This is a genomic window from Saccharopolyspora halophila (genome assembly GCF_039531955.1).
Lineage (GTDB): Bacteria > Actinomycetota > Actinomycetes > Mycobacteriales > Pseudonocardiaceae > Saccharopolyspora > Saccharopolyspora halophila.
The window spans coordinates 114,456-171,185 of the sequence record NZ_BAAARA010000015.1; the positions used below are offsets into that span (position 1 = coordinate 114,456).

General features: G+C 70.6%; 56 protein-coding genes, 1 pseudogene and 1 riboswitch (1 of these 58 cut by a window edge). Of the genes and pseudogenes, 19 read left to right on the top strand and 38 right to left on the bottom strand.

Annotated features, from left to right (window positions below; all coding sequences use genetic code 11):
• The first annotated feature begins 4 nt into the window (after positions 1-4).
• Genes ABD289_RS18960 through ABD289_RS18975 form a run of 4 tightly spaced genes read left to right on the top strand, consistent with a single transcriptional unit; the run spans position 5 to position 3,073 of the window.
• Positions 5-325 carry a hypothetical protein gene (locus tag ABD289_RS18960; RefSeq protein WP_344134377.1) on the top strand — a complete coding sequence of 107 codons (321 nt, stop codon included), beginning with the start codon at positions 5-7 and terminating at the stop codon, positions 323-325.
• Positions 322-915, top strand: coding sequence for a DUF3558 domain-containing protein (locus ABD289_RS18965; protein ID WP_344134380.1), 594 nt, complete (start codon positions 322-324; stop codon positions 913-915). The genes ABD289_RS18960 and ABD289_RS18965 overlap by 4 nt, the downstream gene beginning before the upstream one ends.
• Positions 916-947: 32 nt before the next feature.
• Positions 948-2,243 (top strand): hypothetical protein, encoded by a 1,296-nt coding sequence (locus tag ABD289_RS18970; RefSeq protein ID WP_344134383.1) that lies wholly within the window; start codon positions 948-950, stop codon positions 2,241-2,243.
• Positions 2,244-2,245: 2 nt separating this feature from the next.
• Positions 2,246-3,073, top strand: coding sequence for an ESX secretion-associated protein EspG (locus ABD289_RS18975; RefSeq protein WP_344134386.1), 828 nt, complete (start codon positions 2,246-2,248; stop codon positions 3,071-3,073).
• 736 nt (positions 3,074-3,809) lie between these two features.
• On the opposite strand, the gene ABD289_RS18980 is transcribed toward ABD289_RS18975, so the two are convergent.
• From ABD289_RS18980 to thyX, 5 genes are all read right to left on the bottom strand, one after another.
• Positions 3,810-4,178 (bottom strand): hypothetical protein, encoded by a 369-nt coding sequence (locus tag ABD289_RS18980; protein WP_344134389.1) that lies wholly within the window; start codon positions 4,176-4,178, stop codon positions 3,810-3,812.
• Between the two features lie 220 nt (positions 4,179-4,398).
• On the bottom strand, positions 4,399-6,123 hold the full coding sequence (locus ABD289_RS18985; protein ID WP_344134392.1) for a ribonuclease J: 1,725 nt from the start codon (positions 6,121-6,123) through the stop codon (positions 4,399-4,401).
• A gap of 7 nt (positions 6,124-6,130) precedes the next feature.
• A complete protein-coding gene (gene dapA / locus ABD289_RS18990) occupies positions 6,131-7,063 on the bottom strand; it encodes a 4-hydroxy-tetrahydrodipicolinate synthase (protein WP_344134395.1) in 933 nt (310 codons plus the stop codon).
• A 150-nt stretch (positions 7,064-7,213) separates the two neighbouring features.
• Positions 7,214-7,840, bottom strand: a complete 627-nt coding sequence (locus ABD289_RS18995; RefSeq protein WP_344134398.1) for a TIGR03085 family metal-binding protein — start codon at positions 7,838-7,840, stop codon at positions 7,214-7,216.
• 74 nt (positions 7,841-7,914) lie between these two features.
• Positions 7,915-8,667 carry an FAD-dependent thymidylate synthase gene (gene thyX / locus ABD289_RS19000; RefSeq protein WP_344134401.1) on the bottom strand — a complete coding sequence of 251 codons (753 nt, stop codon included), beginning with the start codon at positions 8,665-8,667 and terminating at the stop codon, positions 7,915-7,917.
• A gap of 165 nt (positions 8,668-8,832) precedes the next feature.
• Between thyX and ABD289_RS19005 the strand changes: the two genes are divergently transcribed.
• Together ABD289_RS19005 and ABD289_RS19010 are read left to right on the top strand one after the other, a co-directional pair.
• Positions 8,833-9,399, top strand: coding sequence for a toxin-antitoxin system HicB family antitoxin (locus tag ABD289_RS19005; RefSeq protein ID WP_344134404.1), 567 nt, complete (start codon positions 8,833-8,835; stop codon positions 9,397-9,399).
• 142 nt (positions 9,400-9,541) lie between these two features.
• Positions 9,542-10,534 (top strand): DUF4097 family beta strand repeat-containing protein, encoded by a 993-nt coding sequence (locus ABD289_RS19010; RefSeq protein WP_344134408.1) that lies wholly within the window; start codon positions 9,542-9,544, stop codon positions 10,532-10,534.
• Positions 10,535-10,587: 53 nt separating this feature from the next.
• Here the strand turns inward: ABD289_RS19010 and ABD289_RS19015 are convergent, their stop codons facing one another.
• Positions 10,588-11,811 (bottom strand): winged helix-turn-helix domain-containing protein, encoded by a 1,224-nt coding sequence (locus ABD289_RS19015; RefSeq protein ID WP_344134411.1) that lies wholly within the window; start codon positions 11,809-11,811, stop codon positions 10,588-10,590.
• 298 nt (positions 11,812-12,109) lie between these two features.
• Here ABD289_RS19015 and ABD289_RS19020 point away from each other — a divergent pair, with 298 nt between their 5' ends.
• Positions 12,110-12,673 (top strand): GNAT family N-acetyltransferase, encoded by a 564-nt coding sequence (locus ABD289_RS19020; protein WP_344134414.1) that lies wholly within the window; start codon positions 12,110-12,112, stop codon positions 12,671-12,673.
• Positions 12,674-12,705: 32 nt separating this feature from the next.
• Positions 12,706-13,194: a VTT domain-containing protein gene (locus ABD289_RS19025; RefSeq protein ID WP_344134417.1), complete on the top strand. Its 489-nt coding sequence runs from the start codon at positions 12,706-12,708 to the stop codon at positions 13,192-13,194.
• A 101-nt stretch (positions 13,195-13,295) separates the two neighbouring features.
• Here ABD289_RS19025 and ABD289_RS19030 read toward each other — a convergent pair whose 3' ends face one another.
• Entirely contained in the window at positions 13,296-14,534 is a 1,239-nt protein-coding gene (locus ABD289_RS19030) for a YeeE/YedE family protein (RefSeq protein WP_344134420.1), read from the bottom strand.
• A gap of 360 nt (positions 14,535-14,894) precedes the next feature.
• Between ABD289_RS19030 and ABD289_RS19035 the strand changes: the two are divergent.
• Positions 14,895-14,972 (top strand): annotated as a pseudogene (locus ABD289_RS19035) (hypothetical protein); the annotation flags it as partial.
• Positions 14,973-15,180: 208 nt separating this feature from the next.
• Here the strand turns inward: ABD289_RS19035 and ABD289_RS19040 are convergent.
• The 17 genes from ABD289_RS19040 to rimP all read right to left on the bottom strand — a co-directional run bounded on the left by ABD289_RS19040 (position 15,181) and on the right by rimP (position 32,818).
• Positions 15,181-15,651 (bottom strand): hypothetical protein, encoded by a 471-nt coding sequence (locus tag ABD289_RS19040; RefSeq protein ID WP_344134423.1) that lies wholly within the window; start codon positions 15,649-15,651, stop codon positions 15,181-15,183.
• Between the two features lies 1 nt (position 15,652).
• Complete coding sequence (dapB, locus tag ABD289_RS19045) at positions 15,653-16,405, bottom strand: 4-hydroxy-tetrahydrodipicolinate reductase (RefSeq protein WP_344135049.1); 753 nt, start codon at positions 16,403-16,405, stop codon at positions 15,653-15,655.
• Positions 16,406-16,522: 117 nt separating this feature from the next.
• Positions 16,523-17,875, bottom strand: coding sequence for a M16 family metallopeptidase (locus tag ABD289_RS19050; protein WP_344134427.1), 1,353 nt, complete (start codon positions 17,873-17,875; stop codon positions 16,523-16,525).
• Positions 17,876-17,963: 88 nt separating this feature from the next.
• A complete protein-coding gene (locus ABD289_RS19055; RefSeq protein WP_344134430.1) occupies positions 17,964-20,225 on the bottom strand; it encodes a polyribonucleotide nucleotidyltransferase in 2,262 nt (753 codons plus the stop codon).
• A gap of 258 nt (positions 20,226-20,483) precedes the next feature.
• The gene (rpsO, locus tag ABD289_RS19060) at positions 20,484-20,753 is read right to left on the bottom strand and encodes a 30S ribosomal protein S15 (protein ID WP_344134433.1); all 270 of its coding nucleotides are present in this window, start codon (positions 20,751-20,753) and stop codon (positions 20,484-20,486) included.
• Positions 20,754-20,908: 155 nt separating this feature from the next.
• Positions 20,909-21,481: an RNA 2',3'-cyclic phosphodiesterase gene (thpR, locus tag ABD289_RS19065; RefSeq protein WP_344134437.1), complete on the bottom strand. Its 573-nt coding sequence runs from the start codon at positions 21,479-21,481 to the stop codon at positions 20,909-20,911.
• 15 nt (positions 21,482-21,496) lie between these two features.
• Positions 21,497-21,976 (bottom strand): helix-turn-helix domain-containing protein, encoded by a 480-nt coding sequence (locus tag ABD289_RS19070; protein WP_344134440.1) that lies wholly within the window; start codon positions 21,974-21,976, stop codon positions 21,497-21,499.
• Positions 21,977-22,143: 167 nt separating this feature from the next.
• Positions 22,144-23,133 (bottom strand): bifunctional riboflavin kinase/FAD synthetase, encoded by a 990-nt coding sequence (locus ABD289_RS19075; RefSeq protein WP_344134443.1) that lies wholly within the window; start codon positions 23,131-23,133, stop codon positions 22,144-22,146.
• A gap of 115 nt (positions 23,134-23,248) precedes the next feature.
• The gene (truB, locus tag ABD289_RS19080; RefSeq protein WP_425564747.1) at positions 23,249-24,085 is read right to left on the bottom strand and encodes a tRNA pseudouridine(55) synthase TruB; all 837 of its coding nucleotides are present in this window, start codon (positions 24,083-24,085) and stop codon (positions 23,249-23,251) included.
• Between the two features lie 149 nt (positions 24,086-24,234).
• Positions 24,235-25,563: an MATE family efflux transporter gene (locus ABD289_RS19085; RefSeq protein WP_344134449.1), complete on the bottom strand. Its 1,329-nt coding sequence runs from the start codon at positions 25,561-25,563 to the stop codon at positions 24,235-24,237.
• 104 nt (positions 25,564-25,667) lie between these two features.
• A complete protein-coding gene (locus ABD289_RS19090; protein ID WP_344134452.1) occupies positions 25,668-26,690 on the bottom strand; it encodes a DHH family phosphoesterase in 1,023 nt (340 codons plus the stop codon).
• Positions 26,691-26,756: 66 nt separating this feature from the next.
• Complete coding sequence (gene rbfA, locus ABD289_RS19095) at positions 26,757-27,254, bottom strand: 30S ribosome-binding factor RbfA (RefSeq protein WP_344134455.1); 498 nt, start codon at positions 27,252-27,254, stop codon at positions 26,757-26,759.
• Between the two features lie 49 nt (positions 27,255-27,303).
• Positions 27,304-27,597 (bottom strand): DUF503 domain-containing protein, encoded by a 294-nt coding sequence (locus ABD289_RS19100; RefSeq protein WP_344134458.1) that lies wholly within the window; start codon positions 27,595-27,597, stop codon positions 27,304-27,306.
• A 58-nt stretch (positions 27,598-27,655) separates the two neighbouring features.
• Positions 27,656-30,673, bottom strand: a complete 3,018-nt coding sequence (gene infB, locus ABD289_RS19105) for a translation initiation factor IF-2 (protein WP_344134463.1) — start codon at positions 30,671-30,673, stop codon at positions 27,656-27,658.
• Positions 30,674-30,765: 92 nt separating this feature from the next.
• Positions 30,766-31,089, bottom strand: a complete 324-nt coding sequence (locus ABD289_RS19110) for a YlxR family protein (protein WP_344134466.1) — start codon at positions 31,087-31,089, stop codon at positions 30,766-30,768.
• A gap of 104 nt (positions 31,090-31,193) precedes the next feature.
• The gene (gene nusA / locus ABD289_RS19115; RefSeq protein ID WP_344134469.1) at positions 31,194-32,264 is read right to left on the bottom strand and encodes a transcription termination factor NusA; all 1,071 of its coding nucleotides are present in this window, start codon (positions 32,262-32,264) and stop codon (positions 31,194-31,196) included.
• The gene (rimP, locus tag ABD289_RS19120) at positions 32,261-32,818 is read right to left on the bottom strand and encodes a ribosome maturation factor RimP (RefSeq protein ID WP_344134472.1); all 558 of its coding nucleotides are present in this window, start codon (positions 32,816-32,818) and stop codon (positions 32,261-32,263) included. The genes nusA and rimP overlap by 4 nt, the downstream gene beginning before the upstream one ends.
• A 381-nt stretch (positions 32,819-33,199) precedes the next feature.
• On the opposite strand from rimP, the gene ABD289_RS19125 reads away from it, so the two are divergent.
• Positions 33,200-33,673 (top strand): hypothetical protein, encoded by a 474-nt coding sequence (locus ABD289_RS19125; protein ID WP_344134475.1) that lies wholly within the window; start codon positions 33,200-33,202, stop codon positions 33,671-33,673.
• Complete coding sequence (locus ABD289_RS19130; protein WP_344134478.1) at positions 33,670-34,116, top strand: ferritin-like domain-containing protein; 447 nt, start codon at positions 33,670-33,672, stop codon at positions 34,114-34,116. Before ABD289_RS19125 ends, ABD289_RS19130 begins: the two co-directional genes overlap by 4 nt.
• A gap of 30 nt (positions 34,117-34,146) precedes the next feature.
• Here the strand turns inward: ABD289_RS19130 and ABD289_RS19135 are convergent, their stop codons facing one another.
• Together ABD289_RS19135 and ABD289_RS19140 are read right to left on the bottom strand one after the other, a co-directional pair.
• On the bottom strand, positions 34,147-34,917 hold the full coding sequence (locus tag ABD289_RS19135; protein WP_344134481.1) for a hypothetical protein: 771 nt from the start codon (positions 34,915-34,917) through the stop codon (positions 34,147-34,149).
• A 91-nt stretch (positions 34,918-35,008) separates the two neighbouring features.
• Entirely contained in the window at positions 35,009-36,028 is a 1,020-nt protein-coding gene (locus tag ABD289_RS19140; protein ID WP_344134484.1) for an aminotransferase class V-fold PLP-dependent enzyme, read from the bottom strand.
• Between the two features lie 56 nt (positions 36,029-36,084).
• On the opposite strand from ABD289_RS19140, the gene ABD289_RS19145 reads away from it, so the two are divergent.
• Positions 36,085-36,495, top strand: a complete 411-nt coding sequence (locus ABD289_RS19145; protein ID WP_344134487.1) for a YjbQ family protein — start codon at positions 36,085-36,087, stop codon at positions 36,493-36,495.
• 170 nt (positions 36,496-36,665) lie between these two features.
• Here the strand turns inward: ABD289_RS19145 and ABD289_RS19150 are convergent, their stop codons facing one another.
• Both ABD289_RS19150 and ABD289_RS19155 read right to left on the bottom strand, forming a co-directional pair.
• Positions 36,666-37,472 (bottom strand): phosphatidylinositol-specific phospholipase C/glycerophosphodiester phosphodiesterase family protein, encoded by an 807-nt coding sequence (locus ABD289_RS19150; RefSeq protein WP_344134490.1) that lies wholly within the window; start codon positions 37,470-37,472, stop codon positions 36,666-36,668.
• A gap of 91 nt (positions 37,473-37,563) precedes the next feature.
• Entirely contained in the window at positions 37,564-39,309 is a 1,746-nt protein-coding gene (locus tag ABD289_RS19155; RefSeq protein ID WP_344134493.1) for a proline--tRNA ligase, read from the bottom strand.
• A gap of 164 nt (positions 39,310-39,473) precedes the next feature.
• Here ABD289_RS19155 and ABD289_RS19160 point away from each other — a divergent pair, with 164 nt between their 5' ends.
• From ABD289_RS19160 to ABD289_RS19175, 4 genes are all read left to right on the top strand, one after another.
• Complete coding sequence (locus tag ABD289_RS19160; RefSeq protein WP_344134496.1) at positions 39,474-40,757, top strand: cytochrome P450; 1,284 nt, start codon at positions 39,474-39,476, stop codon at positions 40,755-40,757.
• 155 nt (positions 40,758-40,912) lie between these two features.
• Positions 40,913-41,809, top strand: coding sequence for an endonuclease domain-containing protein (locus ABD289_RS19165; protein ID WP_344134499.1), 897 nt, complete (start codon positions 40,913-40,915; stop codon positions 41,807-41,809).
• 14 nt (positions 41,810-41,823) lie between these two features.
• Positions 41,824-42,567, top strand: coding sequence for a peroxide stress protein YaaA (gene yaaA, locus ABD289_RS19170; RefSeq protein WP_344134502.1), 744 nt, complete (start codon positions 41,824-41,826; stop codon positions 42,565-42,567).
• Positions 42,568-42,758: 191 nt separating this feature from the next.
• Positions 42,759-44,219, top strand: coding sequence for a DEAD/DEAH box helicase (locus ABD289_RS19175; RefSeq protein WP_425564736.1), 1,461 nt, complete (start codon positions 42,759-42,761; stop codon positions 44,217-44,219).
• A 222-nt stretch (positions 44,220-44,441) separates the two neighbouring features.
• Here ABD289_RS19175 and cobA read toward each other — a convergent pair whose 3' ends face one another.
• From cobA to ABD289_RS19195, 4 genes are all read right to left on the bottom strand, one after another.
• A complete protein-coding gene (gene cobA / locus ABD289_RS19180; RefSeq protein WP_344134505.1) occupies positions 44,442-45,653 on the bottom strand; it encodes a uroporphyrinogen-III C-methyltransferase in 1,212 nt (403 codons plus the stop codon).
• A complete protein-coding gene (locus ABD289_RS19185) occupies positions 45,634-46,539 on the bottom strand; it encodes a sirohydrochlorin chelatase (RefSeq protein WP_344134508.1) in 906 nt (301 codons plus the stop codon). Before ABD289_RS19185 ends, cobA begins: the two co-directional genes overlap by 20 nt.
• On the bottom strand, positions 46,536-47,138 hold the full coding sequence (locus ABD289_RS19190; protein WP_344134511.1) for a precorrin-8X methylmutase: 603 nt from the start codon (positions 47,136-47,138) through the stop codon (positions 46,536-46,538). Before ABD289_RS19190 ends, ABD289_RS19185 begins: the two co-directional genes overlap by 4 nt.
• A gap of 249 nt (positions 47,139-47,387) precedes the next feature.
• Positions 47,388-48,443, bottom strand: a complete 1,056-nt coding sequence (locus ABD289_RS19195; RefSeq protein ID WP_344134514.1) for a HoxN/HupN/NixA family nickel/cobalt transporter — start codon at positions 48,441-48,443, stop codon at positions 47,388-47,390.
• An 81-nt stretch (positions 48,444-48,524) separates the two neighbouring features.
• Positions 48,525-48,650, bottom strand: a riboswitch (cobalamin riboswitch).
• Positions 48,651-48,829: 179 nt separating this feature from the next.
• On the opposite strand from ABD289_RS19195, the gene ABD289_RS19200 reads away from it, so the two are divergent.
• A complete protein-coding gene (locus ABD289_RS19200; protein ID WP_344134517.1) occupies positions 48,830-49,099 on the top strand; it encodes a DUF1876 domain-containing protein in 270 nt (89 codons plus the stop codon).
• 490 nt (positions 49,100-49,589) lie between these two features.
• Here the strand turns inward: ABD289_RS19200 and ABD289_RS19205 are convergent, their stop codons facing one another.
• Both ABD289_RS19205 and ABD289_RS19210 read right to left on the bottom strand, forming a co-directional pair.
• Entirely contained in the window at positions 49,590-49,832 is a 243-nt protein-coding gene (locus ABD289_RS19205; RefSeq protein ID WP_344134520.1) for a hypothetical protein, read from the bottom strand.
• Positions 49,829-50,791 (bottom strand): TrbL/VirB6 family protein, encoded by a 963-nt coding sequence (locus ABD289_RS19210; protein ID WP_344134523.1) that lies wholly within the window; start codon positions 50,789-50,791, stop codon positions 49,829-49,831. The genes ABD289_RS19205 and ABD289_RS19210 overlap by 4 nt, the downstream gene beginning before the upstream one ends.
• A 338-nt stretch (positions 50,792-51,129) precedes the next feature.
• Between ABD289_RS19210 and ABD289_RS19215 the strand changes: the two genes are divergently transcribed.
• Entirely contained in the window at positions 51,130-51,708 is a 579-nt protein-coding gene (locus ABD289_RS19215; protein ID WP_344134526.1) for a hypothetical protein, read from the top strand.
• Complete coding sequence (locus tag ABD289_RS19220; protein WP_344134529.1) at positions 51,701-52,696, top strand: SRPBCC family protein; 996 nt, start codon at positions 51,701-51,703, stop codon at positions 52,694-52,696. The genes ABD289_RS19215 and ABD289_RS19220 overlap by 8 nt, the downstream gene beginning before the upstream one ends.
• A 133-nt stretch (positions 52,697-52,829) precedes the next feature.
• On the opposite strand, the gene ABD289_RS19225 is transcribed toward ABD289_RS19220, so the two are convergent.
• The 4 genes from ABD289_RS19225 to cbiE all read right to left on the bottom strand — a co-directional run.
• A complete protein-coding gene (locus ABD289_RS19225; RefSeq protein WP_344135055.1) occupies positions 52,830-54,254 on the bottom strand; it encodes an aminotransferase class I/II-fold pyridoxal phosphate-dependent enzyme in 1,425 nt (474 codons plus the stop codon).
• Between the two features lie 62 nt (positions 54,255-54,316).
• A complete protein-coding gene (locus tag ABD289_RS19230) occupies positions 54,317-54,499 on the bottom strand; it encodes a DUF362 domain-containing protein (protein WP_344134532.1) in 183 nt (60 codons plus the stop codon).
• Positions 54,489-56,246: a precorrin-3B C(17)-methyltransferase gene (cobJ, locus tag ABD289_RS19235; RefSeq protein ID WP_344134535.1), complete on the bottom strand. Its 1,758-nt coding sequence runs from the start codon at positions 56,244-56,246 to the stop codon at positions 54,489-54,491. Before cobJ ends, ABD289_RS19230 begins: the two co-directional genes overlap by 11 nt.
• Positions 56,247-56,391: 145 nt before the next feature.
• On the bottom strand, positions 56,392-56,730 hold the end of the coding sequence (gene cbiE, locus ABD289_RS19240) for a precorrin-6y C5,15-methyltransferase (decarboxylating) subunit CbiE (RefSeq protein ID WP_344134538.1). 861 nt of this gene lie beyond the right edge of the window; 339 of the gene's 1,200 nt are visible here — the last part of the coding sequence; its start codon lies beyond the right edge, outside the window; it ends in the stop codon at positions 56,392-56,394.

Here is a 56,730-nt window from a genome sequence, read left to right on the forward strand (position 1 = left end):
CGACGTGGCCGGGTACGTAGTCGATCCAGCGGGCCTCGAGAACGCGATCAAGAAGCTCGAGGGCATCCGGGACGATGCAGACACCCTTCACCAGCAGGCTGCTGAGGTGAAGCCAGGTGAACTCACCGCGCAGGACACGTATACCGCCAAGGCGCGTCAGGCGATCCAGGACCGCGCAACGGCGGACAGCGGCTCGTTGAGCATGACCGTCGGTGAGCTCCGTACAAAGCTCACCGAGAAGATCGATGCATACAAGTCGGCCCTCGAGGAGTACCGGCGCAACGACGAGGCTGCGGCAGCCGAGGCCCGTAGGACGCAGGCATGATCGAAAACGGGAACCCAACAATGAGCCTGCTTAAGCGTGTCAGCACGTTCACCATTGCCGCTTTGATGGTCGTCTTCATGGCGGCCTGCTCGGGCGGCGACAAGCCTCCCGAGCCAACGCCGCAGCCCCAGGGATCCGGCTCCAAGATCAGCAATCCGAAAGATGCGCTGAGCGTTGAGCTGTGCAGTTTGCTGCCTCCCGAAGGCGCCTCAGCCGTCGGTCTCGATCCGGCTGGCGAGATCGACGATGGCCCAAAGCTTTCCGACGATGCCGCGGAGACCTGCCTTTGGAAGTCCCCGGATGGCCATGACTCGCTCAGGTTCAGTGTCCTTACAGACCGATCGATCAAGGACTACCACGACAACAAGTCGCAGTACTCCGACTATCAAGAACTGACGATCGGGGGATACCCGGCGGTGCGCGCCAACAAGGCCGACCCAGCGCAGTCCGGATCCTGCTCAATTTTCCTCGCTGTAGCAGACCGCCAAGTAGTGCACGCATACGCTGCTCAAGCGAGCATCACGGACCCCTGCGCTATCTCGCAGAAAGCGCTTGAGTCCAGCGTTCCGACCTTGCCGGCCGCGAAGTAAGAGCCTCCGGGGGATCACGAATCATGCTTGAAATGTGCTACGCCAGTAGCGCCAAGGAATACCGCAAGCAGATGGGCGGCGCGCCCGACGCAACCAGCATTCCTACGCCTACGGACGAAGGCGTGCAGAAGTGGGACAAGGTCGCGCAGGCGTTCGACCAGATGAACGACGACATCGCCAGCGCCCTGCGTGCTGCTGAGGCTGCGCACACCGGCGCGGCCGCCGACGCCGCCAATGCCTCGATCGGCGAGATCAAGCCGATCGTCGACGCGGCTGCGCAGACTTCGCGGCAGGTCAAGGACGCGCTGGTTGAGCAGGACACCAACCAGCACAGCACGTTCCAGTCCCTGCCCAACCAGGGCGACACGTTGCCGAGCGGGCAGCAGGCGATTCTGGATCCGCCGCAGAAGGGTTGGGTCGAGGACTGGGGTCTCGACTCGAACCCGGTGACCGGCTGGATGTCCGACTACGAGGACCGCCAGCAGGCCTACATGGACACGAACACGCAGGCCAACCAGGCCATGGAGCGCTACAGCACGCAGACCGAGGCGAACATCGGCCGGCTGCCCGAGTTCCAGCCGGTCGACCAGGCGCCGCCTCCGGGTGCTCAGCAGCCGGTCGGTGTCACGCCGACCTCCGGCTCGTACACCTCCGGCGGCAGCGGCTCGGACTACGGCGGGGCCGCCTACAGCGGCGCTGCCCCGGCTGGGACCTCCTCGGCCTCGGCCGCGCCCGCGGGGGCTCCCACCGCGGGTGCGGGTGCGCTCGGGTCCTCCTCCCCCGCCCCGGCGGGTACCTCCTCGGCCTGGGCGCAGACGCCCGGTGGCACCGGCGTGCTGCCGCCCGGTGTGGTGCGCGGCCCGGACGGAGCGCTGTACCGGAAGAACCCGCAGACCGGAACCTGGGAACGCCAGGTCAACGGGCGCTGGATCTCCGCGGGCAGCAACCCCGGTGGGCGCAAGAACTCCGGCGGCAACGGCGGTGCCGCCGCGCCGCTCGCCGGTCGTGGCGGTGGCTTCGCCGGGCGCGGGATTGGCGAGCCCGGCATGGGTGGTGCGCGCGGCTTCGGTGAGCCAGGTGCCGGTGGTCGTGCCGGTGCTGGTGCGCTCGGAGCCGGTCAGGCCGGTGCGCCCGGTGCCGCCGGTGCTCGTGGCGCCAACGGCATGGGCGCGGGTGCGGGCGCTGCCGGGCGCGGCACCGGCGCGCAGGGCGAGGAAGAGGCCGAGCCCGAGCGTCCCAGCTGGCTCATCGAGGAAGAGGACGTCTGGACCAACGACATGCAGCGCACCGCGCCGCCGGTCTTCGGTGACGTCGCCTCGGATCGCTGAGCATGTCCGGGCGCGAACTGGCTCTGCCCCCCGCCGCGGCGAACTACCTGTGCACCCGGTACGACCTGCAGCTGCATCCCCTGCTGCGGGTCGGCTGGCTGCCCGTCGACGCCACCGAGCAGGACAAGGCCGAGGCCGCTGAGCTCGGCAGGCAGCAACTGGGGCAACAGGGTCTGCTGGACGCCGACGGGCTGCACCCGTTCGTCGAGGACGCCATCCGGCTGCTGGCCCGGCCGCCGCTCGCAGTCGGGCTGGCGGTCAACCGGCGCGAGGGCGAGAACTTCAACGCGGTGCTGGCCGAGTACGGCCGCAGCACCGTGCAGGCGTACCAGGCCGACGGGGACACTCCCGACGACCTGCGGGACATCGTGATCAAGCTGCAGGAGTCCGGCGGTCCCGCGGGCAACGCCGTCGGCCTCCTCGGCAGGATCAGCACGGCCGAGGGCTCGTCGGTGTCGGTCCCCTACGACAAGCTCCAGCAGGTCACCGAGTGGATGAGCCGCGGCGACGACAAGAATCTCTCGGCGGCCCTGAGCCACCTGGGCATCCGAGGGGCGGCGGCGCGCACGCTGGTCACGGCGTTCACCGCCAAGCGCGACCTGGAGGGCCTGTTCACGGTGCGCACCTTCGACGACAAGGTCCGCCGCACCCGCGCGCTGCCGTTCGGCACGCAGTTCTTCAACACCGAGGCCGGGTGCTTCTTCGCGCAGCGCAAACCGGGGCGGGACGGCCAGGAGTGGTACATCCTCGCCCCCGCGGACACGCGCAAGCTCACCGGCGTGGTCAACGAGATGGTCAAGCTCCTGACCAGCCCCACAGCACGAATCTGACGCCCTGCGCGGCAGAACCGAGCGACCCGTGCGCCGAGACGTCGGTGCCGCACGACCGAAGAGCGCGGTACTTCGGATGAACAGCGGACTTCCCGCCTCGGATCTCGTGACGCAGGCCGCGGGTGCGCTGGTGGCCACGTGCGGGTCCTCGGAGGGCGCGTGCGGTCCTCGGAGCGGCCGCGGGAACTGCCGCTTGACGACGTTCGTCCCTGCGAGCTCGTGCTCACTTCCACGCTTTCGAGCGTTGGCAGCACCGCACCGCCGCACCCGCTGTCGCCCGTTGAAGGCGTGAACGCGGAGGGGATCAGGTGCTGCTTCACCCCTCGTTCCGGTGCCGATACCAGCGCTGCCGCAGTGACCAATCAGGACATCGATCGTTGGACGGTTGGCTCGATGGAGTCGTTCACGAGCACCGAATAGCGTCGTGTGCGGGGATTTCACACCATCGCGGTGGAGGCGGTGATCCCGCCGGTCCGCACGACCCGTACCTGCTGCACGTGGGCGTGGCCGGCGGGACGTCGTCGAAGGTAGCTGTGCAGCAGAACCGCGCGGACGATCTGTCCACCTGCGAAATCGCCCGGCAGCTCGCCGATGCCGCCGTACGAGGGCTCGGATGGCTTCAGTCGCGCTGCGCCCCGGTGGGGTCGACGGACTTCACCGAACACTCCGGACAGACCAGGGGCCGGCTCCGGGAGAGGGAGCCGGCCCCTGGCCGAACCGAGCCTTGCGGGCCGCGTCAGCCCTGCGGGTGGTCCACGATCGGCGCGTTGACGCAGTTGCTGGTGTTCGGCGAAGCGATGGGCGCCGTGATGCCCAGCGCGGCGACGTTGTTGCCGCACAGCTGAATCGGCAGCACGCTAGCGTTGTTGTCGTTCAGCACGTTGACACCATCGTTGTCCGCGCTGTCAGCGAAGGCCGGGGAGCCGATCGCCAGCATTGCCGTCGCAGCGGCAGCCGCGCCGATAAGTCGAGCGGAAGTACGCACGTTTAGACCCCAATCTGCTCCAGTGGTCATTCGACCGGGAGAAGACTCACCCGAGCCCTCCGTTCCGGCGAACTTCACCCTTGCAGCGACTTCCGGGGCCAGCTTGCTCAGTACTCCCAACGTGGACAGCAGACCACCCCGCCGTGGGTCGGCGAACCCTGCGTGCACAGCCGACCCGGACAAAGCCGATCTGCCTGCCGCCCGCTCGGGTGAACGAAGATCCACAAGACTGGATCAGATCGAAACGGACAGACCTCAATGGACAGCACGTGCGAACACGCCGGGTGCTGCGCGAACCCCCTCGGGGAACGCCGCCCGGGCCAAGCGGTGCGAGAACGCCTCAGGAACTCACCGGCAGCACGTTGGGCACGATCATCGGGCGCCTGCGGTACTTCTCGGCGACCCAGCGGCCGACGACCCTGCGCACCGCCTGGGCGATACGGTGCGTGTCCGCGATGCCCTCGGCCTCGGTGCGGGCCAGCTCCATCTCGACCAGCGGCACCACGTCGTCCAGCGCCTTCGGATCGTCGGAGAAGCCGCGACCGGAGATCGTCGGCGGCGAGACCGCCCGACCGGTGGCGGCCTCCACCGCGACCGTGATCGCGATGAACCCGCCCTCGCCGAGCACCAGACGATCCGACAGCGTCGACTCGCCGACGTCGCCGACCGACAGGCCGTCCACGTAGACGTGCCCGACCTCGACCCGGCCGACCGTGCTGGCGATCCCGTCGACGAGGTCGACGACCACGCCGTCCTCGGCGATCACCACCCGCTCGCCCGGCACACCGGTCAGCCCGGCCAGCTCGGCGTTGGCCCGCAGGTGCCGCCACTCGCCGTGCACCGGCATCACGTTGCTCGGGCGGACGGCGTTGTAGAGGTAGAGCAGCTCACCGGCCGAGGCGTGCCCGGAGACGTGGACCTTGGCGTGGCCCTGGTGCACCACGTCCGCGCCCAGCCGGACCAGGCCGTTGACCACGCCGAAGACCGCGGTCTCGTTGCCCGGGATCATCGAGCTGGCCAGCACCACCGTGTCGCCCGCGCGGACCTTGATCTGCTTGTGCTCGCCGCGCGCCATCCGGGACAACGCCGACAGCGGCTCGCCCTGGGAACCGGTGGACACGAAGGCCACCTCCTCCTCGGGCATCTCCAGCGCGTCGTCGAGTTCGACCAGCAGGCCCTCCGGGACCTCGAGCATGCCCAGGTCGGCGGCGATGCCCATGTTGCGCACCATCGACCGGCCCACGAAGCACACCTTGCGGCCGTAGGCGTGCGCGACGTCCAGGACCTGCTGCACGCGATGCACGTGGCTGGCGAAGCAGGCCACGATGACGCGCTGCGTCGCCTTGCCGATCACCTGATCCAGCACCGGACCGATCTCGCGCTCCGGGGTGACGAACCCGGGAACCTCGGCGTTGGTGGAGTCGACCAGGAACAGGTCCACGCCCTCGTCGCCGAGCCGGGAGAAGCCGGCCAGGTCGGTCAACCGGTTGTCCAGCGGCAACTGGTCCAGCTTGATGTCACCGGTGTGCAGCACGACGCCCGCGGGGGTGCGGATGCCCACCGCCAGCGCATCCGGGATCGAGTGGTTGACCGCGAAGAACTCCAGGTCGAAGGAACCGTGCGTGCTCCGCTGGCCCTCCGCGACCTCGATCAGCGTCGGGTTCAACCGGTGCTCGCGGCACTTGGCCGCGAGCAGGGCCAGGGTGAACTTCGAGCCCACGACCGGCATGTCCGGCCGCAGTCGCAGCAGGAACGGGACGGCACCGAGGTGGTCCTCGTGGCCGTGCGTGAGCACCAGCGCTTCCACGTCGTCGAGGCGGTCCTCGATGGCCGCGAAGTCCGGCAGGATCAGGTCCACACCAGGCTGCTCGTCCTCCGGGAACAGCACGCCGCAGTCGACGATGAGCAACTTGCCGTGGTACTCGAAGACGGTCATGTTGCGGCCGACCTCGCCGATGCCACCGAGCGCGACGACGCGAAGCCCACCTTCGGCCAGGGGCGGCGGTGGCGCCGAGGAAGTGGGCGTCACCGGGTGATACTCGGGGGCTGTCGCGTTCGCGCTCAAATCTGCTTCACCTCTGGGCAGCGTCCGGATTGACCAATACCAGCCCAGCATCCCACAGGTCACTGGTGATCAAGCGAACCTGCTCCTCGGTGGCCGCGGGCAGCGGCAACCGAGGCTGCCCGGTTTCGTAGCCGCACAACCGAAGTGCCGTCTTCGCGAAGATGACGCCACCGACGAAGTTCATCGAGCGGTAGACCGGCAGGAGTCCATTGTGGATCTCCCGGGCGCCCGTCACGTCGCCGGACTCGTAGGCGTCGAGCATGCTGCGCAGCCGGTCGCCGACCACGTGGCCGATCACGCTGACGAAGCCGACCGCGCCGACCGACAGCCACGGCAGGTTCAGCGGGTCCTCGCCGGAGTAGTAGGCCAGCCCGGTGTCGTTCATGGTCTCGCTGCCGGCCCACAGGTCGTGCTTGGAGTCCTTGACGGCCACGATCTTCGGGTGCTCGGCCAGCCGCTTGAGGGTGTCGACCTGGATCGGCACGACCGAGCGCGGCGGGATGTCGTAGAGCATCACCGGCAGCTCGGTCGCGTCGGCCATCTCCCAGAAGTGCTGGTAGATGCCTTCCTGCGGCGGGCGCGAGTAGTAGGGGGTGACCGCGAGCAGACCGTGCGCCCCGGCCTTCTCCGCGCCGCGGGCCAGCTCGACCGAGTGCTGCGTGTTGTTGGTGCCCGCGCCGGCCACCACGGTCGCCCGGTCGCCGACGGCCTCGACCACCGCGCGCAGCAGCTGTTCCTTCTCCAGGTCGGTGGTCGTCGGGCTCTCACCGGTGGTGCCGTTGACGATCAGCCCGTCGTTGCCGACGCTGTCGACCAGGTAGGTGGCGAGCTCCTGCGCCAGCTTGAGGTCGACGTTTCCGTCTTCGTCGAACGGCGTGACCATGGCGGTCAGGACGCGGCCGAACGGGCGGCCCGGAATGGCGGAAGGGCAGTCGGTCATACCTCCGACGCTACCTGTGCGTCCCCCGTCCGAAGCCACCGGCCAAGGGGTGCGCGCACCGCCGGAAAAGCCGTTCCGCGAGGCTCGCCGCGGCCGTTCTTCTTCCGGCGCGCAGGCGCTCCGGCAGGCTGGTTTTCGCCCGCCGGAGGCTCAGAACGAGCGGCGCAGGTCCTCCATCGCGAGGATGTCGGCCTCGTTGCCGTCGAAGGTCACATTCGCTTCCTTGCGGCCGAACGCGTACATGATCAGCTCGCTGGGTTCGCCCATGATCCGGACCGTGCGCGGGCCCCGCTTGGCCGCGATCTCGGTCCCGTCGGTGCGGCGCAGCACCACGCCGACCGGGCTGCGGCTGTAGAACACCTTGGCCACCCGGCCGAGCGACTTCCAGAGCGCTTCCTCGCGCGCCTGGTCGGCGGGGCGCGGCTGCCAGCCGGAGGTGGCGCGGCGGACGTCCTCGTGGTGGACGTAGAACTCGGCGGCGTTGACCGCCTCGTCCACCCCGCCGAGGCTCATCGGGTTCCACTTCGGCGGGCCCTGCCGAACCCGGTCGACCAGTTCGCCCCAGGGCAGCTCCCGCAGCTCCTGCTCGGCCTGCTCGCCGCGGTCGGACAGCGCCTTGATCAGCTTGCCCGCCAGCGCGTCCGGGCGGCGTTCGCGCACCACGAGGTGCACCGCGAGATCCCTGGTCCGCCAGTCGCCGCACAGCGTCGGCGCGTCCGGGCCGACCTGTTCGAACAGCTGGCACAACAACTGGCGCTCATCACCGGCGACACCCATGCGCCCCACTGTAGCCACAACCGCCACGCGCCGTGCGCGGCTTCCCTCTTTCGTTACCGACCGGACGCGGCCGGTCAGCCCTCGGCGACGTACGGGCTGGAGGCCACCTCGGTGCCGTCCCGGAGCGCGGTGACCTGGAAGTCGTCGAACACGTTCGGCACGGCGCCCTGCAGCTGCTTCAGGCACTCCACGGCGAGGTTGCGGATCTCCACATCGGCGTGCTCCGAGGCGCGCATCGCGATGAAGTGCCGCCAGGCGCGGTAGTTGCCGGAGACCACGATCCGGGTCTCGATGGCGTTGGGCAGCACCGAGCGCGCCGCCTGGCGGGCCTGCTTGCCGCGCAACGTCGCCTTCGGCTCGTCGGCGAACTTCTCCTCCAGCGCGGCCAGCAGGTCCGAGTAGGCCTCCGCGCTGGCCTCGGTGGCCTTGACGAACTTCTCGTGCAGCTCCGGGTCCTCGGCGATCACGTCGGGCTCGACCACCGCGGCGTCCGGTTCCGGGACGTAGCGCTGGGACAGCTGCGAGTAGGAGAAGTGCCGGTGCCGGATCAGCTCGTGGGTCAGCGAGCGGGACATGCCGGTCAGGTAGAAGGTCACCGTGCCGTGCTCGAGCACCGCCAGGTGGCCGACCTCCAGGATGTGCTGCAGGTAGCCCGCGTTGGTGGCCGTCTTCGGGTTGGGCTTGTCCCAGGACTGGTAGCACGCGCGACCGGCGAACTCGGCCAGCGCCGCGCCGCCGTCGGCATCGGTCGAGAAGTCCACGTCCTCCGGTGGGACGAACTCGGTCCTGCCGATCAGCTGCACCTTCGGCCGCACGATCTCGGTCACGTGGGGCGGGCCCCTTCCTGCTGCGCGAGCGGCGGTCGGTGCCGCCGTCGATGACTCCCCGTTCTGCTGCCGAAAGCCTAGCGGGCGATGGTGGCGGAACCGGCTGACGCCAGTTGACACCATCGTGTCGTTGCGCGGCGTCAGACGTGGTGCCATATTGATGTCATGGATCTGAGCCCGTACATCGACCAACTCCGCCAGGACCTGCACTCGGCGGCCGCCGCGGGTGACGAGCAAACCCGCCAGACCGCCGCGGTGCTCTCCGGCGCGATCGAGCCGGCCGCGCGGCTGGCCGTGATGAACGCGCTGTCGGACCTCGCCGCCGAGGTCACCACTCAACTCGACGGGCAGGTCGTGGACATCCGGCTGGACGGGCGCGACGTCCGCGTCGTGGTCAGCGGCGGCCACGGCACACCACCCGCTGCGGACGAGGCAGCGGATCCGACTCCCCCACCGCCATCGGGCGGCGACACCGGCGACATCAGCCGCATCACGCTGCGCCTGCTCGACGAGATCAAGTCCCAGGCGGAGCAGGCCGCGTCCAGCCAGGGCGTCTCGCTCAACACCTTCGTCGCCCAGGCGGTGCAGGGCGCGCTGCACGGCGGCGGGCGCCCGCGCGGGCCTTGGGACCGGCGCGGCGGGCACGGCCACGGCGCGCCGTGGGGACCGCCCTCCGGCGGGCGCTGGGGCGGCGACCACGGCTCGCGCATCCACGGCTACGTGCAGGGCTGATGCCCATCGCCGAGGTGGGCCGACGGCCGCACGTCGCGGGCCGTTCGCCGACGACGGCTTCGGCGCCGAGCCGCCAGGTCCCGGGCACCACGGCCGGGACTTCAGGACGAGGTCGACCACAGGCACTGAAAGGCAGCAGGCGATGACCGACGAAGACCACGCCCGTGACCACGACGAGGACCCGCGCTCGCAGCACTCGAAGGCCGAGGACGAACTGGCAGAGCTCGTGCGCAGCCAGGACTTCGACACCGCGGGACCGATCCGGATCGACGTGTCCAACACCATCGGCCCGATCGCGATCGAGCTGACCGACACCGCGGTGACCCACGTCGAGGTCCGGCACGACCCGGACTCGGCCGGACCGGACTGGCGCGGCGGGCTGACGAACCTGCTGAGCTGGGTGACCGAGCAGTTCGGCGAGGCCGGGCGGTTCGGCGAGGCCGGGCGATTCGGCGAGGCAGGCCCCGACTTCGGGCAGCCGATCACCGAGGCGGTCCGGCGCACCAGGATCGATCTGGGCGGCGGCAGGCTGGTGGTGCGCACGCCGTCCAACGCGCCGCTGCGCGGTGTCCCGCTCGCGGTGAAGGTGCAGGCCCCGAAGGGCTCCGAGGTGAGCGTGCACTCCGGTTCCGGCGAGGCCGACATCACCGGCACCGCGGGCAAGGTCAACGTTCAAGCCGGTTCCGGCACGGTGACCGTCGCCGAGGCCACCGATCGCGCCAACGTGCGCTCCGGCGCCGGGCAGTTGCGCCTGGGCACCATGCGCGCAGGACTGCACGCGCGCAGCGGCAACGGCGATATCGAGATCAGCGCGATCGAGGCGGCATCGTCGGTGGCCACCGGTTCCGGCAACGTCTGGCTGGGCGTGGTGTCGGATGACGTCATGGTCCGCTCCGGCAGCGGGAGCCTGACCGTCGCGGACGCCACCGAGGGACAGCTCGAGCTGATCACCGGCTCCGGCGAGCTGCAGGTCTCGATCCATCGCGGGACGGCCGCCACGGTCGACATCACCTCCAGCACCGGCGGCACCCGCAGCGACCTGGACGTCGCCTCGGAGCCACCCGAGCAGGAACCGAAGCTGCACGTCTTCGGCCGCACCGGAACCGGTAGCGCCGTGCTGACCACGGCGACCTGACACGCGCGACGGGGACGACTCCGCGCCGCGTCGTTCGGCCCGGACCCGCTGGGTCAGCCGGTTGCGACCTCGGCGCGCAACGGTCCGGCGAGGTCGCCGCGCTCGCCGATGGCGACGTCGTCGAGGCCGAGCCAATCGGCCATCTCGCGCAACGCCATCGCCAGCTCGGGCGCGACGCGGCCCGCATCGCTGCCCGGTTCCAGGAACGCTCCGGGAACCCGCAGCGCACCAGCGGCGCGGTCGGCTTTGAGGTCGACCCGGCCGACCAGTTCGCCGTCGAGCAGGAACGGGAAGACGTAGTAGCCGTACTGCCGCTTGGGTTCCGGGACGTAGATCTCGATGCGGTAGTGGAAATCGAAGAGCCGTTCCGCGCGGGACCGCTCCCAGATCAGCGGGTCGAACGGGCACAGCAACGCCCGTCCGGTGACCTTCCGCGGCGCACGGGCCGCGGTGTGCCGGTAGGCGGTGTGCCGCCAGCGCTGCACGGCCACCGGCTCCAGGACACCGGCGTCGACCAGTTCGGCCACGGCCCGCCGGGATTGCTCGGGCGAGAGCCGGTAGTAGTCGCGCAGGTCGGGCTCGGTGGCCACGCCGAGGGCTTCGGCGGAGCGCTGCACGAGCGTGCGCACGGCCTCGTCCTCGTCCGGGTCGTGGGCGAGCACGTGCGCGGGCAGCACGCGTTCGGGCAGGTCGTAGAGCCGTTCGAAGCCGCGCCGCGTGCCGGTGGTCAGCTCCCCCGCCGCGAACAGGTACTCGCAGGCCCGCTTGGTGTCCGAGCGGTTCCACCAGGTACCGCTGCCCTGCCGCCGACCACCGCCCAGCTCGCGTTCCAGACTACCCGCCCCGATCGGACCGAGTTCCTTGACTCCGGCCAGCACGTCGTCGACCAGCTGGGGCGACCGCTCGAACAGCTCGGCCGAGCGGGTGCGCCAGGCCGAGTCGCGGTGCCGCATCCGCCAGCGCAGCAGCGCCCAGTCCTCGACCGGGATCAGGGACGCCTCGTGCGCCCAGTACTCCGCGAGCAATCGGGGCTGCCGGGCCGAGTGCTGCCACGAGGCCGAGTCGAGGAGCTCCGCGGGGTAGGCGCCGAGCCTGCTGAACACCGGCATGTAGTGCGCTCGCACCGCGACGTTGACCGAGTCCAGCTGCAGCAGCTTCGTGCGCGCGAGGACCCGCTGGAGATGCCGCCGGGTCACGCCACCGCTGGGCACCGGATCGGCGAAGCCCTGCGCCCCCAGCGCGTAACGACGAGCGGTACCCAGCCCCATGGTCTGCATGCCGCCATCCTGCCAAGCCGCACCGACAACCACTTCGGCCCCAGCCCGCCCACGAGTCCGGCGGACGCGAGACCGAAGCTCGCGAAAGCTCCGATTCGGGCATCGCGCCCCGTGGACGCCGTCGAAACAGACCGCCCACCGGGATTTCCGGTGGAGTTCCCCGGCCGTTCTCCCCGGTGCGAGTTTCACTCGAAGTTCGCATCGAGTCCGAAAACCCGCTCGCCACGGGTGAATTGTGCGAATTCCGCAAGTCGGGGCGGCGCCCATGTCCCGGAGCTGACACGTTAGGTTGTCGAGCATGGCTGAAGCCGGTGTCCGGATGGCAGAGCCTGGGGACGCTGCGGAAATCGCTCGCATCCAGGTGACCACCTGGCAGTCCGCTTATTCGGAGATGTTGCCTCCCGCGGTGCTCGCCGGGCTCGACAACTCGATCGCCGAGCAGGAGTGGCGCGGCACCATCACCGATGGGCCCGCGACCGTGCTGGTGGCCGAAGAAGGGCGCTGGACCGTCGGGTTCTGCGCGGCGGGGATCGCCCCGGAGAGCGAAGTGGCCTCGGCCGACGGCGCGCTTCCCGAGGACGCGGCGACCACCGCGCTGATCAGCGCACTGCTGGTGGAGCCCCGGTGGGGCCGGCGCGGCCACGGCGGCAGACTGCTGGCCACGATAGGACGCCGACTCGCCGAGCAGGGCGCCACACGTGGCATCACCTGGGCACCCGAGGCAGACTCGGCGTCGTTGTCGTTCTTCCGCTCGGTGGACTGGTCGCCGGACGGTACGGTGCGGACATTGGACGCGGGTGGCAGCCCGCTGCGGGAGATGCGACTGACCGGCCCGCTGGATTTCGAGTTCAAGCACGACTGACCACACCCGCCCGAGGGCATTGGGAGAAGCCGGTGCTGACCATTATCGGATTGCTGTCGACGACCTTCGGGGTGTCGGTCGCGTCCGCACTGATGCCGCTGATCAGCGTTGAGCTGTTCGCGGTCGGGCTGGTGCTCAAAGCCCCGCACATCCCCTGGTGGGCGCTGGCGATCGTGATCGCCACCGGCCAGATCGGGGGCAAGCTGCTGCACTACTACGCGGCGCGCGGATCCATCCGGCTGCCGAGGTTCATGCAGCGCAAGAAGGCCGCCGAACGCAAGGGCAGAGTGCGCGAATGGCTGGACGCCTTCCGCGCCAACTGCCGCAAGCGCCCGGCGTGGACCGGCGTGGTCATGCTGGTCAGCGCACTGGCCAGCCTCCCGCCGTTCGCCGCGGTGGCGATCATCGCGGGCTGGGCCAAGGTGCCGGTCACCACCTTCCTGGTCACCGGCTTCGTCGGCCGGTTCGTCCGCTTCGGCGCGCTGGCGATCGCTCCCGGCATCGTCTCCACCTGGGTCTGAGCACCGGACGCCCGAGCTCAGGGGGTCCTTTCAGCATCCGGCGATAGCCGCGTGGCCGTGCGGGCCTCAGAGCGCACCGCCACGCGGCGAACTGCATCTCCTCAGCAGACGGCGTCGGACGGCTTCGGGTTGCCGAGCCCGAACAACGGTCGCAGCGCGATACCCGCGTAGGTGCCGGCGATGGCGACCAGGCCCCACAGCCAGCCGTGCAGGCTGAACGAGGCGATCCCGGAGAAGTACGCACCGATGTTGCAGCCGCCCGCGAAGCGAGCGCCGATACCCATCAGGATGCCGCCGATCACCGCGCCGACCGCGAGCCGCAGCGGGATCTTGCGGTGCAGGGTGAACCCGCCCGCCAGCGCGGCCGCGATCAACGCGCCGATCATGATGCCGAAGTTCATCACCGAGGTCTTGTCCGCGAGCACCGAAGCGGCCAGCGTCGCGGCGTTGTCCGGGTCCTGCCAGTACGGCGCTCCGGAGATGTCGATGCCGACCAGGCCCAGCAGCTTCGAGCCCCACAGCACGAACGCGGAGGTGATTCCCCAGGGCCCTCCCGAGATGAACAGCGTCAGCGCGTTGAGCCCGGCCAGCACCAGCGCGCCGACCCACACCGGCCAAGTTCCCCGCAGGACCCGCCACAGGCCCTGCGCGGACGGCTGCTGATCCATCGGCGGCGGCGTGCGGCGCCGCTCCACCAGCAGCGAGATGCCGACGACCCCGGCGATGAGCACCAGCGAGATCAGCAACGCGCCCGGATAGCCCAGCGGGGTGTCGGCCAGCGAGACCGTCGGACCGATGTTCTGCACCGCGGTGATCCACGGGAAGATGAATGCGCTGATCACCGACCCGACGATGAACCCGCCGAGGGTGAACAGGATCGCGGTCTGCCCGCTGCCGACCGCGAACAACGTGCCGGACGCGCACGAGCCGCCGACCTGCATGCCCACGCCGAACAGGAAAGCGCCCAGGACCACGCCGAGACCGGTGGGCTTGACCAGGCCCTCGGGCGTTCCGGACAGCGAAGCGCCCGCGCCCAGCACCACGGCGAACAGCACGCACGCCACGGCCAGCATCAGCATGTGCGCGCGCAGCGCACGCCCCTGCCCGACGGTGACCAGCTGGCGCCACGCCGAGGTGAACCCGAAGCGGGAGTGGAACAGCGCCAGCCCCAGCGCGATCCCGACCCCGAACAGCAGGGTCAGCTTCCACCCAGCGGTGTTGGCCACCGCCAGGGCCAGCACCGCCGCCACGGCGATGCCCACCGCCACCGTGCCCCGCTGCGCGGGCGCGGCCTTGCGCACCTGCGGCGGGGCCGACCGCGAACCGTCCACGACAGACATACAACTCTTCCTGTTCGAACCGCCAGAGCACGCGCTGCCGCAGTGCGGCGCGCGGATTCAGTCCCCACTGCAACACGACGACCACAGGGCACATTCCGCCGTCCACATGCTGAAACGCGCTGCGCGCCACCGCGGCGCGGATCAGCTCGCGGCGCGCTCCGCGTCGCACCCGCGCTCGTAGATCTGGGCGAACGCGAAGAAGCGCCGCCGGTCGTCGGTCCCGGCCCCAGCTCGGTCCTGCCGCGATCCGGCCGTGTACTCCGGCACCAGCGATTTCCGCGGCTTGGTCCCCGTCGGCTCGGACCCCTCAACCGCTGGCACCGCGACCGGATCGTGCTGCTCGGCGATGCCGCGCATGCGATGCTGCCGCACCACGGCCAGGGCGCCAACCAGACCATCGAGGACGCCATCACCCTGGCGACGCTGCTCGGCCGCTGCTCCCCCGAGCGAGCGCTCCCCCGCTACGAGGCCCTGCGCCGCGGACGCACCCGCGCGGTCCAGCGCAGCTCCTGGGTGGCCTCCGAGATCCTGCACCTGCCCGATGGCCCCGAGGCCGACGCGCGACCGGGCGCTTCCCGGCATCTCCAGCACCCTGCAGTGGATCCACGAGCACGATGCCGCGGCCGCAGCGGTGGGGTGAACCGGCTCAGCCCGCGGCGCGCTCCATGTCGATGGCCTTGCGCATCGCCTTGCGCCCGCGGTTGCGGTCGCCCGCGAGGTCGTAGGCCTGGGCGAGCGCGAACCAGCGCCGCCAGTCCTCCGGTTCGGACTCCAGCTCCGCCTGCTTCGCGTCGAACCACTCGTCGGCGGCCGCGCGCTCCACGCGCCCGGAAGGGCGGCGCGGCAAGTGCGAGACGTCCGGAAGTGCGCCCTCGTCGTCCAGCCGCCTCGCGAGCCGTTCGGTGGCCGCGCCGAAACGCAGCTGGTCGACGACCAGCAGGGCACCGAGCACCGGGAACACCAGGATCGCCACGCCCAGCACGACGAACACGGGCTGCCCGGTGATGATCATGGTGAAGGCGCGTTCGCCCATCAGCACCAGGTAGACCAGCAGCGCCAGGGCGACGACGAACGCCACGTTCCGCGCCGTGATCACCTTGCGCTGCTCGACGGCCATCTCAGATCCCCAGCAGCGCGTCGAGGCCCACGGTCAGCCCCGGCCTCTCGCCGATGTCGCGGACGCACAGCAGCACGCCGGGCATGAACGAGCGGCGGTCGTAGGAGTCGTGCCGGATGGCGAAGCTCTCGCCATCGGTGCCGAACAGCACCTCCTGGTGGGCGACCAGACCGGCCATCCGCACCGAGTGCACCCGCACCCCGTCGATCTCGGCGCCCCGGGCGCCGTCGAGCTCCTTGGTGGTGGCGTCGGGCATCGGGTCGAGCTGCCCCTCGGCTCGGGCCTTGCCGATGACCTGCGCGGTCCTGGCGGCGGTGCCGGATGGGGCGTCGGCCTTCTTCGGGTGGTGCAGCTCGACGATCTCGGCGGAGTCGAAGTACTTGGCGGCCAGCTCGGCGAAGCGCATGGACAGCACGGCCCCGATCGCGAAGTTCGGCGCCACGATCACGCCGATCCCGGGGTTGGCCTCCAGCCGGGAACGCACGGTGTCCAGCTCGTCGGGGCCGAGGCCGCTGGTGCCGACCACGACGTGGATGCCGTTGTCGACGCAGAACTCGATGTTGTCCAGCACCGAATCCGGGTGGGTCAGATCGACCGCGACCTGCGCGCCGGCATCCACCAGACCGGACAGCGAGTCGCCGCGGTTGATCTCGGCGACGAGCTCGGTGTCGGCAGCCTCGCCCACGGCCCGCACCGCCTCGGAACCCATCCGGCCACGGGCTCCCAGCACACCAACCTTGATCACCGCACGCACCCTTTCCACACCGAAACGCCAGGTGCCCCGCAGTCTAGGCACCGCCGGGAGCGCGGCCACCGAGCCACCCCGCCCCGGTGACCGACGCCATCCCGGCCCCACCGGACGCTCGCCCGATCAGGAAACCGGGTGCGTGCCCCGGGGCAGCTCGTCGACGCTCGCGTAGGGCCCGACCACCGAGGTGGTCAGCGGCCTGGTGAGCAGGTCCTTGGCCAGCACCGCCACATCGGAGGCGGTGACCGCCTCGATGCGGGCGAGGGTCTCCTCAACGGTGTAGTGCCTGCCGTAGTTGAGCTCGGTCTTGCCGATCCGGCTCATCCGGGCAGCGCTGTCCTCCAGCCCGAGGACCAGACCGCCGCGCAGCTGCCCCCGGCCGCGAGCCACCTCCTCCTCGGTGAGGCCGTGCTCGGCCACCTCGGTGAGGACGTCCCGGACGACCGTGGCCACCTCACCGAGCCGTTCAGGGGTGCAGCCCGCGTAGACCGAGAAGTTCCCGGTGTCGGAGTAGGCAGCGGACTGCGAGTACACCGCGTAGGCCAGGCCCCGGTTCTCCCGGATCTCCTGGAACAGCCGCGAGCTCATGCCGCCGCCCAGCGCCGCGTTGAGCACACCGAGCGCGAACCGGCGGTCGTCGTGGCGGTCCAGCCCGCGGCAGCCGATCAGCAGGTGCGCCTGCTCGGTGTCATCGGTGCGCAGCACCAGGCGCTGCTGCTCGGAGAGTTCGGCACGCCCCGCGCGCGGCGCCTCCGGGGTCTCCTCGCCCACGAGCCGATCGCCCAGCGCATCGCGCAGCAGGCGCACCACGTGGTCGTGCTCGACGTTGCCCGCGACGGCGACGACCATCTTCGGCATCCGGTAGCTGCGCTCGTAGAAGCCGTGCACCCGGTCGCGGGTCATCCCCTCGATCGACTCCTCGGTGCCCAGCACCGATCGACCCAGCGGGTGGTCGCCGACGACCGCGGCGGCGAACTGCTCGTGCAGCAGGTCCTCGGGGTCGTCATCGCGCATCGCGATCTCCTCGAGAACAACGCTGCGCTCCACGTCCACGTCGGAGGCCGCGTTGACCGCGTCGAAGACCACGTCGCAGAGCATGTCCACGGCCAGCGGCAGGTCCTCGTCGAGCACGTGCGCGTAGTAGCAGGTGTGCTCCTTGGCGGTGAACGCGTTGAGCTCGCCGCCGACGGCGTCGATCTCCTGGGCGATGCCCACCGCGGTGCGCTTGGCCGTGCCCTTGAACAGCAGGTGCTCCAGGTAGTGCGCTGCCCCGGCCTGCGGCCCGGTCTCGTCGCGCGAACCGACGTCGACCCAGATGCCGACCGAAGCCGAGCGCACGCCCGGCACCGGCTCGGTGACCACCCGCAGCCCACCCGGCAACACCGTCCGCCGCACCTGCGCGTCGCCGTTGTGGCCGAGCACCCGGGTCGTCCCGGGAAACTGCAGGTCGGAAGCGGAACTCTGCTCGTTGCTCATATCCCCGTTTTTCGGTCTCGTGCTGATGGCAACGACAATACGGCCCGCCCCGGAATTCCGGGGCGGGCCGTACGGCTGTCGCGTCAGATCACTGCGCGGCGGTCTCGGCGGCCTCGGACTCGACCTCGGTCTCGGCCGACTCGCCCTCCGCGGAGGAGTCCTCGTCGTCGACCAGCACCAGGCTGATCTTGCCGCGGTTGTCGATGTCCGCGATCTCCACGCGCAGCTTGTCGCCGACGTTCACGACGTCCTCGACCTTGCCGATGCGCTTGCCGTTGCCCAGCTTGGAGATGTGCACCAGGCCGTCCTTGCCCGGCAGCAGCGAGACGAACGCGCCGAAGGCCGCGGTCTTGACCACGGTGCCCATGAAGCGCTCGCCGACCTTCGGCAGCTGCGGGTTCGCGATCGAGTTGATCTTGTCGATCGCGGCCTCCGCGGACGGGCCGTCGGAGGCGCCGACGTAGATGGTGCCGTCGTCCTCGATGGTGACCTCTGCGCCGGTCTCCTCGGTGATCGTGTTGATCATCTTGCCCTTCGGGCCGATGACCTCACCGATCTTGTCCACCGGGATGCTCACCGAGGTCACGCGCGGGGCGTGCGGGCTCATCTCGTCGGGCTGGCCGATCGCCTCGGCCATCACGTCGAGGATGGTGAACCGCGCGTCGCGAGCCTGGCCCAGGGCCTGGCCCAGCACCTCGGACGGGATGCCGTCCAGCTTGGTGTCCAGCTGCAGAGCGGTCACGAACTCCTTGGTGCCCGCGACCTTGAAGTCCATGTCGCCGAAGGCGTCCTCGGCACCCAGGATGTCGGTCAGCGCGACGTAGTGGGTCTTGCCCTCGACCTCGTCGGAGACCAGACCCATCGCGATGCCCGCGACCGGGGCCTTGAGCGGCACACCTGCGTTGAGCAGGGACAGCGTCGAGGCGCAGACCGAGCCCATCGAGGTGGAACCGTTCGAGCCCAGCGCCTCGGAGACCTGGCGCAGCGCGTACGGGAAGTCCTCGCGCGAAGGCAGCACGGGGATCAGCGCCCGCTCGGCCAGCGCACCGTGGCCGATCTCGCGCCGCTTCGGGCTTCCCACCCGGCCGGTCTCACCGGTCGAGTACGGCGGGAAGTTGTAGTGGTGCATGTACCGCTTCGAAGTCTCCGGGGACAACGAGTCGATGGTCTGCTCCAGGCGCAGCATGTTCAGCGTGGAGACACCCAGGATCTGGGTCTCGCCGCGCTCGAACAGCGCCGAACCGTGGGCCCGCGGGATCACGTCGATCTCGGCCGACAGGCTGCGGATGTCGGCCAGGCCGCGGCCGTCGATGCGGACCTGATCGCGGATGATGCGCTGGCGGACCAGCTTCTTGGTCAGCGAGCGGAACGCGGCGCCGACCTCCTTCTCGCGGCCCTCGAACTGCTGGCCCTCACCGACGCCGACCTTCTCCAGGACGGCCGCCTTGATCTCGTCCAGGCGGTTCTCGCGCTCCTGCTTGCCCGCGAGCTTCAGCGCCTCGGCGAGTTCGGCGGAGCCGGCCTGCTCGACCGCGGTGTACGCGTCCTCGGCGTAGGCCGGGAACACCGGGTACTCCTCGGTGGCCTTGCCCGCGGCCTGCGCCAGCTGCTGCTGGGCGACGCACAGGCTGCGGATGAACGGCTTGGCCGCCTCCAGACCCTGGGCGACGACCTCCTCGGTCGGCGCCTGAGCGCCGCCCTCGACGAGCTCGACGGTCTGCTCGGTGGCCTCGGCCTCGACCATCATGATGGCCACGTCGTCACCGACGATGCGGCCGGCCACGACCATGTTGAACACCGCGCGCTCGAGCTGCTCGTGGGTCGGGAAGGCGACCCACTGCCCGTCGATCAGCGCCATGCGGGTACTGCCGACCGGGCCGGAGAACGGCAGGCCGGAGGCCTGGGTGGAGGCGGACGCGGCGTTGATCGCCAGCACGTCGTAGAGGTCGCCCGGGGTCAGGCTCATCACCGTGACCACGACCTGGATCTCGTTGCGCAGGCCCTCGACGAAGGACGGGCGCAGCGGCCGGTCGATGAGCCGGCAGGTCAGGATCGCGTCGGTGGAGGGGCGGCCCTCGCGGCGGAAGAACGAACCCGGGATGCGACCCGCGGCGTACATCCGCTCCTCGACGTCGACCGTCAGCGGGAAGAAGTCGAGGTTGTCCTTCGGCTGCTTCGACGCCGTGGTGGCCGACATCAGCATGGTGTCGTCGTCCAGGTAGGCGACGACGCTACCGGCGGCCTGCTTGGCGAGCCTGCCGGTCTCAAACCGGACGGTACGGGTACCGAACGCGCCGTTGTCCAGCACGGCGGTCGCTTCGTACACGCCCTCATCGATCTCTTCAGTCAAAGTGACTCCTATCGTCACGAGGCCCACGGCAGGAGCATCCGGATCGTGGTCTGACAAGGCCGGCCATCGATCGAAGCTCCCGGGACCGTCTATCGCGACGACTTGCCCGAAAGCCACTACCGAGGACCGGCGGGAACACCTTTCCAGTGCCTGCCACCGTGGGCGCTCTTCAGTTCTCTCTCGCGGCGATGCGGGATGCGCACCACCGCCGGTTAAGCACCGGGGGGAGCGGCGCGCGGCCGCTCCCCCCGATTCACATCAACGACGCAGACCGAGTCGCTGGATCAGCGAACGGTAGCGCGCAATGTCCACCTTGATCAGGTAGTTGAGCAGACGACGGCGACGACCGACCATCAGCAGCAGGCCACGACGCGAGTGGTGGTCGTGCTTGTGCTGCTTGAGGTGCTCGGTGAGACCGACGATCCGCTTGGTCAGCAGGGCCACCTGGGCCTCCGGCGAACCGGTGTCGCCTTCCTTGACGCCGTACTCGGCGAGGATCTGCTTCTTTTCGGCAGTGGACAGCGCCACGTCTAACTCCTTCGATATGTCCCGTGCCGTCTGCGCCCGCTCCGTCGCGGAGGGGCGAGTGGTGGGGTGCGCACGCTGGGTGCGGCTCGCCGACCACCAGGAATCGACCGCCACGGACTGCAGCCACTCCATCGGTCAGGATAGCAGGCAGAGCTTCACCGGACGGTTCGGCCCGACCACCCGCGCGTCACCGGGGCTCGATGCACCGTCGCATAGCGCGGACCGCCTTCTCGCAGGTCACTGGCAACCACGCTGACCTCGCGAGCGGCCCACCACGGACCGGCGTAGCCGGCCAGCAGGCCCGCCAACGACTCGCGGTCGGCGTGTCCGCCTGCCCACCGGGCGATCGTCAGATGCCCCTGGAAACCGCGCGGATCGCCGCCCGCCGCGCGCACCAGAGCGCGCAGCGCCTCGCCATCGGCCGCCGCGGCCGGTTCCACGCCCACCCAGAGCACGCCGCGAAACGCCCCCGCGCCCGCCAACCGCAGCCGCGGCGGATCCGCCCGCAGGTGCCGCAGCCGCCGGTCCAGGTCGCCGGCTATCTGCCGCTGATCGGCATCGTCACCGTGGAAGCGCAGGGTCAGGTGCCAGCGCTCGGACGGGGTGAACCGGAACTTGCGCAAGCCATCGGTCGCCTCGGCCACGCGTTCCGGCTCGAGACCCGACACCGCGGCGGCGAGATCCTCGATCGCCTCCGGCACGGGCCACAACGCCGTGAACAACCGCATGGACCCAGCCTGGTCTCACTCGTGGTCGGCGGCCCGGCGGAGCAGGCCCGCCAGCCGCGGGTAGCGACCTTCCAGCAGCGATGCGGCCGCCTCCAGCTCGGTGGGCTTGGCGGTCGAGCGCAGGACCGGCCAGGCGACCTCCTCGCCGTTGGTCGCCGACTTGACCGGCAGATCCCGGCCGACCGAAGGCTGGGAGCCCTGCACGTCCTCGAGCGCCTGTCGGATCGCTTCCGACTCGCCCGCGGCGACCCCGGGGATGAGGACCTTGCGCTCCAGCATCACCAGGCGGGCCAGCACCTGCGGGTTGCCGATCTTGGCGCGACGGCCGCTCATCACCTGGCTGAGCATCGGCGCGCTGATGCCGAGCACCTCGGCCAGCTGCGCCTGCGAGATGCGGAAAGCCACGACCAGCCTGCGCACCCGATCTCCGAGCGGCTCGCCGTACCACTGCCGCTGCAGAGCCAGATTGCGCTGGACACTGCTGCTCTCCGACACCCTTGTTCCCCCAACCTGACCGCGTGCCCGGGCGGGCCGGGCAGATCCGGATCCGAATACTGCCAGCTCATCGGCAGGCCGGGGGCCCGAATCCGAAATGCGTTCCGAGTGGACTGCGCCACTCGCCGACATCGCCCGCCGCGCCTTCACGTCCGAGTTCGGCCGGTTCACTCCCGAATCCCGAGGATGCGACGGGTCTCGGCGACGTCGACGTTCATCCGCTCGACGAGCTCCTCGGCCGAGTCGAACTTCTCCATGCCGCGCAGCCGCGCCACGAAGTCCAGGTCGACGTGCTCGCCGTAGAAGTCGGCGTCCACGTCGAGCACGTAGGCCTCGACGGTGCGCTCGGTGCCGGAGAAGGTCGGATTGCTGCCGACGGACACGGCCGCGGGCAGCGCGGGCGCCGTGGTCGTCGAACCGCGCGTGCGATGGGTGAACCAGCAGGCGTAGACGCCGTCGGCGGGGATCGCCGCGTACTCCGGAGTGGACAGGTTCGCGGTGGGGAAGCCGAGCTCGCTGCCGCCGCGTCCGGCGCCGCGCACCACGATGCCCTCGAGCCGGTGGTCGCGCCCCAGCGCCGAAGCCGCCGCGACGACGTCACCGGCGTCGATGCAGGCCCGGATGTAGGTCGAGGAGAACGTCACCGACGAGCCGTCCGCCGGATCGTCGGCGCGCCGGACCGGTCCGGAGACCAGCGAATCGGACGCCACCTCGAAGCCGAACCGCTCCCCCAGCTTGCCCAGCAGGTCGATGTTGCCCGCGGCCTTGTGCCCGAAGGTGAAGTTCTCACCGACCACGACCTCCGCCGCGTGCAACCGCTCGACCAGCACCTCGTGCACGAAGCCCTCCGGGGGCATCCGCGATGTCTCCCGGGTGAACGGGAGCACGCAGAACACGTCCACGCCCAGCTGCTCGGCGAGTTCCGCGCGGCGGCGCAGAGTCGTCAGCTGCGCGGGATGACTGCCCGGCCGCACCACCTCGGAGGGATGCGGATCGAAGGTCATCAGCACGCACGGCATCTCGCGTCGTCGCGCCTGCGCCACCGCGTGCGCGATGAGCTGCTGATGGCCGCGGTGCACTCCGTCGAAGACACCGATGGTGACGACGCACCGTCCCCAGCCACCGGGAATCTGCTCCAAACCACGCCAACGCTGCACGAGCAGCAGCCTACTTCCCAACCGAATACGACGATCGAACCACCACCGGTGTCGAGATGGCGCACATCTTGCGCGGCGGTGGCGTTCGGGGAGCCCGAACCGCCATCGCCGGAAATCAGTTCGCCGGAACGATCACCAGCACCGGTTTGGCCTTGCGCCCCTGGTCCTTGACCAAGGCCACCGCCTTCCCAGCGGGGTCGAACATGCCATAGGTGCCGTCCACGTCCGCAGCGGGCACCTGCTGACCGTGCGAGAGGGCGCGCGCGGTGGTGGTGTCCACGTTGCGGCGCGGGAACGCGGTCTGCACCGCCTCGTCCAGGTCCATCGACAGCTCCGGCGCCTCCTCGAGCTGCTCCAGGGTGCGCGCCTTGGCCAGGCCGAACGGGCCCACGCGGGTCCGGCGCAGCTCACCCAGGTGCCCGCCGACGTCCAGCGCGGCGCCGAGATCGCGGGCCAGCGCGCGCACGTAGGTCCCCGACGAGCACTCCACCAGCACGTCCAGCTCGGTGGTGCTCTCGGTGCGCCGCACGCTGAGCAGGTCGAAGCGCGAGACCGTCACCGGGCGGGCGTCGAGCTCGACCGTTTCGCCGTTGCGGGCCAGCTCGTAGGCGCGCCGACCGTTGACCTTGATCGCGCTGACGGCGCTGGGCACCTGCTGCAGCTCACCGGTGAGCTCTTCGATGCCGCTGCGGATGGCCGCCTCGTCGACTTGCGCGCCGTCGCGCTCGGCGATGATCTCGCCCTCGGCGTCATCGGTGGTGGTCGAAGCGCCGAGCCGGATCGTGGCCAGGTAGGCCTTGGTGTCCAGGGCCAGGTGCCCCAGCAGCTTGGTGGCCCGCTCCAGGCCCAGGACCAGCACGCCGGTGGCCATCGGGTCCAGGGTGCCCGCGTGCCCGACCCGGCGGGTCCCCATGATGCGGCGCACGCGCGAGACGACGTCGTGCGAGGTCATGCCCGCCGGTTTGTCGACCACCAGCAGGCCGGGCGGAACGGTGGGGCGTTGCTTGCGGGATTGCTCGGACACGGCGAGCCATCATACGGAGTGCGATTTCGCCCGAATGCGCGCATCCGGAGCGGTCGCTGACCTGCTCCGGAACCCGGTCAGGCCGCGGCGGGCTCGCCGCGCACGGCGCCCACGACCGCCCAGCGCCCGGACCGGAGCCGCCAGAGGAGCGTGACCAGGCGCAAGACCATGAACAGGGTCAGCCCCGTCCAGATGCCGACCAGTCCCCAGCCGAAGGCCAGCGACAGCCAGATCATCGGCAGGTAGCCGATGACGGCGCTCAGAATGGTCGCGGTGCGCAGGAACGCCGCGTCGGCGGCACCGAGGAACACGCCGTCGAGCGCGAAGACGACACCGGCCACCGGCTGCTGCAGCACGAAGAACCACCACGCCTGCCCGATCACGGCCAGCACCGCCTGATCGGAGGTGAACACCCCGGGCAGCACCCAGGCCAGCGAGGCGAACACGGCGGCCAGCAGCACACCGAAGGCCAGGCCGTACCAGCTCACCTGCCGGGCGACGCCCTTGGCGCGCTGCGCCGAACCGGCCCCGAGGGCCGCACCGACCAGCGACTGCGCCGCGATGGCCAGCGAGTCCAGCACCAGCGACAGGAAGCTCCACAGCTGCCACACCACCTGGTGCGCGGCCGCGGTCTCGGCGCCGGTGCGGGCGGCCACCGAGGTGGCCGACAGGAAGCACACCTGGAAGGCCAGCGTGCGCAGCACCAGGTCGCGACCGAGGCCGAGCTGGGCGCGCATCGTGGCGAGGTCCGGGCGCAGCGGCGCCCGCTCGACCACCAGCGCGCGCACGAACAGAGTCGCGGCGAGGCTCTGGCCGATCAGGTTGGCCACGGCCGAGCCCTCCAGACCCCAGCCGACCGGGTAGACCAGCACCGGGCACAGCACCGCCGACAAGCCGTTGCCGATGAGCACGTAGCGCAGCGGGCGGACGGTGTCCTGCACCCCGCGCATCCAGCCGTTGCCCGCCATCGTGATCAGCACCAGCGGCGCACCGCACAGCGCGATGCGCAGCCACCGCCCGGCCGCGTCGGCGACCGGACCGGGCCCGGCCAGCAACTCGGCCACCGGAACGGCCAGCACCTGCGCGGCCAGCAGCAGGACCACGCCGACGGACACGCCGAGCCAGGTGGCCTGCACGCCTTCGGCCACGGCCTCGGTGCGCCTGCCCGCGCCGTGCAGGCGCGCGGTTCGCGCGGTGGTGCCGTAGGTGAGGAAGGTCAGCTGGCTCGAGATCAGCGTGAACAGAGTCCCGCCGAGCGCCAGTCCGGCGAGCTGCACGGCCCCGAGATGACCGACCACCGCGGTGTCGACCAGCACGTACAGCGGTTCGGCGGCCAGCACCCCCAGCGCGGGAATCGCCAGCGCCAGCAACCGCCGGGCCGAAACCCGCTCCCCGACCTCGGTCAAACCCTCGAACTCCTACTCACGACGCCTGCGGCCCCGAGCAGGATAGCCGGATGCCGCGCCCGCGAATCCGGACTGCCCAGCGAATGCGATCGGATCGTGCGCGCTCAGCCGTCCAGCAGCGGCGCCGAGGCCAGCGCCTCGCGGATCCCGTCCAGGATCGACGCCTCGTCGCCCCGCGCCGTGAATCCGGAAGCCAGCCGGTGCCCGCCGCCACCGCACGCGGCGGCCGCGTGGCCGACGTCGATCCTGCTGTCGGCCCGCAGCGAGACCGACCAGTGGCCGGGCTCGATCTCCTTCAGCACCGCGGCCACCTCGGCCTCGTCGGCGGTGCGGATGATGTCGATGACCCCGTCGAGGTCCTCGTTCTGCAGGCCCTCGGACTGCTCCCGGCGCACGGTGGCGTGCACGAACCCCAGTCCGCGCGCCTCGTCCGGCTCGAGCGAGGCTCGTCCCAGCACCGAGGCCAGCATGTCGATGAAGCCGAACGGATGGGTGTCCATCAAGGTCCGGGTGGTCGCGTCCGGATCGACCCCGGCTTCCAGCAGCCGTGCCGCCACCCGGTGCGTGTCCGCGCGGACGTACCGGAACGAGCGGGTATCGGTCACCAGGCCGGCGTAGAGGCACCGGGCGATCGGCAGGTCCAGTTCGATGCCGAGCTGATCGAGCAGTCGCAGGACGATCAGCACGGTCGCCTCGGCCGTCTCGTCGATGACCCGGACGGTGCCGTAGCAGGTGTTCGCGACGTGGTGATCGATGACGATCACATCACCGCCCGCGGCGATGGTCTCCTCCACCCGGTCGCTCAGAGCGCCCAGCCGCTGCAGACTGCCGGTGTCGCACACGACCAGCATCGGAGGTGCCGCGGGGATCTCCGAAGCGGGCACCACGAGCCCGTCGACGTCGAGCTCGCGCAGCGAGTGCGGCGTCTCCTCCGGATGCCCGAAGGACACCCGGACCGTCGCTCCGCGCTCGTGCAGCCCCCGGCCCAGCGCCAAGGCGCTGCCGAGCGCGTCCGCGTCCGGGTTGACGTGCCCGAACAGCGTCACGTCGGGGGCCGTGGCGAGCTTGCTCGCGGCCGTCTCGACGGCCTCCGAGATCCGGTCCGTCTCAGTCGACTGCCCACGCACGAGTCACCTCCAGCTCAGCGGCCCTACGGCCGCCGGGGTCCAACGCACCCCATGTTGCGCTGGGACTCAACCATCTTGTGGGTTACGCCGCACATCCGCCTCGGAAATCTCCGCGTCCTCGGCACCATCGGTGTCCGGGTCGTCATCCTCGGTGGTCTTGTACGGGTCCGGGTCCCCGGCCGGGGTCGCCCCGGAAGCCAGCCGCGCGACCTCTTCGTCGGCCTCCTTGGCCTTGGCCAGCAACTCGTCCAGCCGACGAGCGTGCTCGGGCACCGCGTCGGCCTCGAAGGTCAGCGTCGGGGTGAACCGCACCCCGGTGTGCTGCCCCACACGGGTGCGCAGCACGCCGGTCGCGCTCTGCAGCGCCGCCGCCGTCGATGCGTGATCGGCGTCGTCGCCGAACACGGTGTAGTAGACCGTGGCATCCCGCAGGTCCGGGGTCACCCGGGCATCGGTGATCGTCACCATGGCCAGTCGCGGGTCCTTGACCTCGTGCTCCAGCCCGGACGCGACGATCTGCGCGATGCGCTTGGCCAGCCTGCGGGCGCGCGCCGTATCAGCCACGACGCACCTCCTTCTGCGAAAAGTTCCTCGAAACCCGCAGCTGCGGGTACTAGTCCTCCGGACCCAGCATGCGCTGCCGGGCCGAGAGCAGCTCCAGCTCGGGGCGGGCGGCCACCAGCCGCTCGCACCCCTCCAGCACCTCGCGCACGTGCGCGGCATCGCCGGAGACCGCCGCCACGCCGAGCTGCGCGCGGCGATACAGGTCCTGATCACCTGCTTCGGACACCGCCACCTCGAAGCGGCGGCGCAACTCGGCGAGCACCGGGCGAATCACCCCGCGCTTCTGCTTCAACGAGCGGACGTCGCCGAGCAGGACGTCCAGTTCGAGCGCACCGACGTACACGGTGTTCCCAACCGCCGCAGCGCAGGGGGCCCGTGCGGGCCCCCTGCGCGTTCGCGGATCAGGTGCGCGGCTTCTCGCGCATCTCGTAGGGCTCGATGAAGTCGCCGACCTTGATGTCGTTGTACGACCCCAGGGTCAGACCACATTCGAACCCGTCGCGGACCTCGGTCGCGTCGTCCTTGAACCGCTTCAGCGAGTTGACGCTGAGGTTCTCGGCGACCACCACGTTGTCCCGCAGCAGGCGAGCCTTGGCGTTCCGCCGGACGATGCCCTCGGTGACCATGCAACCGGCGATGGTGCCGACCTTCGAGGACTTGAAGACCTCGCGGACCTCGGCACGGCCCAGCTCGACCTCTTCGTACTCGGGCTTGAGCATGCCCTTGAGGGCCTGCTCGATGTCATCGATGGCCCGGTAGATCACCGAGTAGTACCGGATCTCCACGCCCTCGCGGTTGGCGACCTCGGCCGCCTTGCCCTCGGACCGGACGTTGAAGCCCAGCACGATGGTGTTCTCCGCGGTGGCGAGGTTGATGTCGGACTCGTTGATGCCACCGACGCCGCGGTGAATGACCCGCAGCTCGACCTCTTCGCCGACGTCGATCTTGCCCAGGGACTCCTCGAGCGCCTCGACGGTACCCGAGTTGTCACCCTTGATGATCAGGTTCAGCTGGTTGGTCTCCTTGAGCACCTTGTCCAGGTCCTCGAGGCTGACGCGCTTGCGCTTGGCGGCGTTCTGCGCCTCCCGGATGCGGGCCCCGCGGCGGTCGGCGATCTGCCGTGCCACGCGGTCCTCGTCGACGACCAGGAAGGTGTCGCCGGCGCCGGGAACCGAGGTGAACCCGATGACCTGCACCGGACGCGACGGCGTGGCCGCGGTGACGTCCTCGTCGTGCTCGTTGATCATCCGGCGAACGCGGCCGTAGGCGTTACCGGCGACCACCGAGTCACCGACCTTGAGCGTGCCCCGCTGGACCAGCACCGAGGCCACCGGGCCGCGGCCGCGGTCCAGGTGGGCCTCGATGGCCACGCCCTGCGCGGACATGTCCGGGTTGGCCCGCAGGTCCAGAGCCGCGTCGGCGGTCAGCAGGATCGCCTCGAGCAGGCTCTCGATGTTCTGCCCCTGCTTGGCCGAGATCTCGACGAACATCGTTTCGCCGCCGTACTCCTCGGCCACCAGGTTGTACTCGGTGAGCTGCTGGCGGATCTTCTCCGGGTTCGCGCCCTCGACGTCGATCTTGTTGACCGCGACCACGATCGGCACCTCGGCCGCCTGGGCGTGGTTGATCGCCTCCACCGTCTGCGGCATGACGCCGTCGTCGGCGGCGATGACCAGAACCGCGATGTCCGTCGACTTCGCACCGCGGGCACGCATGGCGGTGAACGCCTCGTGACCAGGGGTGTCGATGAAGGTGATCGGGCGCTCGTTGCCGTCGAGCTCGGTGGCCACCTGGTACGCACCGATGTGCTGGGTGATGCCACCGGCCTCGCCGGCCTGCACGTTCGCCTTCCGGATGGTGTCCAGCAACCGCGTCTTACCGTGGTCGACGTGACCCATCACGGTCACCACCGGCGGACGCGCCGCCAGCTCCTCCTCCGAGGAGTCCGGGTCGCCGTAGCTGAGGTCGAACGACTGCAGCAGCTCCCGGTCCTCGTCCTCCGGAGACACCATCTCGATGGTGTAGTTCATCTCCTGGCCGAGCAGCTCGAGGATCTCGTCCGAGACCGACTGCGTGGCGGTGACCATCTCACCGAGGTGGAACATCGCCTGCACCAGCGAAGCCGGGTTGGCGTTGATCTTCTCGGCGAAGTCGGTCAGCGAAGCACCGCGGCGCAGGCGAACGGTCTCGCCGCTACCGCGCGGGAGGCGGACGCCGCCGACCGACGGCGCCTGCATGTTCTCCATGTACTCCTGGCGCTTCTGCCGCTTCGACTTGCGACCGCGCTTGGCCGGACCGCCGGGACGACCGAAGGCACCCGCCGTGCCGCCGCGGCCACCGGGACCACCGGGACGGCCACCGCCGCCCGGACGTCCGCGGAAGCCACCGCCGGCCGGAGCACCGCCGCCACCGGGAGGACCGCCGCCACCCGGACGACCGCCGCCACCGCCGCCGGGACGACCGGCGCCACCGCCGGGGCGACCGGCTCCACCGGCGCCACCGCCGCCACCGGGACGACCGCGGCCACCGCCGCCGCCACCGCCGGGGCCACCGCTGTTGCCGCCGCGCGGCGGACGCGAGGGCATCATGCCCGGGTTCGGACGCGGGGGCATCATGCCCGGGTTCGGACGGTTGCCGCCGCCTTCACCGCGCGGGGCGTTGCCGCCACCGGCGGGGGCGTTGCCGGCACCCTGGCCGCCGCCCTGGGAGCCCTGGCCGCCTTGACCGCCCTGGCTTCCCTGACGCTGCCGGTCCTGACCGCCACCGCGGCCGGGACCCTGCTGGCCGCCGCCCTTCGGCGGACCCGGACGCGGCGGGCGCTGCTGCGGAGCACCCTGTCCGACGCCGAACGGGTTGTTGCCGACGCGCGGCTGCTTCGGACCCGGCTTGGGCGGCTTGGGGCCCGGCTTCGGCGCGGAGCCGTCGTCGCCACCGGCCTTCGGACCGGGCTTGGGACCCGGCTTCGGCGCAGCGGGCTTGTCCTGCTTGGCAGCCGGAGCCTGCTCCGGCTCCGCCGCGGGGGCCTGCTCGGCCTTGGCCGCGGGAGCCTGCTGCTCGGCGGGTTGCTCGGCCGCAGCGGGCTTCTCCGCCGGCTTCGGACCAGGCTTGGGACCCGGCTTCGGGCCGGGTTTGGGCCGTTCGCCGGACGGTGCCGGCCCCGGCTTCTGATCGGGCTTGGGTCCAGGCTTGGGTGCCGCGGGAGCGTCGGAACCGGCGGCCTTGGGCTCGGCCGGCTTGCTTTCGCTCTTCTTCGCGGTCTTGGCACCCATCGCGTCGCGCAGCCTGCGGGCCACCGGGGCTTCCACGGTGGATGACGCAGACTTCACGTACTCGCCCTGTTCGGCGAGCTTGTTCAGGACGTCCTTGCTGGTGACACCGAGCTCTTTCGCGAGCTCATGTACGCGGGCCTTGCCTGCCACTGCTCTCCTCATCTGGGTGAGGCCGGGCGGCAGTCCCGCTCGACCTCGTCCTATCGCCGATGCGCGTTCATGGCTTCAGCTTCACGGCTGATTCATGACGGGTCGACCTGCTTTCCTTCGGTTGCCTGGCGCGGGACGGATCCCGCGTCGGTCATTTCGCGAGCCACCGGCTGCGATCGCTCGGCACTCAAGTGCTGGTGCACCAATGAGGTGTCCAAAGCCCTTCGCACACGAAGCGCGCGTGGAAAGGCCCGTCGCCGCTCCGCCAGACGCAGGCACGCCGAATCGGGGTGCAGCCAGGCACCCCGGCCCGGGAGCCGGTGTCGCGGATCGGGAACGGCGGCCGGAACGCTCCGGCCAACCTCAGCCACCACGCGCAGTAGCTCAGCGGCCGACGTCCGGGTACGACATCCCACACAAGTCCGAACCGGCAGATGGCGCTCGCCATTCCCGGAGTCACTCGTGCGGATCTGGTCGCTCCCCTCGCGTCGGCCTCCTTATCGATTCTAACCCGTCGATGTCACTCGGCCGAACCCACGGTCCGCACATCGTCGATGTCCGGTTCCATCCCGGGCTGCGGGATCGGCACGTTGCCGCTCGTGGTGGCGGGCGAGGACGGGTCCGCATCGCTGCGGATGTCGATGCGCCACCCGGTCAGCCGAGCCGCCAACCGCGCGTTCTGGCCTTCCTTGCCGATCGCCAGCGACAGCTGGAAGTCCGGCACGATGACCCGCGCGGTCTTGGTGCGCTCGTCGACGACCTCGACCGAGACCACCTTCGCGGGCGACAGCGAGTTGCCGACGAAGGTACCGGGATCGTCCGAGTAGTCGATGATATCGATCTTCTCGCCGCCCAGCTCGCTCATCACGTTGCGCACGCGAGCACCCATCGGGCCGATGCACGAACCCTTGGCGTTGACACCGCTGATCGTGGAATGCACCGCGATCTTGGAACGGTGCCCGGCCTCGCGCGCCACCGCGGGGATCTCGACGGTGCCGTCGGCGATCTCCGGGACCTCCAGCGCGAACAACCGGCGAACCAGGTTCGGGTGCGTGCGCGAGAGCGAGATCTGCGGGCCGCGCGCGCTGCGCGAGACTCCGTAGACGTAGCACTTGATCCGGGTGCCGTGCTCGTAGCGCTCGCCGGGAACCTGCTCGGCCTGCGGAAGCACGCCCTCGCTGTCACCGATCTGCACGATCACCATGCCGCGCGAGTTGGCCCGCGCGTCGCGCTGGATCACGCCGCCGATGATCTCGCCCTCCTTGGCGGCGAACTCACCGAAGGTGCGCTCGTGCTCGGCGTCGCGCAGCCGCTGCAGGATGACCTGCCGCGCGGTGGTCGCCGCGATCCGCCCGAAGCCCTCCGGAGTGTCGTCCCACTCCTCTTCCTTGGTCCCGTCCGGACCCAGCTTGTGCGCCAGGACCCGCACGATCCCCGTCTTGCGGTCCACCTCCACCCGCGCGTGCGGCTGGTGGCCCTCCGTGTGGCGGTATGCGGTGAGCAGGGCCGATTCGATCGCTTCCAAGACCGTTTCGAACGGGATTTCCTTGTCGCGTTCGATCGCCCGCAGCGCCGCGATGTCGACGTTCACCTCGACTCCTCCGTGTCTTCCCGGTCGTCCCCCTGCTGGGAAACGCCGCTCGCAGCTCGCTCCAGCTTGGCCAGTTCCTTCGCAGGCGGCTGCTGGAACTCCACCTCGACCACCGCGCGCTCGACGTCGCGGTAGGCGACCCGGCGGAGCTCCCCGCCTGCCAGCACCTGCACACCCTCATCATCGGCCAGTCCGACCCGGGCGACCAGGTTCTGCCCATCGGTCAGCCGGATCTTGACCAGCCGGTTGCGGGCGCGGTGCCAGTGCCGCGCCCGGGTGAGCGGGCGGTCCACGCCCGGCGAGGTGACCTCCAGCGTGTAGGAGCCGGCCAGCACGTGCTCGTGCGCGTCCAGCACCTTGGAGACCCCGTGACTGATGTCCGAGATCTCGTCGAGGCCGACGCCGTCATCGGAGTCGATGACGACCTTGACCAGCCGGCGTCGGCCGGCCTGCTGCACGTCGAGCTCCTCGAGGTCGAAGCCCAGTTCGGCGACGGCCTCGGCGACGACGGGCTCCAGCTGCGCGGTGATCTCACCACGCGGCGGGCTGGACACGTTGGCACTCCTCGGGGTGGTTCGGTCCTGGGTCAAGCCTCGGCGTTGATTTCCAGGGTTGCTAGTTCGCGGCGCCGGACGGCACGCAGGCGCGAACCGTCCACGACCAGTGCTGCACGTCCCGGCCGCGGTCGCCCAGGGTATCGCGTCGGCCCCCACCCGAGCGCGACGTGGGACCCCTACGATCGGCGGATTGTCTCCGACGCCGTGCGGACCAGCCACTCGAACCGCTGGGAATACCCCGTGCAGGGGATGCGCGAGACCTTTCCGTCACCTTGGTCACGACTCGCCCGCGTTGCCCTTTTCACTGGTGGAGGCGGGTTTTGTTGATCAACGACCAGTTCCGGTGAGCGGGGTGACCGCCTGGCAGGATAGGTGCTCGTGAAGATCCCCTCGCCCATCTTGGGACGGCGCGGCGCGCTGCGACTGCTGGCGCTGACGCCCGCGGCGGCGCTGGCCGCGTGTTCGTCCGACGCGGAACCGGACCGGCTGCTCCCGCTCGCCAAGGCCGCGAAGGCCGATGCGCGACTGGCCGACGCGATCGGCGAGACGCACACCGGGCTGGCCGGACGCGCTCGAGCGGTCTCGGCCGCGCGCACCGCGCACGCGAGGGCCCTGCAACGCGAGATCGACCGGGTGAACCCGCGCGATCCGGACGACCCGCCGTCGGTGCCCGCCCCGCCGAAGCAGCAGGCGCCCGGCTCCGCCGACGCGGCCGCCGAGCAGCTGCGCGCGGGAGCGCGCGAGGCCCAGGAGCAGGCCGCGAAACTGGTCCCCGAGCTGCCCACCCACCGCGCTGGCCTGGTCGGATCGGTGGCGGCCAGCTGCGCGAGCCTGCAGGAGGTGCTGGCGTGAGCGAACTATCCGAAGCCACTGGGCAGACGCTGCGCCGAGCCGTCGGCGCCGAGCACGCGGCCGTCTGGGTCTGCGGTCTGGCGCGCGCGTTCGCCGGGCAATCCCGGGTCCGCGACCTGATCGACGAGGCCACCGGGGCGCACCGCACGGCTCGCGACACCGCCGAGGCCGTGCTGCGCCAGGCCGGGCGGAAGCCGCCGGTGGCGCAGCCCGCCTACGACGTCGGCCAGCCGGTCGACGACCAGGACTCGGCTATCGAGGTGCTCATCCGCGCCGAGACCGACTGCGAGACCGGCTGGCGAGCGGTCCTGGAAGCCACCGAGGACCCGAACCTGCGCCGCACGGCTCTCCACGCCCTCACCGGCGCCGCGACCCGAGCCACCCGCTGGCGGCTGACCATCGGCGCGGAACCGGCGGTCGAGAACTTCCCCGGGCGGCCCTGACCGCCCGCGAGCACCGGCCGAGCGAGCGCGTCAGCTCGGCTTCTGCTGGTCCTGGGGCCAGCCCAGCTTGAGGGCTTCGTTGGTGACGTCGGTCAGGTCCGGATCCTTCTTCGGGGTGTCCTTGCCCATGTAGGCGGAATCGCCGATGACCACCAGCCGATCCTGACGTCCGGAGGCGTAGGCGGCGTCGTCGAGATCGGGCATGTCATCGGTGCCCGCGCGCTCGTCCTCGACCAGGTCGCGGACGTTGCCGGTGCCGTCCTTGGTGGTCAGCGTGTTGAGCCGCTGGGCGCTGGCCGGATCGGGCATCAGCACGGTGACCACCGAGGTCAGCACGCGCGAGCCGTCCGGCAGCTCGGTGGTGTAGAGCGCCCTGGTGAGGTGCTCGCACTCCTCCTCGGCGAAGAAGGACCGGATCTGCCCCCGGGAGACCTGCTTGCAGCCGTGGAACGCCTCCTCGCGGTGCGAGAGCTCGAACTGGTAGCGCAACGGCGGCGGTTCCGGGGGCCCGGCCTGCTCGTCCGATGGCTTGACGGCCAGCCAGAGGGCCCCGGACACGACGGCCACCAGCAGCAGCACGAGCCCGCGCAGCGCCCAGCCGAGCGGCGTCACCCTGCGCGGTCCCGGCGGCGGCCCGGACGGTCCCCCGGCGCCCTGCTGCGGCGTCGGAGGAGGCCCGTACACGGCTCGGGTGGCCTGGTTCGGGTACTGCGCTGGCATCGCCCGATCGGGCTGAATGCGCGAGTTGTCCCGCCGCAGCGGTGCGGTGTCACGCTGCGTGTTGTCCTGTGGTCCCGTCATGTCCTCGGGCACCCCTGTCGCTCCGGCACGATTGCCTACCGTATCGGGCCCGGGTCACGAGTCGGATAACCCGATCGTCCGTATCGATTGATCAGCCCAGCGCACATGCAGCCTTCTCGACGTCGGCGGCCGTGTTGTACAGGTGGAACGCCAGGCGTGCCCGTCCGTTGCGCGCCGCACAAGCGATCCCCGCGCCGGTGAGCTTGGCCACAGCGTCCGCTCCGGCGACCGGCACGATGGCCGACCCGGCGGGTTCCATGCCCAGCTCCGCCCGGAACCCGTCGGCGAGCCCGATGCAGTGCTCGGCGACCTCGGCGATGTCGAGCCCGGCCAGCCAGTCGACCGCCGCGCCCGCGCCGACCTGCGCCAGCCACACCGGGGACAGGTCCAGGCGGCGCGCGCCGGAAGCCAGGCGCAGCGGCATCCCGTAGATGCTGTCCCACGGATCCTCGGCCGCGTACCAGTTGCCGCTGTACGGGATCGCTTCCGGGGCGTCCGGGTGCACCGACATCCAGGCGGCCCCGCGCGGCGAGAGCAGCCACTTGTAGCCGTGGCAGACCACCCAGTCCGCCCAGTCCAGGCGCAACGGCAACCAGCCCGCCGCCTGCGTGGCGTCGAGCAGCACGCGGGTTCCGTGCTCCGCGCGGGCGCGCCGCAGCTCGTCCAGATCCGCGATCCCGCCGTCGGCCGATTGCACGACGCTGACGGCCACCAGGTCGTAACCGGGCGCGAGCTGGCCGAGCTCGGCGAGCGACACCGGCGTGACCTCGACGTCGTCCCGCGCGGCGAAGGGGAAGAGCACGCTGGTGAAGTCCTCTTCGGCCACCAGCACCCGGCTACCCGGCTCGAGACTCGCCGAGATCAGCCCGATCAGCTGCGAGACGCTGGCCCCGATCGCGACCCTTTCGGCGGGCACGCCGATCAACCGCCCGAACCCGGCGCGCGCAGCGGCGACGTGCTCGTCGAAATCACCCGGCCGATTGCGACCGCTCGCCCAGTTCGACACCGCGTCGGTGACCGCCTCGGCGACGTGAGCGGGCGGGATCCCGATGCTCGCCGTGTTGAGGTAGCCGTCCGGGACGTCGAAGGTCGCGCCGAATGCCGATCGCATGGCGGCATCCTCTCACCGCTGCGGCCGATTCGGGCCCGAATGAATACGGTTGGACCATGCACAGCGAAGAGATCGAGATCCGCACGGGAAGCTCCGAAGTGGTGCGCGACCTGCGGGACGAGTGCCGGCGGTTCCTGCGCTCCGCCGGGGCGGACGAGGGCCTGCTCAACATCTGGGTACCGCACGCCACCGCGGGACTGGCCGTCATCGAGACCGGCGCGGGCAGCGATGACGACCTGCTGGCCGCGCTGCGCGACCTGCTGCCCGCCGACGACCGCTGGCGCCACCGGCACGGTTCGCACGGCCACGGCCGCGACCACGTCCTGCCCGCGTTCGTCCCGCCCTACGCCACGATCCCGGTCCTCGGCGGAGCGATGTCGCTGGGAACTTGGCAGTCGGTGTGCCTGGTCGACACGAACGCGGACAACCCGGTCCGCAAGGTCCGCCTGAGCTTCCTGGCGGGGTGATGACAGGAAGGTTCCCCTCCCCGCTTCTCGGCGCGAAGCGGCAGAAAGGTTCCCCTCCTCGCTGCCCGCGCAAGTGACAGGAAGGTTCCCTTCCGCGCTGCCCGGCAGCAGTGACAGAAAGGTTCCCCTCCCGCGGCCGAGATGGCAGGAGGGGTCCCTTCATCACGGCCCTAGCGGCTCAGGAACTCCTGGAGCCCGGCGAGGTCGTCGGTGTTGATGTGATCGACGCCGACCTCGTCGAGCACGCGCCACACCGCTTCGCGTTCCGGACCCGGCTCGTCCGGAGTCGCCCAGAACCGCACCCGTTGACCGGCCGCGTGCGCGTCCTCGACGACGCGCTCGAGTTCGGTCCGCTCCTCGGCGGGCATCTCGCCCGAGCCGTTCCAGGTGAACGAGTCGGTCCAATCCGCGGAGACCAGCGGGACGAGGGCGGGGTCGCGGCCGATGTCGCCGCCCACCGAACCGTCCAGGAACGCGTAGCGGTCCGTCATTCCCTCGATGAGCTCGTAGGGCTTGTCCCCGGAGATCACCACGGTGACCGGGCCCGGGGTGACCTCGCCGTCGGCGTAATGGGTGAACAACCCCGCGTACTTCGGATCGCGCTGGATCTCGTCGAGGCGCTCGTAGCCGTCCGCGCCGAAGGTCTTGAAGTCGATCAGCAGCTGGAAGTCCGGCGGCAGGCCGCCGTCGTTCCACTGCTCGAGCAGCGGGTCGAGGTAGAGGGATTCGATGGTGCGGTCCGGGCGCAGCTGGAACGGATCGTGCCCGATCAGCAGCTCGTCGCCGAGCGTGTAGATGTCCGCCTCGACGCTTGTGAAGCCGTGCTCAAGCGCGTCGTGCAGCGGACGATCGTGCAGGTAGTCGTTGTGCGCGTGCGCCCGCGGCAGCGGTTCGGCCTCGGCCGCGGCCTGCGCGGGCAGGGCGCTGGGCGCCACCAGCGCCAACGCCCCGAGCAGGGATAACAGGAAGGTTCGCATGACCAGCCTCCGGTGTTGATCAGTTGATCGACACCGGAGGCTAGTGACACCGCTCGACTACCAGGTGAACAGCGAAGCCACCTGGCGTGATTCAGCCAGCAATCTGCGAAATCAGCTGCGCGACGGCCTCGTCGGGAGCGATCTCGGTGCGCTCGCCCGACTTGCGATCGCGGATCTCCACGACGCCGTTGGCCAAGCCCTTGCCGACGACCAGGATGGTCGGCAGACCGACCAGCTCGGCGTCGGCGAACTTCACGCCCGGCGAGACGGTGCGGTCGTCCAGGAAGACCTGCACACCCGCGGCGTCCAGTTCGGTGGCCATCTCCTCGGCGCGCGCCCGCACGGTCTCGTCCTTGCCGGCGATCACCACGTGCACGTCGGCGGGCGCGACCTCGCGCGGCCACACCAGGCCCTGCTCGTCGTGGCTCTGCTCGGCGATCGCCGCGACCAGGCGCGAGACGCCCACGCCGTAGGAACCCATGGTGATGCGCTTGGGCTTGCCGTCCTGCCCCAGCGCGTCCAGCCCGAACGCGTCGGCGTACTTGCGGCCGAGCTGGAAGATGTGGCCGATCTCGACACCGCGGGCGGCGACCAGGGTGCCGTTGCCGTCCGGCGACGGGTCGCCCTCGCGGACCTCGGCGGCCTCGATGGTGCCGTCCGGGGTGAAGTCCCGGCCGCACACCAGGTCCACCACGTGGCGGTCGGGCTCGTCCGCGCCGGTCACCCACGCCGTCCCGGTGACCACGCGCGGGTCGACCAGGTAGCGGATGTCGTTGTCCTGCAACGACTTCGGTCCGATGTAGCCCTTCACCAGGAACGGGTTGGCCGCGAAGTCGGACTCCTCCAGCAGCGCGACCTCAGCGGGCTCCAGCGAGGCCTCGAGGCGCTTCATGTCGACCTCGCGGTCGCCGGGAACGCCGACGCCCAGCAGCTCCCACTCCTGGGAACCGGGCTGACGGGTCTTGACCAGCACGTTCTTCAGCGTGTCCGCAGCGGTGAACTTGCGGTCGGTGTTGGCGTTGAGGAAGTCGACCAGCGTCTCGATCGTCGGCGTGTTCGGCGTGTGGTGCGACTCGGCCGCCGGCTTGTCGGTGATCGGCTCGGCCGCGGGCGCCGGGGTGGACACGGCCTCGACGTTGGCCGCGTAGTCCGAGTCCGTGCTGCGCACGAAGGTGTCCTCACCGGTCTCGATCTCGGCGAGGAACTCCTCGGAAGCCGAGCCGCCCATCGCGCCCGAGGTCGCGGCCACGATCACGTAGCGCAGCCCGACCCGGTCGAAGATGCGGATGTAGGCGTCGCGGTGCAGCTGGTACGAGCTGTTCAGGCCCTCGTCGTCGATGTCGAAGGAGTAGGAGTCCTTCATGACGAACTCGCGGCCGCGCAGGATGCCCGCGCGCGGACGCTCCTCGTCCCGGTACTTGGTCTGGACCTGGTAGAGCATGACCGGGTAGTCCTTGTAGGAGCTGTACTCGCCCTTGACCATGAGCGTGAACAGTTCCTCGTGGGTCGGGCCGAGCAGGTAGTCGGCGCCCTTGCGGTCCTTGAGCCGGAACACGGTCGGGCCGTACTCGGTCCAGCGGTTGCTGGCCTCGTAGGGCTCCTTGGGCAGCAGCGCCGGGAAGTGAATCTCCTGGGCACCGATGGCGTTCATCTCCTGGCGCACCACTTCCTCGACCTTGCGCAGCACGCGCAGCCCGAGCGGCAACCAGGAGTAGATGCCCGGCGCGACCCGACGCACGTAGCCAGCCCGAACGAGCAGCCGGTGGCTCGGCACCTCGGCGTCGGCCGGATCCTCGCGCAGGGTACGCAGGAACAACGTCGACATCCTCGTGATCACGGCTACTAGCTCCTCGTTCGGCCTGACTTGGTTAACCGGCAGGGTATCGAGTCCCCCGGGGGCCCCGGCCAGCGGATTACCGCCGCGCTCCTGCGCCCGATCGGACCATTGTCGCGCTCGTGCGGTGGGGGCAATGTCAGTGGTGGGAGTTTGGGGGCGATTCGATGAGCACGCGGACCGTTCGTGAAGCGCCCAGCGCGCGGGCCGGGTTGGGGCTGCGGCTCCGGCTGACCGGGCAGAAGGCCATGACCAGGCTCGTCGCCGCGGCGGGCGACCCGTTCGCGCGGCTGCTGTGCTCGCCGTGGCGCGACGACCCGTACCCGCACCACGCGGCGCTGCGCGCGAAGGGACCCGTCGTGCGCACCAAGTTCGGGGCGTACGCCTCGACGACCCACGCGATGTGCGACGAGGTGCTGCGGGACCGCCGGTTCGGCGTGCGCAACAGCGACGGGGAGTACGCCGACCCGACCCTGGCCGCGGTCGACCTGCAGCTCTCGTTGCTGGAGCAGGACCCGCCCGATCACTCGCGGCTGCGCAGGCTGGCCGCCCCGGCGTTCCGACCCCGGCGCATGGCGGAGTTCGGCTCCCGGATCGACCAGATCGCCGAGGAGCTGCTCACCGAGGTCGCCGGGCGGGACGAGTTCGACGTGGTCCGCGATTTCGCCGCTCCCCTGCCGATCCGGGTGATCTGCGAGCTGATGGGCCTGCCGCCGCTGGACGCGCAACGGCTGGCGCAGCACGGCCGGGTCCTGTCCGGGGCGCTGGACGGGGTCCAATCCGGGCGGCAGCTGCACCGGATGCGCCAGTCCTACGCGGCCGTGGACGCGCTGTTCGTCGACCTGATCGAGCAGCGCCGGAAGTCGCCGGGCGACGACCTCGTCAGCGATCTGCTCTCGGCCGTCGACGAGGACAGGCTCACCGGCCAGGAGCTCGTGCAGCTGTGCACCCTGCTGCTGGTGGCCGGGTTCGAGACCACGGTGAATCTCATCGCCAACGGCACCAGGGCACTGCTGAACCACCCCGAGCAGTGGGCATTGCTCCGGGCCGATCCCTCGCTGGCCGGCGCGGTGGTCGAGGAAACGCTCCGCTGGGACCCGCCCGTGCAGGTCACCGTCCGGGTGGCGCACGAACCGGTCACCCTCGCCGGGCAAGACCTGCCCACCGACACCCCCGTCGTGGTTCTGCTGGCCTCCGCGGGCCGGGATCCGGCGCAGCACCCCCACCCGGACGACTTCGACCTCACCAGGAGCGCGGAGCCGGATCACCTGGCCTTCTCCTCGGGCATCCACTACTGCCTGGGCGCCCCGCTGGCCCGCCTGGAGGCCGAGAGCGCCTTCCGCGCCCTGGTCACCCACCTCCCGAACCTCACCTTCCACCCCACCCGCACCCCAACCCCCAGACCAACAACGGTCATCCACGGCCTCGACACCCTCCCCACCACCACCTGACCACCCCGAATTCCCTGGAAATCGGGGTACGGAATTCCCTGGAATTCGGGGGTGCGTTTTCGAGGGTTTTTGGGGATGCCACCTGATCGTGTGTGGTTGGGGCGGATTTCGGGTGGTTGGTGCATCAACGTCGGCGGTTTCGGCCTCGTACTTGCGTGGGGTTCTTGGAGAAGCCGCCGGAGGTGCCCGATGTCGACGTCACCGTCTTCCGCCGCGCAGAGGCGATCGCGGCCGGATGGACCGATGAGCAACTGCGCAGCCCTGCGTTCCGACGCGTCCTGCAGGGGATCTACACCACGGGCGGCACGCCCCTGACCCACGAGCTCAAGTGCGCGGCGGCCGCGCTGACCGTGCCGAAGGGGTCGGTCATCACCGGCCGCTCGGCGGCGCTGCTGCGCGGGGTCCCGATGGTGGATTTCAGCGCCCCGGTGGAGATGATCGTTCCTCGCGAGGTGGCGATGCTGCGCCGGGCCGGGCTTCGGTGCACCAGCGCGCGCATCACCGAGCCCGAGCACTCGCCGTGGCGCCGGATCGCCGTGGCCGGATTCCCGCGCATCGCGTTCGACGTGCTCAAGCAGCGCTCGATGACGCGCGCCGTGGCGCACTGCGAGGTGCTGCTGCACGCGGGAGTCGTCGCGCTGGACGACATCGCGGCCTTCCTGCCCGGCAGGCACGACCACGGTGTGCGACGCGTCCGGCAACGCCTCCCCTATCTGGACGGGCGAGCCGAATCCGTGCCCGAGTCGGTGTTGCGCGTGGAACTCGTCCGGGAGGGACTGCGTCCCGTGCCGCAGCTGGAGGTCTTCGACGGCGCGGAGTTCGTGGCCCGGGTGGATCTCGCCTTCCCGGAGTCCCTGGTCGCGGTCGAGTACGACGGTGGCTGGCACGCGGACCCGGTGCAGATCGAACGGGACGGAGCACGGCGGGCTCGGCTGCGCGAGCTCGGCTGGCGGGTGCTGGTGGTGACCAACGAGGAACTTCGAAACGACGTCCGCGGCCTCGTCGAACGGGTCACCGCGGCGGTGCGCGCAGCGGAGGCCCCAGCCCGGTGACCTACCCTGGGGGCGTGTTGGTTCTGCTGCCTCCCTCGGAAACCAAGGCAACCGGCGGTAACGGAGCACCGCTGGACCTGGAGTCCATGTCGCACCCGGGGTTGACCGCCACCCGGCGCGAGATCGCCGAGGAGCTGTCCGCTCTGGCCGCCGACGTGCCGCGGAGCCTCGAGGTGCTCGGGCTCTCCGAGCGGCAGGCCGAGGAGGTCCGGCGCAACGGCGAGCTGTGGGACTCGCCGACCGCGCCCGCGCTGGAGCGCTACACCGGGGTGCTCTACGACGCGCTGGACGTCGGCTCGCTCGAGGCCACCGAACGCAAGCAGGCCGACTCCCGGCTCGCCGTCGCCTCGGCGTTGTTCGGACTGGCCAGGGGCACCGATCAGATCCCCGCGTACCGGCTCTCCGGGGGCACTTCGCTGCCCGGGCTCGGCACGCTGCGCAGCACGTGGCGCCCGGTGCTGGAACCGGCGCTCGCCGAGGCCGACGAGCTGATCGTGGATCTGCGTTCCAGCGCCTACGCGGCGCTCGCCCGCACCCCCGGCGCCGTCGAGGTGCGCGTGCTGTCCGAGGACGCCTCGGGCAAGCGGAAGGTCGTCAGCCACCACAACAAGTCGCACAAGGGCCGGCTGGCCCGCGCCCTCGCGCAGTCGGCTCGGGAGCCGGAGACGGTCGCCGACGTCCTGGAGGTCGCCGCCGACGCGGGCTTGCGCGTCGAGCAGGAGGGCGACCGGGCGCTCTGCGTGCTCACGTCCGTGTGACGCGAGCAACATCGCGGCGTGGGGTAGGGTCGAACGCGTCCCAAGCCGGTCGTCGACCGGCCGCGAGCGCCGGGTTCCCGTCGCGTTCGCCCACCTATCGGCGCGTGTTCGCGCCGGGCTCGTCCTCGTGATCTTCCGCGGCCGCCGCGAAGTCTCCCCGTGACGTGCCGAGTTCCGGGGAGTACAACCACGTGCCTTCATCCTCCACGCCCGCCCGCTCGCAGCGTTCGCGCAAGCGCCGTTCGCCCGCCAAGCCGCAGCCGGTCAAGCAGAGCCTGTTCGACCAGGTCGGCGTGACCGCGGTCGACCCGGCGCCGTTCGCCGACCTCGGATTGCCGGACGAGCTGGTGACCGCCCTGAAGAACGACGGGCTCACCGAGGCGTTCCCGATCCAGGCCGCCGCGATTCCGGATGCGCTGACCGGCCGCGACGTGCTCGGCCGCGGCCAGACCGGCTCCGGCAAGACGCTCGCGTTCGGTCTGCCGCTGCTGGCCATGCAGACCGAGGCCGCCCGCCCGATGCACCCGCGCGCCCTCGTGCTGGTTCCGACCCGCGAGCTGGCCACCCAGGTCACGAACTCGCTCAAGCCGATGGCCAAGGTGCTCGGCCGGTACGTCCGGGAGGTCGTCGGCGGCACCTCGTTCAACCGGCAGGTCGACACCCTGCGCCGCGGGGTGGACGTTCTGGTCGCCACCCCGGGCAGGCTGGCCGACCACGTCCGGCAGGGCACCTGCGTTCTGTCCGAAGTGGAGCGCACCGCTCTCGACGAGGCCGACCAGATGGCCGACATGGGCTTCCTGCCGCAGGTTCGCCAGCTGCTGGACCTGGTTCCCACCGGCGGGCAGCGGTTCCTCTTCTCCGCCACGCTCGACGGTGACGTGGACAAGCTGGTCGATCGCTACATGAACGACCCCGTGGTGCACTCGCTGGCGCCGCCGTCGGCGAGCGTGGACAACATGGACCACCACCAGTTCCTGGTGCAGTCCACTGAGAAGCAGGCGGTGCTGGCGCAGATCGGCGCCCGCGACGGCCGGACGATCATGTTCGTGCGCACCAAGCACCACGCGGACCGGCTGTCCAAGAAGCTGCGCGCCGTGGGGGTCGCGGCCGGTGCGCTGCACGGCGGCAAGGCGCAGAACGCGCGCACCCGCATCCTCGACGAGTTCAAGAGCGGCGATACCACCACGCTGGTGGCCACCAACGTCGCGGCGCGCGGGATCCACATCGACGACGTGAGCCTGGTGGTCCACGTCGAGCCCCCGTCCGACCCGAAGGACTACCTGCACCGCGCGGGCCGCACCGCTCGCGCGGGCGCCGCTGGCACGGTGGTCACGCTGGTCACCGAGGAGCAGCGGCAGGACTTCCGAACCATGGCCAAGCAGGCCGGGGTCGAGACGACCACCAGCGAAATCCGCCCGCTCGCACCCGAGCTCGTCAAGGTCACCGGAGCCCGCGAGCCGTCCGGAACACCGCAGCCGCAGCCCCAGCAGCAGCGGACGCAGCAGAAGCCCGCCCAGGCCCGAAACCGGCGCCCGTCCAGCGGGAACGCGACGAACGGCCAGCCGTCCAGCGGCAGGAACGCCAACCGCGGCGGCAGCGGCAGGGGTGGCAACGCCCGCAACAACCCCCGCCGGCGCAGCCCGCAGCGCTGACGAACCGCGGCGGGCGGGCGATCTCACCCGCGACCGCCGCGACCGCACTTCGCGAAAATCGCCCGCACCGACCGAACGGCGGTGCGGGCGATTTCGATTAGGGGGCCGCTGTTTCAGGTTGGGGCTCAGCCCGCACCGCTGCGGGTTCTGACGCGTCGTGCGGCGAGGACAGCCGCGACCCGACGCGTCGGGTTCCGCCAAGCCCGAAACTGAAACATCCCCTCAGTGCTTCAGGCCCGCCACGGGCCCGATCACCACGACCGCAGGCGGTTTCACGTCCGCGTTGCGGACGTCCTCGGCCGCCTGGGCCAGCGTGGTGTGCACCGACTGCTGCGTCTCGGTGCTGGCTTCCTGGATGACCGCCACCGGCGTGTCCGCCGGGCGACCGTTCTTGATCAGGACCTCGGCGAAGGACTCGATGCGCTGCACCGCCATCAGCAGCACGAGGGTGCCGCTCAGCCGCGCCAGCGCGGGCCAGTCCACCAGAGATCGCTCGTCGTCCGGGGCGACGTGCCCGGAGACCACGACGACCTCGTGCGCCACGCCGCGGTGGGTCACCGGCACCTCGGCCATCGCCGGTGCGGCGAACGCACTGGTCACGCCCGGTACGACGGTCACGGCGACGCCCGCTTCGGCGCAGGCCAGCAGCTCCTCGAAGCCGCGGCCGAACACGTACGGATCGCCGCCCTTGAGGCGCACCACGAACTTGCCAGCTCGCGCCGCCTCGATCAGCGTCTCGTTGATCACCGTCTGGTTGGCCGCGCGGCCGTAGGGGATCTTGGAGACGTCGACGACCTCCACGTGCGAGCCGAGCTCCTCGAGCAGCTCGCGCGGCGCCAGGTGGTCGGTGAGCACCATGTCCGCCTTGGCCAGCAGCCGCCGCGCGCGCACCGTGACCAGGTCCGGCGCGCCGGGCCCCCCGCCGATCAGCGCGACACCGGGCGCGGGCGCCTCGGCGTGCTCGTCGACCACGCCGGAGTGCAGCGCCTCCAGCAGCGCGTCGCGGACACCGGCGCTGCGCCGCGGCTTGCCGCCCGCGAGCACGCCGAGCAGCAGCCCGTCGTGCTCGGCGACCGCCGGGGTCACCGCCGTGCCCTGGCTGGCGTCGTCCGAGCGCACGCAGAACACGCGATGGCGCTCCGCTTCCGCGCCGACCGCGGCGTTGACCGCGTGGTACGCGGTCGCCGCGACCGCGTACCAGGCGTCACCGAGGTCGCCGTCGCGGTATTCGCGCTGGTGCCAGGTGATCTCGCCCGCGTCCGCCAGCGCTTCCACGGCCGGGGTCGCCGCGGGAGCGATCACCTCGACGATGGCGCCCGCGCTGATCAGCCGGGGCAGCCGCCGCTGCGCGACGGGGCCTGCGCCGACCACGACGACCCGGCGTCCGGTGAGGTCGAGCCCGGCGAGGTAGTGCTTATCCGATTGAGTGGCCATGTGCGTGTCCGTGTGCGTGACCGTGTCCGGTCGGGTCATCAGGGTGGTGGTGCGGGGTCTGCGGCGCCCCTAGCTTGTCCTCGAATCCCGGCAACAGCACCCGGTACGCGCACGTGTCGCAGTTCATCCGAATGTCGCCCTGCAGGGCTTCGTGGTAGCGCTCGACGACGAGGTCCACCAGGGCGTCGCAGTCTCCCAGGTATCCGGCGACGTGGAGCTCGAGCTCCGGTGCGGACTTGCCGAACTCGAGGGCCTGGGTGACAACGCGCTGCGGGAGCACACCGTCGAACAGGAAGTACGGGGCAACGACGACTCGTTTGGCCCCGAGCCTGCGAGCTCGGTCCAGCCCGCCAGGAACGTCCGGCGATGCCAGGGAGATGTACGCAGTTTCAACCGTCTCGAAACCGCAGGTCTCCTGCAAGAGTCGTGAGACCTTGCACACCTCGGCGTTGGCGTCGGGATCGGTGGAGCCGCGACCGACCAGCACGACGGCGGTCTCGGCCCACTCCTCGCGCGGCACCTGCTCGGCGATGCGCTCGGCGAGCAGGTCCAGCAGGATCGGGTGCGGGCCCAGCGGGCGCCCGAAGACGTACGAGGTGCCCGGGTGCCGCTGAACCTCGCGCTCCAGCGCCGCCGGGATGTCGCCCTTGCCGTGACCGGCGGCGACCAGCACCAGCGGGACGGCCGCCATCCGCCGGTGCCCCTTCTCGGCCAATTCGGCCCAGGATTCGGTGACCGCGGGCGCGGAGAGCTCGATGAAGCCTCCCGCGCTGTCCACGCCGGCCGCGCTCAGCCGCGCGCGCAGCCGCTCGAGGAAGGAGTGGAACTGGGCCACTCCTCGCTCGTCCACCGTGCCGTGTCCTACGACCAGCAGTGGTTCGGTCACCGGTTACCTCCAGGTTCTTCTGCCCAGTAGAGCAGGGCATTGATCGCGGCCGCGGCGATCGCCGCGCCACCGCGCTCGGTCAACGTACTCACGGCCGGCAGGCCGCTTCGGCGCAACGCCGCCTTGCTGTCCACGGCGCCGACGAAACCCACCGGCACCCCGATGATCAGCGCGGGTTCGACGTCCCCGGCCTCGGCGAGGCGCAGCAATTCCATCAGCGCGGTCGGCGCGTTGCCGACCGCCCACACCGCGTTCGCGGGGTAGCGCTCGGCGGCCAGCCGGATGCCCGCCGCCGAGCGGGTCAGGCCTTCGGCCTCAGCCGCCTCGGTCACGCCCGGGAGGTCCAGGCCGATCTCCACCGGCCGGGCGGTCACTCCTGCCGCCAGCATTCGCACGTCGCTGATCAGCGGGGCGTCGGCCAGCAGGGCGCTCCTGCCGCGCTGCAGGGCGGTTTCGTCGGCGACGACCTCGCCCGTCCAGCTCGGATCCGCGGTGGTGTGCACGACGCGCTCCACGACCGCACGGGTCAGCGGCGGAAAGTGGGCGAAGTCGGCCCGGGACCGCATGATCCGGTATGACTCGGTTTCGATCGGGTGCACTGCGCGTCTCATTGCTCTTCCGTTTTCGCCGCCGCGCGGCGGGTTTTCGGGGTCCTTGCAGAATGCGGCGGAGCCGCACGCGGTGCGGGACTCGACTCGCACCGCCGCGGGTTCTGACGCGTCGTGCTGCGAGAACAGCCGCGACGCCGCGCAGGACGACTGCTCACGGAGCGAATCCCGCGGCCACACGGCGGTTCCGCCGCCCGCACCGCCACGCACACGGCAAACTGAACATCTCCTTAGGCTTCGTCAGATGGCTTTCGGGCTGCTCTTGCGGGCGGTGAATCGCCACCACAGCGCCGCACCGGCCCACACCACGAGGAACAGCGCCAAGGTGAGGTAGCCCAGCAACTCGAATTGATCGGCGATCGCCGCGATTCCGCCGAGGAAGTCGATCCCCGATTCGGCCAGCAGTCCGCAGAGGACAACGAACGCGACGAGCGCGGCGAGCCCGACCGTCAGCGCGGTGGTGGTGACGTTGACCCACAACCGGCGCAACGGCTGGGCCATCGACCAGGTGTAGGCCCGCGACATCAGCATTCCGTCCACGCTGTCGACGGTGCACATGCCCGCGGCGAACAGCAGTGGCAGGCTCAACACCGCGATCGCCGACAGCTGTCCGGTCGGCGAGACCATGGCCAGCACGGTGATCTCGGTGGCGGTCTGCATCCCCAGGCCGAACAGCAGCCCGATGCCGAACAGGTGCCACGAGCGGGCGACGCCCTGCATCCGGCCGCGCAGCAAGCGGGCCAGCAAGCCGCGGCGGCCGAGAACCAGCTCGACCTCGCCCTCGTCGATCTCGCCGCGGCGAGCGCGGCGCAGCAACCGCCACGCATCGCGCAGCACGAGCGCGTTGAGCACCGCGAGGGTCGTCAGCACGAGGACGACCAGCACGTCGACCCCGGTCGCCAGGCGCATCCCGGTCTGCTCCGCCCACCGCTGAGCGGCCGGCCCGGCGACGAAGGCCACCGCGAACGCCAGCAGCATCACCACGCTGGCGTGGCCGAGCGCGAACCACATACCGGTCGAGACGGGGCGCCTGCCGCGCTGCATCAGCAGCCGGGTGGCGTCGTCGATGACCGCGACGTGGTCGGCATCGAATCCGTGCCGCAGGCCCAGCAGGTAGGCCGTGGTGCCCGCGGCGGCCAGACCGCCCGCGGCGCTGAAGGCGTTGACGTGGAGCAGGTAGGCACCCCAGCCGAGCAGGTGCAGTGCTCCGATCGCGGCGAGCAGGACCGCCGCCTTGCGGCGCTCCGCTGCGCCCCAGCCGGCATCTCGGCTGGTCTCTTCGGCATCCCGAATCATGGGATCTCCGACCTCCTGGGTTCTCCCGCCCGAGGGGCTCGGTGTCCGCGCGCCGCGGGTTCGCGGCGCGGAGCCGACGCGCAGTGTCCTGACTCCCGGGCCGAACGCGTTCCCCCGGCCTTCCAGCTGGTCACAGCCGTGGCAATAGGTGGGGGCCACTTCCCGGTCACAGTGGCGGGACCGTCCCGGATTCGCACCGGGTTCCTGCCCTGTCGGCTCGGTCATCCTTGCCTGATCTACCGTCCGAGGTCAAACCTGGTGAAATCGATCACGGTCCGTGACCCGGCTTTCTGCAGCCTCCGCTTGCGGCCGGTGTGATCTGGGTAACCGGGTGCCGAGGCCGCTCTCCAGGAGCGGCCCGCTCAGAGCGGCACCAGGAGGCGACGATGAACGAGACGCACTCGATCACGCTGAACTTGCAGGTCGTGGAGGCCGGCGCGAAGACGACCGCGGACGTCGGCTTCATGACACCGAACGGGCAACCGCTGCACGGGCACGGCACCGCGCGGCGGCACCCGGAGGATCCGGAGGTCCCGCAGATCGGCGACGAGATCGCCATCGCCAGGGCCCTGTTCGAGCTCGCGCACAAGCTGCTGGACAACGCCTCGCAGGACATCGGCGACCGGCTGCACCGCAGGGTGCACCTGCCCGCCTGACCGCGACCGATCAAGGTGTCGCAGATCCGCGAACACCCGGCGTTTCGCGCCGTGGAGGTAGGCGGGTCAGCGCGACGGGAACGGCGACGGTGCCTTGCGCACGGCACACCGCCCCTGGCTTGCGGTCCTTACGAGGCGGCGGCGTTGGGCCCTCGGCCACGAGGCTGTGCACCCCCGCTCCGCGGCCGGGGTCCGATGCTGCGTGAGGATCCCCCGCTGGGGCGGTCCGGAGCCGGTGACGCCGGATGATCACGGGGCCCGCCACGGGCGAGCGTCATCGCCGCCCGGCGAGGAGAAGGGCGCCCCACCGGGTTCGCGGACTCGAAGTGGGTTCGCGGACTCGAAGTCACTCGCCAACGGGTCGCGCCCTGGCCGGCTATGCGCACGTACTTGGTGGACACGACCAAGCCGTGTTCCTGCTCCGCGGACGTGGCAGTCGAGCAGCGGTTCGCCCGCTGGTGCGCATCGTCCGAGCGGAACCGGCCGCTGCTCAGCGGTCAGGACGCTCCGCTTGGTCCAGGTACGCCTTGATCCGGTAGTCGACCTGGATGGCGTGGTAGGTCACGTGGGGGCGGACCTGGTCCGGGAGGTTGGTGCGATCGCTCCCGGAGGTGGAGCGGTCGTCGGTGTCCCCGGGAAACTCGACCCCGGTTTCGGGCACCTCGTGGAAGGTGATCTCGTCGGCACGCACGGTGCTGGTGAAGATCACGTCCGCGTCGTCTTCGTCCGTCATCGGCGTCGCTCCTTGCTCGGTCGGCTCGATTGGCCGTCTCGGCCGCTGCTGCGGCGGGTCCTGCGGCCGGAATCCCCCGTCGAGCGGCGCTTCCCAGTCGATTTCTCCTCGGAACCGCCCTCTTCATCGGAGCTTTCGCCACCGACCACGTCACGCGCTCCCTTGGCGACCTCTTCGGCGGTGCTACCGACGTCCTCGACGGCTTCACCGGCTCCGCTGCCCACTTGTTCGGCCGCCTCGCCAGCGCCCTCGCCGACGCTCTCCACAGCACCACCAGCACCCGAGCCGACGTCCTTCACCGCCGAACCCGCGCCCTCACCCACGTTCTCAACCGCACCACCAGCACCAGCCCCGACGTCCTCGACAGCGGATCCAGCGCCCTCGCCGACGCTCTCCACAGCACTACCGGCCCCCGAGCCGACGTCCTTCACGGCGGAGCTCGCACCTACACCCACCTCCTCGACGGCCGTGCCGGCACCGGAGCCGACGTCCTTCACCGCCGAACCCGCGCCCTCGCCGACGTCCTCCACGGCGCGCCCCAGGCTCTTGGTGAGGTTCTCCAGGATCTGGGGGTTGCGATCGATCGTCGTCAGGACCCGATCGAGAACGTTGGCGACGTTGTCCAGCCGGACCTTGAGCTGGGCCTGCGCCTCCACTCCCTTGATCTGCAGCGCGACACGGCCCAGTTCGGCGTCGACGCCGACGTTGAGCTTGAGGAGGTCGAGAACCTCCGCCTGCAGGGATACCCGGGCGTGCAGGTTCTCCACCTCCAGGCTTATCTCGTCGACCTTCACCTGGGGGATGTCGAGGTACACGTCCGGGTATTCGTCCTTGTGCCGGTCCCCGGAGTCCTGCTCGCGCCGGTCGCCGGAGTCGAACACCTGCTCCCCTTCGGTTCCAGCCTCCACCAGCTCGCCGCCGTGGCGCCGCTCTTCCGATCGCTCGTCCCTGTCGGCCATGTCGATCCCCTCACTCCTGCACGATCGGCAGGCGCCGCCTACGGTCTTTCCAGCCTCGATCCACGGGTTCTCGACGGAGAAGAGGCTTTCGACTCTACGCACCGCGGCAGCGCGCTTCTAGCGTCATCTGCAGCGCCGCACCCGAACGCATGACCATGCTGATGCGGCTTGACCAGTGCGAACGTCGTGGACGCTGACACCTGGACGTGCATCGGCGTCGATGTGTTGGTGCACCGGTCGGGGGGTAAGTCTGACTCACGGGCTGCTTCGCAGCCGAAGGATTTCACCTGCTCCAGCAGGAGGTCGGGATGAAGCGAGGACCTCAGGTAGCGACGGCGGTGGCGGTCGGCTACGCCCTGGGTCGCAGCCGCAAGATGAAGTTGGCGCTCATGGTTGGCGGGGTCGTTCTCGGACGGCGCATGGGCGACCCCAAGGAGCTGCTGGCTAAGGCGGGCGGAGCGGTGGCCGGCTCGAACGAAGTCAGCGAGCTCAGCAACGTGGTCCGCGAACGCCTCATCGACGCGGCCAAGACCGCCGCCGTCGCCGCTGCGAGCAACAAGCTCGATTCCCTGGGCGACAACCTCTCCGAACGTGCGGCGAAAATCCGTTCCCCGCAGTCGGATTCATCTGACTCGGAGGACGGAGGTCAGCAGGAATCGACTTCCTCGGAGCAGAAGCAGGAGCAGGAATCGTCGGAGCGTGATCCGGATTCGTCGGAGCAGGAGACGAGGCCCGAGAAGGGGAAGAAGGCCCCGGCGCAGCGCTCCTCGATCGACGACGACCAACCTGCTGAGCCGGGCAAGCGAACTCGCGCACCGCGCGAACCGTCCGCCCCTCGCGCCCCATCGACCTCGAGGAAGAAGGCCGCAACGTCGTCCGGCGGGTCGAGGCGCAAGTCGGGTGGGAACGATGGCTGAGACCGACAAGCGCGAGAAGAGCTTGCTGGACGAGCTCCCGCTCGACGACCTCAAGGACGCCGGGCAGGAACTCCTCGAAGCGATGATCTCCCGGGCCGTCGGTTCGGTCACGGACAAGGTCACCGGCCTCACCGACAAGCTGACCAACGTCGCCGACAACGGCGGTTCCGGCCTGACCGCCGCGCTCACCGGAGCCGAGGACCTGGCCGAGGGCAAGTCTCCGCTGAAGTCGGCGCTCAGCGCCGGGGTCGCGGGCGTGAAGGACAAGGTCAAGCAAGCCGCGGGCGGCGGCAGTGGCGGAGGGGGTGGCGGCGTGAAGGTCGTCAACATCATCGAGGAATTCGACGTCGGCCTTCCGGTTAGCGTCGCGTACAACCAGTGGACCACGTTCGAGGATTTCCCCAGCTTCACCAGGAAGGTCGAGAAGGTCGAGCAGGAGTCCGACGAGAAGATCAACTGGCGGGCCCAGATCTTCTTCTCCCACCGCGACTGGGAGTCCACCATCGTCGAACAGGTTCCGGACGAGCGGATCGTGTGGAAGTCGACCGGCGCCAAGGGTTACGTCGACGGGGCCGTGACCTTCCACCAGCTCGCCCCGACCATGACGCGCATCCTGCTCGTCCTCGAGTACTACCCGCAGGGGTTCTTCGAGAAGACCGCCAACCTCTGGCGGGCGCAGGGACGACGTGTTCGGTCGGACTTCAAGCACATCAAGCGGCACATGATGACCCGCACCATCCTCGAGCAGGACGAAGCCGAGGGCTGGCGCGGCGAGATCCGGGACGAGCAGGTCGTCAGGACCCACGAGGACGCGCTCGAGGAGGAGAACAAGGACGGCAAAGAGGACGGGCAAGACGAGGACGAGTCCGACCGCACGGCCGTCGACGACGACTACGACGACGACGAGGATGAGGACGACGAAGACTACGAGGATGAGGATGAGGATGAGGAGCAGCGAGCGCCCGCTCAGTCCTCGCGGTCGAGGTGAGCCGTGCCCCGATCCGGACACGTCGGCTCCGCCCACTGCCGCGTCAACATCGCAGGACCGCTGACGGAGCGGACGACAGAGCCTGAGCGCGCTGCGCCGGCACCGGGCCTGGCGAGCTACGTCTCGAACGCTCCTAGGCCGCCCGGCGAATGCGGTCCCACGCTGCTCGCACGTGGTGGCGCTCGGTTTGCGGGGAGCCGATGGCCAGCCGCAGCAGAACCCGCCCGTCGAGCTTGGTGTGGGTCAGGTAGAGCTCGCCGGAGTCGTTGAGCTCGTCAAGCAACCGCCTCGTGCGCTCGTCGGCCTCGGCGGCGGGCAGCTCGGAGTAGCGCGGGCGGAAGCACACCAGCGCGAACGGATGCGGCTCCAGCAGCTCGAATCCGGGGTCCTCGCGCACCCAGCCCGCGAACTCACGGGCCAGCGCGATGGTGCCGCGGATGTGCTCGCGAAGCCCTTCGGCGCCGTAGCAGCGCAGCACCGACCAGAGCTTGAGCGAGCGGAAGCGGCGGCCGAGCGGGATCTGCCAGTCCCGGTAGTCGATGACCTCACCGGATTCCGTGGCCTCGTTGCGCAGGTACTCCGGCAAGATCGACAGGGCGTCGACCATCGGTGCGCGGTTCGCCAGCCACAGCAGGCTGCAGTCGAAGTTGGTCAGCAACCACTTGTGCGGGTTGGTGCAGTAGGAGTCGGCGAACTCGGCCACGCCGTCGTTGATCCAGCGCAGTTCCGGGCAGACCGCCGCGACCCCCGCGTAGGCGGCGTCGACGTGCAGCCACACGCCGTGCCGCGCCGCCACCTCGCCGATGGCGCGCACCGGGTCGATGGCGGTGGTCGACGTCGTTCCGACGGTTGCGCACACCATGGTCGGCACCGCGCCGTCGGCCAGGTCCGCGGCGATCAGCTCCTCGAGGTGGCGCGGATCCATGCCGAGCGTGTCCGGGTCGCTGTCGACGACGCGCACGTTGTCCGCGCCCACTCCCGCGATGCGCGCCGCCCGCTCCACGCTGGAGTGCGTGTGCGCGGAGACGTAGAGCGCGTGCCGCCGGGTGATGCCGCGTCGCGCGACGTCCTGCCCGCTGCGCTGCAGCGCGGCCAGGCAGGCGACCAGCGTGGCGCTGGAGGCGGAGTCCTGGATGACGCCACCGCCGGTGGAATCGGTGCGGAAGTGCTCCGGCAGGCCCAGCAGCTCGGCGAGCCAGTCCACCACGACCGTCTCCAGCTCGGTGCAGGCCGGGCTGGTCGCCCACATCATGCCCTGCACGCCGAGACCGCCGGAGAGCAGATCGCCGAGGACCGCCGGACCGCTGGCGTTGGCCGGGAAGTAGGCGAAGAAGTTCGGGTGCTGCCAGTGCGTCACGCCCGGCAGCAGAACCTCGTCGAGATCGGCCAGCACGTCGTCGAAGCTCTCGCCGCGCTCCGGCGGATGCGCGGGAAGCCCGGCCCGGATCTCGCCCGGCTCGGCCCGCGACCGCACGGGGTGCTGCTCGATCCCCGCGTAGTAGTCGGCGATCCAGTCCACGACCTGCTTACCGACCCGCCGGAACTCCTCCGGCGACATGTGCCCAGTCACGCCTCAACCCATACACCGCCGACCGGCGGCGACCAAGCACCTGCGGGGGCTCAGGCCAGCAGGTCGATGGCGTCCCGGGGGCAGATCTCCACGCACTCCCCGCAGGCCGTGCAGCGGTCCGCCAGGACCACCGGACGGCCCGGCGCGGGGCGCAGCGCGTGTTCCGGGCAGGTCAGCAGACAGGCCCCGCACGCGGTGCAGTCATCGGTGATGATCAGCGGGTCAGCCGGCATCGCCCGCCATCCAGCGGTAGCCGCGCGGGGTGACCATCCGCTGACCGACCACCGCGGATTGCGAGGAGCCGACGACGACCGTGGTGAACATGTCCACATCGGACGGATCGAACTCGCCGATCTCCGCGCACCAGACGCTCTGCTCGGCACGGCTCGCCTGGCGGACCGCGCCGACCGGGGTGGTCGCGGGCCGGTGCTCGGCCAGGATCTCCAGGGCGCGCCCCAGCTGCCAGTGCCGCTGCACCGAGCGCGGGTTGTAGAAGCACACCACCAGGTCGCCCTCGGCGGCGGCGCGCACCCGGCGCTCGATGACCTCCCACGGGGTGTGCAGGTTCGACAGGCTGATCAGCGCGTGGTCGTGCCCCAGCGGAGCGCCCAGCAGCGACGACGCCGACAGAGCCGCGGTCACGCCGGGCACGCCGACGACCTCGATGTCCACGTCGGCCTTCTCCAGCGCCGGGCTGGCCATCGCGTAGACGCCGGCGTCGCCCGAGCCGATCAGCGCGACCGCCCGGCCCTGCTTGGCCAGCTCGACGGCCTCCGCGGCGCGGGCCTCCTCGGCGCCCAGGCCGGTGATGCGCTCCTCGGTACCGGGCCGCAGCACGTGCCGGACCTGGTCGAGGTACTGGTCGAGGCTGACCACCACCGAAGCGCGGCGCAGTTCGGCGTCGGCGCGCGGCGTGCGCAAGTCCGGCGCGCCCGGCCCGATGCCGATGATGGCGAGCCGCCCGCGCGGGCGGATGCGGGCCGCGGCCGCTGTGACGTTGTCGCCCTTGATCTTGTCGGCGACCAGCTCGACCGGGGCCCCGAAGGCTAGTTCGGCCCCCGCGTGCAGCGCCGAGGCCTCCGCCACGCTGGGCGTGCCGATCTCGTCGCGCACGACCGCGCTGGGGTTGGGCACCGCGACCTCGGAGAGCGTCTCGGCCGGGTAGGTCAGCAGCCGCAGCTCTTCGCCGCCGTCGCTGGAGTGCCAGAAACCCAGGTCCTGCACGGCTTCCAGGATCCCGTCCTCGTCGGCCTTGAGATCGACGCTGGCGAAGGCGCGGATGGCGCGCGGGTCCAGCCCGCGCTCGCTGTCCAGGCGCGCGATCGTCTCGGTGACCGCGGTGCGCGAGACGCCGCGCGCGGAGCCGACGCCGACGACGAGCGTGCGCGGGATGAGCCGCAGCGTGCGCTCTTCCTCCTCCACCGGGCGGCGGTCGTCGATGATCACCGTCCAGTCCGGGTCGCCGACGTCCTCGGAGACGTTGTCCGGCAGCGCGGGCAGCGGGAAGCCGAGCGGGTTGACGATCTTGACCGGGGCGCCGTCGAGGATCGACACGCCGCAGGAGGCCAGGTCGCCGTCGACGGCTGCGTCGAGCTGGTCGACCAGCTCGTCGAGCGGCGTGGTGCCGGTCGCGTCGGTGGCGGTGGTGATCACCGGAGTGGCGCCGAAGACGTCGGCGACCTGCTCCGCGAGCGCGTTGGCGCCGCCGCCGTGCCCGCCGGCCAGGGCGATGGCGAAGCGCTGGGCCTCGTCGACGCACACCACGCCGGGATCGGTGTGCTTGTCCTTGAGCAGCGGGGCGACCAGCCGCACAGTGGCGCCGCTAGCCAGGAAGAACACCGCCGAGTCCAGGTGATCCCAGAGGCGCCGGACGGCCGGTTCGATCGGCCCATCGGCGACCAGGGCTTCCGGCCCCAGTCGTCCGGCGAGGTCGGCGGCCGCCCGCCTTCCCGCCGCGGTCACCGCGAACAGACCGATCACTGCAAACTCCTCCTCGATCAGCGAACCCGGGCTTTCCCCGGATCGGGTGATAGCACCCTACGACATGCGGGCGCGGACAGTTTTGCCTAAAACCGTCACGTGATCATGTCCGTTTTGTCCGGGCAGTTTTAGGCAAAACTGTCATTCAGGCCTTCTTGCGGCCGGTGATGAGGACTACCGGGTTGGCGGCCTCCATTCGGGAGGAGCCGTCCGGCAGCTCGGCCAGGCGGGATGCGGCGAGTTGCACGCCTTCCACCTCGTAGCCCGCCGAGCGCAGCGTCTCGCGGGTCGGGCCGACCCGGTCCAGGGCGGCCAGCGCGACAACCACGCGGGTGGCACCCGCGTGCGCGCAGGCGGTGACGGCTTCGGTACCGCCGCCCCCGACGAAGATCGCGTCCGGCTTGGGCAGGTCGCGGAGGGCTTGCGGGGCCTCGCCCTCCTCGATGCGCACGTCCACGCCGTGCCCCGCGGCGTTGGTGACCAT

Bases quoted from the DNA above. Each gene is read 5' to 3' on its own strand.
- ABD289_RS18965 (WP_344134380.1), top strand. From the start codon at position 322: ATGATCGAAAACGGGAACCCAACAATGAGCCTGCTTAAGCGTGTCAGC.
- ABD289_RS18970 (WP_344134383.1), top strand. From the start codon at position 948: ATGTGCTACGCCAGTAGCGCCAAGGAATACCGCAAGCAGATGGGCGGC.
- ABD289_RS18975 (WP_344134386.1), top strand. From the start codon at position 2,246: ATGTCCGGGCGCGAACTGGCTCTGCCCCCCGCCGCGGCGAACTACCTG.
- dapA (WP_344134395.1), bottom strand. From the start codon at position 7,063: ATGACCGACTGCCCTTCCGCCATTCCGGGCCGCCCGTTCGGCCGCGTC.
- ABD289_RS18995 (WP_344134398.1), bottom strand. From the start codon at position 7,840: ATGGGTGTCGCCGGTGATGAGCGCCAGTTGTTGTGCCAGCTGTTCGAA.
- ABD289_RS19005 (WP_344134404.1), top strand. From the start codon at position 8,833: ATGGATCTGAGCCCGTACATCGACCAACTCCGCCAGGACCTGCACTCG.
- ABD289_RS19010 (WP_344134408.1), top strand. From the start codon at position 9,542: ATGACCGACGAAGACCACGCCCGTGACCACGACGAGGACCCGCGCTCG.
- ABD289_RS19015 (WP_344134411.1), bottom strand. From the start codon at position 11,811: ATGCAGACCATGGGGCTGGGTACCGCTCGTCGTTACGCGCTGGGGGCG.
- ABD289_RS19020 (WP_344134414.1), top strand. From the start codon at position 12,110: ATGGCTGAAGCCGGTGTCCGGATGGCAGAGCCTGGGGACGCTGCGGAA.
- ABD289_RS19030 (WP_344134420.1), bottom strand. From the start codon at position 14,534: ATGTCTGTCGTGGACGGTTCGCGGTCGGCCCCGCCGCAGGTGCGCAAG.
- ABD289_RS19040 (WP_344134423.1), bottom strand. From the start codon at position 15,651: ATGGCCGTCGAGCAGCGCAAGGTGATCACGGCGCGGAACGTGGCGTTC.
- ABD289_RS19050 (WP_344134427.1), bottom strand. From the start codon at position 17,875: ATGAGCAACGAGCAGAGTTCCGCTTCCGACCTGCAGTTTCCCGGGACG.
- thpR (WP_344134437.1), bottom strand. From the start codon at position 21,481: ATGCGGTTGTTCACGGCGTTGTGGCCCGTGCCGGAGGCGATCGAGGAT.
- truB (WP_425564747.1), bottom strand. From the start codon at position 24,085: ATGACCTCGCACGACGTCGTCTCGCGCGTGCGCCGCATCATGGGGACC.
- ABD289_RS19135 (WP_344134481.1), bottom strand. From the start codon at position 34,917: ATGACGGGACCACAGGACAACACGCAGCGTGACACCGCACCGCTGCGG.
- ABD289_RS19140 (WP_344134484.1), bottom strand. From the start codon at position 36,028: ATGCGATCGGCATTCGGCGCGACCTTCGACGTCCCGGACGGCTACCTC.
- ABD289_RS19145 (WP_344134487.1), top strand. From the start codon at position 36,085: ATGCACAGCGAAGAGATCGAGATCCGCACGGGAAGCTCCGAAGTGGTG.
- ABD289_RS19150 (WP_344134490.1), bottom strand. From the start codon at position 37,472: ATGCGAACCTTCCTGTTATCCCTGCTCGGGGCGTTGGCGCTGGTGGCG.
- ABD289_RS19160 (WP_344134496.1), top strand. From the start codon at position 39,474: ATGAGCACGCGGACCGTTCGTGAAGCGCCCAGCGCGCGGGCCGGGTTG.
- cobA (WP_344134505.1), bottom strand. From the start codon at position 45,653: ATGGCCACTCAATCGGATAAGCACTACCTCGCCGGGCTCGACCTCACC.
- ABD289_RS19195 (WP_344134514.1), bottom strand. From the start codon at position 48,443: ATGATTCGGGATGCCGAAGAGACCAGCCGAGATGCCGGCTGGGGCGCA.
- ABD289_RS19200 (WP_344134517.1), top strand. From the start codon at position 48,830: ATGAACGAGACGCACTCGATCACGCTGAACTTGCAGGTCGTGGAGGCC.
- ABD289_RS19205 (WP_344134520.1), bottom strand. From the start codon at position 49,832: ATGACGGACGAAGACGACGCGGACGTGATCTTCACCAGCACCGTGCGT.
- ABD289_RS19210 (WP_344134523.1), bottom strand. From the start codon at position 50,791: ATGGCCGACAGGGACGAGCGATCGGAAGAGCGGCGCCACGGCGGCGAG.
- ABD289_RS19220 (WP_344134529.1), top strand. From the start codon at position 51,701: ATGGCTGAGACCGACAAGCGCGAGAAGAGCTTGCTGGACGAGCTCCCG.
- ABD289_RS19225 (WP_344135055.1), bottom strand. From the start codon at position 54,254: ATGTCGCCGGAGGAGTTCCGGCGGGTCGGTAAGCAGGTCGTGGACTGG.
- ABD289_RS19230 (WP_344134532.1), bottom strand. From the start codon at position 54,499: ATGCCGGCTGACCCGCTGATCATCACCGATGACTGCACCGCGTGCGGG.